Origin of the sequence: Methylobacterium crusticola, assembly GCF_003574465.1 — a bacterium.
Taxonomy (GTDB): Bacteria; Pseudomonadota; Alphaproteobacteria; order Rhizobiales; family Beijerinckiaceae; genus Methylobacterium; species Methylobacterium crusticola.
Window position 1 is genome coordinate 1 of record NZ_QOWC01000039.1, and the last position, 46,372, is coordinate 46,372.

The 46,372-nt window shown below is 73.6% G+C and carries 44 protein-coding genes and 1 tRNA gene; 26 read left to right on the top strand and 19 right to left on the bottom strand.

All coding sequences use genetic code 11. The features are described 5' to 3' along the window. Window positions 1-169 precede the first annotated feature (169 nt). Complete coding sequence (gap, locus tag DT057_RS16690; RefSeq protein WP_128563235.1) at window positions 170-1,177, bottom strand: type I glyceraldehyde-3-phosphate dehydrogenase; 1,008 nt, start codon at window positions 1,175-1,177, stop codon at window positions 170-172. An 830-nt stretch (window positions 1,178-2,007) separates the two neighbouring features. Here gap and DT057_RS16695 point away from each other — a divergent pair. The 5 genes from DT057_RS16695 to DT057_RS16715 all read left to right on the top strand — a co-directional run bounded on the left by DT057_RS16695 (window position 2,008) and on the right by DT057_RS16715 (window position 7,301). Then, complete coding sequence (locus tag DT057_RS16695; RefSeq protein ID WP_162501427.1) at window positions 2,008-2,997, top strand: TRAP transporter substrate-binding protein; 990 nt, start codon at window positions 2,008-2,010, stop codon at window positions 2,995-2,997. Window positions 2,998-3,092: 95 nt separating this feature from the next. After that, window positions 3,093-5,054 (top strand): methyl-accepting chemotaxis protein, encoded by a 1,962-nt coding sequence (locus tag DT057_RS16700; protein ID WP_238313555.1) that lies wholly within the window; start codon window positions 3,093-3,095, stop codon window positions 5,052-5,054. Between the two features lie 159 nt (window positions 5,055-5,213). Continuing rightward, window positions 5,214-5,501: a DUF4164 domain-containing protein gene (locus DT057_RS16705; RefSeq protein ID WP_128563237.1), complete on the top strand. Its 288-nt coding sequence runs from the start codon at window positions 5,214-5,216 to the stop codon at window positions 5,499-5,501. A 31-nt stretch (window positions 5,502-5,532) separates the two neighbouring features. Continuing rightward, window positions 5,533-5,913: a cell division protein ZapA gene (locus DT057_RS16710; RefSeq protein ID WP_128563238.1), complete on the top strand. Its 381-nt coding sequence runs from the start codon at window positions 5,533-5,535 to the stop codon at window positions 5,911-5,913. A gap of 260 nt (window positions 5,914-6,173) precedes the next feature. Next, window positions 6,174-7,301 (top strand): PAS domain-containing protein, encoded by a 1,128-nt coding sequence (locus DT057_RS16715; RefSeq protein WP_128563239.1) that lies wholly within the window; start codon window positions 6,174-6,176, stop codon window positions 7,299-7,301. Between the two features lie 295 nt (window positions 7,302-7,596). Here DT057_RS16715 and guaB read toward each other — a convergent pair whose 3' ends face one another. The 3 genes from guaB to DT057_RS16730 all read right to left on the bottom strand — a co-directional run bounded on the left by guaB (window position 7,597) and on the right by DT057_RS16730 (window position 13,145). Beyond that, complete coding sequence (gene guaB / locus DT057_RS16720) at window positions 7,597-9,090, bottom strand: IMP dehydrogenase (protein WP_128563240.1); 1,494 nt, start codon at window positions 9,088-9,090, stop codon at window positions 7,597-7,599. 370 nt (window positions 9,091-9,460) lie between these two features. Beyond that, a complete protein-coding gene (locus tag DT057_RS16725) occupies window positions 9,461-10,159 on the bottom strand; it encodes a GntR family transcriptional regulator (protein WP_128563241.1) in 699 nt (232 codons plus the stop codon). 37 nt (window positions 10,160-10,196) lie between these two features. Next, on the bottom strand, window positions 10,197-13,145 hold the full coding sequence (locus tag DT057_RS16730; RefSeq protein WP_128563242.1) for an FAD-binding and (Fe-S)-binding domain-containing protein: 2,949 nt from the start codon (window positions 13,143-13,145) through the stop codon (window positions 10,197-10,199). A 122-nt stretch (window positions 13,146-13,267) separates the two neighbouring features. Here DT057_RS16730 and DT057_RS16735 point away from each other — a divergent pair, with 122 nt between their 5' ends. From DT057_RS16735 to DT057_RS16745, 3 genes are all read left to right on the top strand, one after another. Beyond that, the gene (locus DT057_RS16735; RefSeq protein WP_128563243.1) at window positions 13,268-14,461 is read left to right on the top strand and encodes a pyridoxal-phosphate-dependent aminotransferase family protein; all 1,194 of its coding nucleotides are present in this window, start codon (window positions 13,268-13,270) and stop codon (window positions 14,459-14,461) included. A gap of 120 nt (window positions 14,462-14,581) precedes the next feature. Next, window positions 14,582-14,854, top strand: a complete 273-nt coding sequence (locus DT057_RS16740; protein WP_128563244.1) for a hypothetical protein — start codon at window positions 14,582-14,584, stop codon at window positions 14,852-14,854. A 65-nt stretch (window positions 14,855-14,919) separates the two neighbouring features. Further along, window positions 14,920-15,780 carry an SDR family oxidoreductase gene (locus DT057_RS16745; RefSeq protein ID WP_128563245.1) on the top strand — a complete coding sequence of 287 codons (861 nt, stop codon included), beginning with the start codon at window positions 14,920-14,922 and terminating at the stop codon, window positions 15,778-15,780. Window positions 15,781-15,829: 49 nt separating this feature from the next. On the opposite strand, the gene DT057_RS16750 is transcribed toward DT057_RS16745, so the two are convergent. Then, window positions 15,830-16,096 carry a DUF6894 family protein gene (locus DT057_RS16750; protein WP_203236297.1) on the bottom strand — a complete coding sequence of 89 codons (267 nt, stop codon included), beginning with the start codon at window positions 16,094-16,096 and terminating at the stop codon, window positions 15,830-15,832. Between the two features lie 235 nt (window positions 16,097-16,331). On the opposite strand from DT057_RS16750, the gene DT057_RS16755 reads away from it, so the two are divergent. The 3 genes from DT057_RS16755 (at window position 16,332) to eutC (ending at window position 19,645) form a co-directional block, all read left to right on the top strand. Then, complete coding sequence (locus DT057_RS16755) at window positions 16,332-17,192, top strand: transglutaminase-like domain-containing protein (protein WP_128563247.1); 861 nt, start codon at window positions 16,332-16,334, stop codon at window positions 17,190-17,192. 288 nt (window positions 17,193-17,480) lie between these two features. Beyond that, the gene (locus tag DT057_RS16760; protein WP_128563248.1) at window positions 17,481-18,860 is read left to right on the top strand and encodes an ethanolamine ammonia-lyase subunit EutB; all 1,380 of its coding nucleotides are present in this window, start codon (window positions 17,481-17,483) and stop codon (window positions 18,858-18,860) included. Continuing rightward, complete coding sequence (gene eutC, locus DT057_RS16765) at window positions 18,857-19,645, top strand: ethanolamine ammonia-lyase subunit EutC (protein ID WP_128563249.1); 789 nt, start codon at window positions 18,857-18,859, stop codon at window positions 19,643-19,645. The genes DT057_RS16760 and eutC overlap by 4 nt, the downstream gene beginning before the upstream one ends. A 5-nt stretch (window positions 19,646-19,650) precedes the next feature. On the opposite strand, the gene DT057_RS16770 is transcribed toward eutC, so the two are convergent. Together DT057_RS16770 and argC are read right to left on the bottom strand one after the other, a co-directional pair. After that, window positions 19,651-20,121, bottom strand: a complete 471-nt coding sequence (locus DT057_RS16770; protein WP_128563250.1) for a nuclear transport factor 2 family protein — start codon at window positions 20,119-20,121, stop codon at window positions 19,651-19,653. 131 nt (window positions 20,122-20,252) lie between these two features. Further along, on the bottom strand, window positions 20,253-21,194 hold the full coding sequence (gene argC / locus DT057_RS16775) for an N-acetyl-gamma-glutamyl-phosphate reductase (protein WP_128563251.1): 942 nt from the start codon (window positions 21,192-21,194) through the stop codon (window positions 20,253-20,255). 174 nt (window positions 21,195-21,368) lie between these two features. On the opposite strand from argC, the gene DT057_RS16780 reads away from it, so the two are divergent. Beyond that, window positions 21,369-21,875 (top strand): DUF5872 domain-containing protein, encoded by a 507-nt coding sequence (locus DT057_RS16780; RefSeq protein ID WP_128563252.1) that lies wholly within the window; start codon window positions 21,369-21,371, stop codon window positions 21,873-21,875. Between the two features lie 104 nt (window positions 21,876-21,979). Here DT057_RS16780 and rpsI read toward each other — a convergent pair whose 3' ends face one another. From rpsI to DT057_RS16795, 3 genes are all read right to left on the bottom strand, one after another. Next, complete coding sequence (rpsI, locus tag DT057_RS16785; RefSeq protein WP_128563253.1) at window positions 21,980-22,468, bottom strand: 30S ribosomal protein S9; 489 nt, start codon at window positions 22,466-22,468, stop codon at window positions 21,980-21,982. Window position 22,469: 1 nt separating this feature from the next. After that, a complete protein-coding gene (gene rplM, locus DT057_RS16790) occupies window positions 22,470-22,931 on the bottom strand; it encodes a 50S ribosomal protein L13 (RefSeq protein WP_128563254.1) in 462 nt (153 codons plus the stop codon). 184 nt (window positions 22,932-23,115) lie between these two features. Beyond that, window positions 23,116-23,553 (bottom strand): PaaI family thioesterase, encoded by a 438-nt coding sequence (locus DT057_RS16795; RefSeq protein ID WP_128563255.1) that lies wholly within the window; start codon window positions 23,551-23,553, stop codon window positions 23,116-23,118. Window positions 23,554-23,649: 96 nt separating this feature from the next. Between DT057_RS16795 and DT057_RS16800 the strand changes: the two genes are divergently transcribed. Together DT057_RS16800 and DT057_RS16805 are read left to right on the top strand one after the other, a co-directional pair. Then, window positions 23,650-24,438, top strand: a complete 789-nt coding sequence (locus tag DT057_RS16800) for an enoyl-CoA hydratase (protein ID WP_128563256.1) — start codon at window positions 23,650-23,652, stop codon at window positions 24,436-24,438. A 40-nt stretch (window positions 24,439-24,478) separates the two neighbouring features. Beyond that, window positions 24,479-25,024 carry a CoA-binding protein gene (locus tag DT057_RS16805; protein ID WP_128563257.1) on the top strand — a complete coding sequence of 182 codons (546 nt, stop codon included), beginning with the start codon at window positions 24,479-24,481 and terminating at the stop codon, window positions 25,022-25,024. 82 nt (window positions 25,025-25,106) lie between these two features. Here the strand turns inward: DT057_RS16805 and mgtE are convergent, their stop codons facing one another. Then, window positions 25,107-26,477, bottom strand: a complete 1,371-nt coding sequence (mgtE, locus tag DT057_RS16810; RefSeq protein ID WP_128563258.1) for a magnesium transporter — start codon at window positions 26,475-26,477, stop codon at window positions 25,107-25,109. Window positions 26,478-26,815: 338 nt separating this feature from the next. Here mgtE and DT057_RS16815 point away from each other — a divergent pair, with 338 nt between their 5' ends. Beyond that, window positions 26,816-27,262, top strand: a complete 447-nt coding sequence (locus tag DT057_RS16815; RefSeq protein WP_128563259.1) for a low affinity iron permease family protein — start codon at window positions 26,816-26,818, stop codon at window positions 27,260-27,262. Between the two features lie 104 nt (window positions 27,263-27,366). Here the strand turns inward: DT057_RS16815 and ldtR are convergent, their stop codons facing one another. The 3 genes from ldtR to DT057_RS16830 form a co-directional block, all read right to left on the bottom strand. After that, entirely contained in the window at window positions 27,367-27,882 is a 516-nt protein-coding gene (ldtR, locus tag DT057_RS16820; RefSeq protein WP_128563260.1) for a transcriptional regulator LdtR, read from the bottom strand. A 171-nt stretch (window positions 27,883-28,053) separates the two neighbouring features. Then, window positions 28,054-28,518, bottom strand: a complete 465-nt coding sequence (locus DT057_RS16825; RefSeq protein WP_128563261.1) for a DUF6163 family protein — start codon at window positions 28,516-28,518, stop codon at window positions 28,054-28,056. Continuing rightward, window positions 28,518-29,576: an enoyl-CoA hydratase/isomerase family protein gene (locus DT057_RS16830; RefSeq protein ID WP_128563262.1), complete on the bottom strand. Its 1,059-nt coding sequence runs from the start codon at window positions 29,574-29,576 to the stop codon at window positions 28,518-28,520. The genes DT057_RS16825 and DT057_RS16830 overlap by 1 nt, the downstream gene beginning before the upstream one ends. 388 nt (window positions 29,577-29,964) lie before the next feature. On the opposite strand from DT057_RS16830, the gene hemB reads away from it, so the two are divergent. From hemB to DT057_RS16855, 5 genes are all read left to right on the top strand, one after another. Further along, window positions 29,965-31,020 (top strand): porphobilinogen synthase, encoded by a 1,056-nt coding sequence (gene hemB, locus DT057_RS16835; RefSeq protein WP_128563263.1) that lies wholly within the window; start codon window positions 29,965-29,967, stop codon window positions 31,018-31,020. Beyond that, window positions 31,017-31,388, top strand: coding sequence for a hypothetical protein (locus DT057_RS16840; RefSeq protein WP_128563264.1), 372 nt, complete (start codon window positions 31,017-31,019; stop codon window positions 31,386-31,388). Before hemB ends, DT057_RS16840 begins: the two co-directional genes overlap by 4 nt. A 105-nt stretch (window positions 31,389-31,493) precedes the next feature. Then, window positions 31,494-32,735 (top strand): threonine ammonia-lyase, encoded by a 1,242-nt coding sequence (locus DT057_RS16845; RefSeq protein WP_128563265.1) that lies wholly within the window; start codon window positions 31,494-31,496, stop codon window positions 32,733-32,735. A 70-nt stretch (window positions 32,736-32,805) separates the two neighbouring features. After that, on the top strand, window positions 32,806-33,342 hold the full coding sequence (locus DT057_RS16850) for an RDD family protein (RefSeq protein WP_128563266.1): 537 nt from the start codon (window positions 32,806-32,808) through the stop codon (window positions 33,340-33,342). Between the two features lie 153 nt (window positions 33,343-33,495). Further along, window positions 33,496-34,242 carry an arginyltransferase gene (locus DT057_RS16855; RefSeq protein ID WP_128563267.1) on the top strand — a complete coding sequence of 249 codons (747 nt, stop codon included), beginning with the start codon at window positions 33,496-33,498 and terminating at the stop codon, window positions 34,240-34,242. Window positions 34,243-34,301: 59 nt separating this feature from the next. Here DT057_RS16855 and DT057_RS16860 read toward each other — a convergent pair whose 3' ends face one another. Together DT057_RS16860 and DT057_RS16865 are read right to left on the bottom strand one after the other, a co-directional pair. Continuing rightward, window positions 34,302-35,702: an MFS transporter gene (locus DT057_RS16860; protein WP_128563268.1), complete on the bottom strand. Its 1,401-nt coding sequence runs from the start codon at window positions 35,700-35,702 to the stop codon at window positions 34,302-34,304. Next, window positions 35,699-36,208, bottom strand: a complete 510-nt coding sequence (locus DT057_RS16865) for a response regulator (protein WP_162501428.1) — start codon at window positions 36,206-36,208, stop codon at window positions 35,699-35,701. The genes DT057_RS16860 and DT057_RS16865 overlap by 4 nt, the downstream gene beginning before the upstream one ends. A gap of 811 nt (window positions 36,209-37,019) precedes the next feature. Between DT057_RS16865 and purB the strand changes: the two genes are divergently transcribed. Further along, window positions 37,020-38,330, top strand: coding sequence for an adenylosuccinate lyase (purB, locus tag DT057_RS16870; RefSeq protein WP_128563270.1), 1,311 nt, complete (start codon window positions 37,020-37,022; stop codon window positions 38,328-38,330). Between the two features lie 51 nt (window positions 38,331-38,381). On the opposite strand, the gene DT057_RS16875 is transcribed toward purB, so the two are convergent. Next, on the bottom strand, window positions 38,382-39,308 hold the full coding sequence (locus tag DT057_RS16875; protein ID WP_128563271.1) for a dihydrodipicolinate synthase family protein: 927 nt from the start codon (window positions 39,306-39,308) through the stop codon (window positions 38,382-38,384). Window positions 39,309-39,487: 179 nt separating this feature from the next. On the opposite strand from DT057_RS16875, the gene DT057_RS16880 reads away from it, so the two are divergent. The 4 genes from DT057_RS16880 (at window position 39,488) to DT057_RS16895 (ending at window position 43,881) form a co-directional block, all read left to right on the top strand. After that, on the top strand, window positions 39,488-40,342 hold the full coding sequence (locus tag DT057_RS16880; protein ID WP_128563272.1) for a D-amino-acid transaminase: 855 nt from the start codon (window positions 39,488-39,490) through the stop codon (window positions 40,340-40,342). A 106-nt stretch (window positions 40,343-40,448) separates the two neighbouring features. After that, on the top strand, window positions 40,449-40,808 hold the full coding sequence (locus DT057_RS16885) for a hypothetical protein (protein WP_128563273.1): 360 nt from the start codon (window positions 40,449-40,451) through the stop codon (window positions 40,806-40,808). Between the two features lie 169 nt (window positions 40,809-40,977). Continuing rightward, window positions 40,978-42,270, top strand: a complete 1,293-nt coding sequence (locus DT057_RS16890) for an adenylosuccinate synthase (RefSeq protein ID WP_128563274.1) — start codon at window positions 40,978-40,980, stop codon at window positions 42,268-42,270. A gap of 99 nt (window positions 42,271-42,369) precedes the next feature. Further along, a complete protein-coding gene (locus tag DT057_RS16895; protein WP_128563275.1) occupies window positions 42,370-43,881 on the top strand; it encodes a histidine kinase in 1,512 nt (503 codons plus the stop codon). Between the two features lie 97 nt (window positions 43,882-43,978). Here the strand turns inward: DT057_RS16895 and rpoH are convergent, their stop codons facing one another. Then, complete coding sequence (rpoH, locus tag DT057_RS16900; RefSeq protein ID WP_128563276.1) at window positions 43,979-44,869, bottom strand: RNA polymerase sigma factor RpoH; 891 nt, start codon at window positions 44,867-44,869, stop codon at window positions 43,979-43,981. Between the two features lie 171 nt (window positions 44,870-45,040). After that, entirely contained in the window at window positions 45,041-46,078 is a 1,038-nt protein-coding gene (locus tag DT057_RS16905; RefSeq protein WP_238313558.1) for an RluA family pseudouridine synthase, read from the bottom strand. A gap of 96 nt (window positions 46,079-46,174) precedes the next feature. Here DT057_RS16905 and DT057_RS16910 point away from each other — a divergent pair. Then, window positions 46,175-46,250 (top strand) — tRNA-Glu (locus DT057_RS16910). Window positions 46,251-46,372: the final 122 nt, after the last annotated feature.

Below are 46,372 nucleotides of genomic sequence, written 5' to 3' on the forward strand. Positions count from 1 at the left end.
AGCCGGCGGGAACGGGCGGCGGGGCGGCCGCGGCGGCGTTCGGCCCGGGCCGGCCGGCGGGCGTGGCGTCGGTCATCTGGGGCTCCTCGGAGGGTCGGCGCGGCCCCGTGCCGCGCCGGGAAGGACGCGCGGGGGCGGAGCGGTCGCCCGCTCCGCCGTCACGCTCGGCTCAGATCAGCTTCGCCATCGCCACGGCGGTGTCGGCCATGCGGTTCGAGAAGCCCCACTCGTTGTCGTACCAGGACAGCACCCGCACGAAGTTGCCGTCCAGCACCTTGGTCTGGTCGATGTGGAACGTCGACGAATGCGGGTCGTGGTTGAAGTCGATCGAGACGTTCGGCTGCTCGGTGAAGGCGAGCACGCCCTTGAGCGCGCCGGCCGCCGCCGCCTTGATGGCCTCGTTGATCTCGGCGACCGAGGTCTGGCGCTTGGCCACGAACTTGAAGTCCACCACCGAGACGTTGGGGGTCGGGACCCGGATCGCCGTGCCGTCGAGCCGGCCGTTCAGCTCCGGCAGCACGAGGCCCACCGCCTTGGCGGCGCCCGTGGAGGTCGGGATCATCGACAGGGCCGCGGCGCGGGCCCGGTAGAGGTCCTTGTGCATCTGGTCCAGCGAGGGCTGGTCGTTGGTGTAGGAGTGGATCGTCGTCATGAAGCCGCGCTCGATGCCGACGGCGTCGTTGAGCACCTTGGCGACCGGGGCGAGGCAGTTCGTGGTGCAGGACGCGTTGGAGACCACGAGGTGGTCGGCCTTGAGCTTGTCGTGGTTCACGCCGTACACGACCGTGAGGTCGGCGCCGTCGGCGGGCGCCGAGACGAGGACCCGCCGGGCCCCGGCATCCAGGTGGAGCTTCGCCTTGTCCTTGGCGGTGAAGATCCCGGTGCACTCCAGCGCGACGTCGACGCCGAGGTCGCGGTGGGGCAGCTCGGCCGGGTTCCGGATCGCCGTGACGCGGATGCGCTGGCCGTCGACCACGATGTGCTCGCCCTCGACCGAGACCTGGCCCGGGAACCGGCCGTGGACGGAATCGTAGCGCAGCAGGTGGGCGTTGGTCTCGACCGGGCCGAGGTCGTTGATGGCCACGACCTCGACGTCCGTGCGGCCCGCCTCCTTGATGGCGCGCAGCACGTTGCGGCCGATGCGTCCGAAGCCGTTGATGGCGACCTTGACCGTCATGTCGTTCTCTCCCGGAGGGATGGGTGGTGGAAGGGTGCGGCCGCGAGGCGGCGGGCCGGGCCCGCGCTCGGGCGGGCGGGCGTGGCGGCGCCCCGCCGGGGCCGCGTCCTCGCGTCGAAGGGGGAAAGCTCCGCCGCGACCGCCGCGCCGGGCGCACGGGCCGCCCGGGTCGGGGCGGCGCGGGCGGGGGGCGTGGGAGGCGTCACGGCAGCTCGCTCGGGGGCCCGCCGGCGGACGAGCCCTCCGGCGCGGGCGCGGGCTTCCTATCACGGCCCCCCGGCGAGTCAAACCCGGGGATCTCCTGACGCCCCGTCGAAGCCCCGGGGACGCGTCCCTTGACCCGCGCGCACTTGCCCCGCGCCCGCGCGCGCGTCGCCACGATCCCGTCCCGCCCCCGGCCGCGCCCTTGGCCGCGCCCGTCGGCGCGCGCCCGATCGCGGCATCGCCCCGGGGCCCGGCGCACGGAGGTGAGTGGCGGGGCCGAGCCGCGTCGCCGGTGGCGCGGGCGCATCGATCCTGCACGGTTGCGCGCTGCTCAACGCGTGTGCACGGGCGCGTCGCTCGACCGCCCGCAGATCCGTGTCAGCACATCCGTCCGCACAACTCAGGGTAATCTAATTACATCCATAGTTTGTGCGATGCGATAACAGCATTAATACATTGTAACGATTGGGAAACTGAAGACAGATCGAGCATGAACTTTGCAACATCACGCAGATGCGGTGATCTCGCTATTGCATGACGCAGAGTTTCCGCAACCAGATTTACTTCGCCTTAAGACGAACATGGTCAGTTGCCGGCGCACAACCGTCCAACCCCGCCGGTCCCCGATGTCGCTCTCACGTCGCTCCCTCCTCGCCACCGTCTCGGCCACCGCCGCCGCACTCGCGCTGCCCGGCATCGCCCGGGCTTCGGCCCGCAAGCTCCGGCTCGGCCACAACAACACCACGTCGTCGATCTTCCAGGCGCAGGCCGAGGCCTTCGCGAAGGCGGTCGCGAGCCTGTCGGACGGGAGGCTCGGCATCGAGATCTACCCGAACTCGCAGATCGGCAACGAGCAGCAGATGCTCAAGGCGGTGGTCGACGGCACGCTCGACCTGAGCATCGCGCCCGTCGGCGTCACCAACCCCTACAGCACCGAGACGTCGCTCTTCGAGCTGCCCTACCTGTTCAAGGATGTCGCCGCCGCCCGCGCGGCCCTCGCCGGGTCGCTCGGCGCCTACGGCTCGGAGCTGCTCAAGCCCAAGAGGATCCTCAACCTGGGCTGGAGCGAGGTCGGCATGCGGAACTTCACCGCCAACAAGCCGATCCGGTCCGTCGCCGACCTCAAGGGCCTCAAGATCAGGGTGCCCTTGTCGCAGGCGATCCTCCGGACCTTCGAGGCCCTGGGGGCCGCGCCCGAGACCCTGCCCTTCGTGCAGCTCCAGGAGGCCCTGCGCACCGGGCGCTTCGAGGCGCAGGAGAACCCGATCGGCGTCATCGTCGGGGGTGGCCTGAACAAGGTGCAGACCCACCTCTCGCTCACGCGGCACGTGTACACCCCCTCCCTGCTGGCGCTCTCGGCCGACGTGGCGGAGGAGATGGCGGCTTCCGACCTCGAACTCCTGCGCAGGGCCGCCAAGGCCGGCACCGCGGCCTCGCAGGCCTACACGGAGAACGCCGACCGGAGCGGGCTCGCGAGCCTGCGCGACGGCGGGATGGTGATCGTCGAGGACGTCGACCACGCGGGATTCCAGGCCGCGGCCGCGGCGGCCACTGATGCGCTCGCGGCGAGCTTCGGCAGCGAGTCCCTGCGCAAGATCCGCGGCCTCGTCAGCTGAGGATCGACACGCCTCCGGCCCGCATGACCGGGCGCCCGCGGCAGAGCAGGTCGTGCGCCCATCCCCGACGTGATCCATTCCTGGCAGAGAACCCCATGCCTCAGTTCCGGTCCCTGCGCTCGCGCATCATGGCGGGATTCCTCGCCGTCCTCGGCCTCCCGCTCGCGGGGTTCGGCACCACGCTCGTCATCGCGCGTGGCTTCCGGGCCGAGCAGGCCGAGCTCGCCAGCGCCGTCGCCCTCAGCCGCAAGGCCGCGGCCGCGGACGTCCTGAACCGGGATGCGCAGCTCAGGCTGCGCACCTACCTCAGCACCGGCCTCGCCCGGGACCGGGACGCGATGGTCGAGGGCCTGCGCAACCTGGCGGCCGAGGTCGCGGGGGCCGGGCAGGTCGAGCCCGCCGGGGCGCTGACGCAGCAGACGGCCGCCACCGTCGCGGCGATCTCGAAGGCCTTCGACCTCGCGGCGGAGCTGGAGCAGGCGGTGGCCGCGCTCGCCAACCCGGCGACGGCGTTCGGCGACAGCGCCGCGCGGACGGCCGAGGCGGGCCTCGTCGCGGCCGCGCTCCAGATCCAGGGATCGGTCGGGCTGATCGCCGGGCAGGCGGCGAAGGCGGTCGGCGGCGGCCAGGCCAGGGCGCTCGCGGCCTTCGGCGAGGAGGCGCGCCGGCTGCGCGAGGCCGCCGCCGCGGCCGAGGCCCACCCGGCGGCGACGAACCGCCTGCGCAAGCTGGCGGGAGCCCTCGCCGAGTCCCTGACGACGACGAGCCAGGCCGTGGCCCGCTACCAGGCCGCCCTCGAGGCGCGGGAGGTCGCCATCAAGGCCCTGGACGCGCAGCTCGCCCGCGTCGCGGCCTCGGCCGCGGCGGCCGCCGGCGCGGCGGACGCGCACTTCGCCGCCGAATTGCAGGCCACGGATGCGGCCGCGGACCAGCTGCTCTACACCCTGCTGGCGAGCGCCCTCGGCACCTGCGCGGCGGGCCTCGCCCTCGCCTCCCTGCTGGGCGCCTCCATCGCCCGGCCGATCCTGCGGCTGACCGGTACGATCGGGGACCTCGCCCGCGGGGACCTCGCCGTGGAGGTGGGCGGCACGGCGCGGCGCGACGAGATCGGCCAGATCGCCCGCGCGGTGGCGGTGCTGCGGGAGGGGGCCGCGGAGCGGGTCAGGCTCGAGGAGGAGAACCGGGCGGAGCAATCCGGCCGCCAGCGCCGGGCCGACCTCGTCGACCGCCTGGTGCGCCAGTTCGAGGAGCGGATGACGGGCTCGCTCACCGTGGTCACGGCCGCCGCCGAGGAGCTCGACGCCACCGCCCAGGCGATGACGAACGTCGCCTCCAGCACCAACCAGCAGGCCGTGGCCTCGAGCGCGGCGGCCGAGCAGACCTCCGCCAACGTCCAGACCGTGGCGGCGGCGGCCGAGCAGATGGTCGCCTCGCTCAAGGAGATCGAGCGCCAGGTCCAGCACTCGCGCGCGGTGGCGGGGGACGCCGCCCGGGAGGCGCAGGCGACCGACGCCGCCATGGAGAGCCTGATGCGGGCCGCGGACCGGATCGGGCACGCCGTCACGCTGATCAGCTCGGTGGCGGGCCAGACGAACTTGCTCGCGCTCAACGCCACCATCGAGGCGGCCCGCGCCGGCGAGGCGGGGCGCGGCTTCGCGGTCGTCGCCGCCGAGGTCAAGCAGCTCGCCGGGCAGACCGCCCGGGCGACCGAGGAGATCTCGGGCCAGATCGCGGCCATCCAGGAGGCCACCGGCCAGGCCGCGGCCGCGATGCAGCAGATCGGCCGCACGATCGTCGCCGTCAACGACATCACGGGCACGATCGCCACGACGGTGGTGGAGCAGACGACGGCCACGCACGAGATCGCCCGCAACGCCGGCGAGGCCGCGCGCGGCACGCGGGACGTCTCCGCCAACGTCGCGCACGTCCTCGCCTCCGCGACCGAGACGGGGGGCGCCGCCGAGCAGGTCCTGGCGGCGGCCGGCGACCTCAGCGTGCAGGCCCTGACGGTGAAGCGGGACGTCGACGACTTCCTGGGGGCGATCCGCGCCGCCTGAGGGGCGGTTTCCGGGGAGCGCGAACGCCGGCGCGGCCGTCCGGCGATGGAACACCAGGGCGGTCGCTCCCCGGCGATCGCCCTTCCCTGCGCGCGGGCTGATTGCGACCGGCCCGCCGGCCCTTTAGGGTTCGGCGGGAGTATCCGCGTGGAGGTGAGCATGACCGCAGCGGTGGACGATGCGCTGCGCCGCCTCGAAGCGTCGGTCGTCCTGCTCGAGGCCGCCGTGGCGCGCCGGCTCGACGCCGAGCACAGCCAGGGCGACCTGGAGACCGAGCTCGCGCTCATGCGGGACGACCGCGCCAGGCTGGCGGCGGAGCTCGACGGGGCGACGGCGCGCCTCGCCGACGTGCAGTCGGCCGCCGACGAGGTCGAGCACCGGCTCGGCCGCGCCATCGGGACCGTCGAGGGCGTGCTGAGCCGCGCCGGCGACCCCGCCGAGGGCTGAGGCCTGAGCGGACGCGTCGAGGAGTACCATCATGCCCCAGGTGACCGTCAGCATCGCCGGCAAGACCTACCGCATGGCCTGCGGCGAGGGCGAGGAGAGTCACCTGGAGGGGCTGGCGCAGGGCTTCGACGCCCGCATCGCCGAGATGCGCAAGGCCTTCGGGGAGATCGGCGACATGCGCCTCCACGTCATGGCGGCGCTGACCCTCGCGGACGACCTCGCGGAATCGAAGCGCCGCGCCGAGGCCCTGGCGGGCGAGGCCGCCTCCCTGAAGGCCTCGATCGAGGCCGGGGCGGCCGAGCGCCAGGCCTCCGAGACCCGCCTCGCCGAGAGCGTCCAGCGCACGGCCGAGCGCATCGAGAAGCTCGCGCGCCGGCTCGGCCCGCAGCCGCCGGGCGGCGCACCCGGCTGAGGCGGGCTCCGCCGGAGCGGGTGGGGAACGGTCCCAGCACGGGGCGGGCCCTGCCCAATGCCGGCATCCGCGTCTCCCGCCGGGCGGCGGGCGCGATCACGGTCAGCAAGGTCTGACACGCCTGTCCGGACCGATCTTCCCGACGCGTCGTACCAACGGTCCGTGTAGCGGTCGAGACGGGTCCGTCGCGACGCGATCCATCGGAATACCTTGTGGGCGGCACTCTTTTCGCTTGCGCTGCAAGCTGACATAGTTAGTCCATGCTGCCCCCCAGAATTCCTCGTCCCAGCTCTGGAGATGCCGAGAAGCCGGAGCTGGAGCCCATCGATCCGTTCCTGGACGAATTCACGAACCCGGCCCTCAACCGCAGCCGCCTGCCGTTCTCGTCGTGCGTCTTCCTGCGCCTGATCGAGAACCAAGGACTGACCGGCACCTGGGGCTGGACCTTCGGCACGAACGAGCAGGTCTGGTCGGCCGGCCTGTTCCGGCTGCTCGGGTTGCAGGCCGCCGACGTGCGCCCGAGCTACGACCTGCTCCTCAGCCTCGTGCATCCGGAGGACAGGCAGAGCGTCGAGACGGCCGCCGAGATCAGGCAGTACGGGATCCTGAGCGACCACGTCTTCCGGGTGATCCGGCCGGACGGCTCGATCCGCGTCCTGTCGAGCCGGGGCGAGATCTACGTCACGGCCGAGGGGCAGCCGCACGCGGCTGCCGGCATCCTCCTCGACGTGACCGAGCACCAGCGGCTCGCCAGGATCAGCGCCATCGAAAAGCGGCGCCAGCAGGTGCTCGCGCGGACGGCACGCATCTTCACCTGCACGAACAGGGTGGTGCCCTTCGTCGAGTATCCGCCCGAGTTCGTCGACCTCGCCGGATTGCGGCGGGAGGACCTCCGGGACAACTGGCTGGCGCATGTCGCGCGCGAGGAATGGGCGTACTGGGCGGAGGAGTCCATGCGCCTCCTGGCGACGGGCAAGCCCTTCATCGAGATCCCGACCCTGAAGCTCGCCGGCAACGAGCGCGCGCGCTTCCGCTACACCATGGTCCCGGTCTACGAGGCGGATGCCTCGATCGGGTGCTGGTCGGCGGTCATCTCCCCCGTCGAGACGCCGATCGCGACGTTCAGCAGCGAGATCCGGAAGGGCCTGGAGCAGGGCCTGCAGGGCCGGCACCTGCGGGCGGCGCGCGGGCTTCTCAACTGGTCGATGATGGACCTGGCACGGGCGAGCCGCCTGTCCCTCTCGACGGTCCGCCGCCTGGAGGACGACGGGGAGGCCGCGGTGTCGCGCTCGCGTCACGCAGCCGTCGCGGCGCTGCGGGCCGCCGGCATTCAGTTCTCGCTGCTCGACGACAACACGATCGCCGTCGGCCAGTGCAACGCGCCCTAATCCGGGACGGTCTCACGAACGGTCGCGACCTCGGCGGTCCTGCGTCGGAGCAGGAGGCTGAACGCGACGAGGCCGTGACCGGCCGCCGCCGTCGCCGCGCACTCGCCCGGACGAGCGCACGATGCAGCCCGGACGGTGCGATGCCTCCCGCGATACGTGCTCCCGCTGGGCCGGAGGTCTCGGGCCGCGGCGTCGGGCCAGGGGCGGCCGTCCCTCATCGCCCGCACCGGACGGGCGGGCGCGGCGGGCGCGCCGGCCCCTGGAACCGGCGCGCCCGCAGGGTCCGCGGCGGCCCCTAGGCCCGGCTCGGGTAGTTCGGGCTCTCGCGGGTGATCGTCACGTCGTGGACGTGGCTCTCGCGCAGGCCCGCGTTGGTGATGCGGATGAACTGCGCCCGCTCCTGCATCTCCGGGATGTCGGGGGCGCCGACGTAGCCCATGGCGGCGCGCAGGCCCCCGGCGAGCTGGTGCAGCACCGCCGCGACCGGGCCCTTGTAGGGCACCTGCCCCTCGATGCCCTCCGGCACGAGCTTGTGGGTGTCGCTGACCTCGGCCTGGAAGTAGCGGTCGGCCGAGCCGCGCGCCATGGCGCCGACCGAGCCCATGCCGCGATAGCTCTTGTAGGAGCGGCCCTGGTAGAGGAAGACCTCGCCCGGCGCCTCGTCGGTGCCGGCGAGGAGCGAGCCCAGCATCGCCACCGAGGCGCCGGCCGCGATGGCCTTGGCGAGGTCGCCCGAGTACTTGATGCCGCCGTCGGCGATCACCGGCACGTCGGCGTCCGCCGCGGCCTCGACGGCCTCCATGAGGGCCGTGAGCTGGGGCACGCCGACGCCCGCCACGATGCGGGTGGTGCAGATCGAGCCCGGGCCGATCCCGACCTTGATGGCGTCGGCGCCCGCGTCGATGAGCGCCTTGGCGCCCTCACGGGTGGCGACGTTGCCGGCCACGACCTGCACGGCGTTCGACAGGGTCTTCACCCGGCGCACGCTCTCGAGCACCTTGGCGGAGTGGCCGTGGGCGGTGTCGACCACGATCACGTCGCAGCCCGCGTCGATCAGGCGCTCGGCCCGCTCGAAGCCGCCGTCGCCCGTCGTGGTGGCGGCCGCCACCCGCAGGCGGCCCTGCTCGTCCTTCACGGCGCCCGGGTAGGCGACCTGCTTCTCGATGTCCTTGACCGTGATGAGGCCGATGCAGCGGTAGTGGTCGTCGACGACGAGCAGCTTCTCGATCCGGAACTGGTGCAGCAGGCGCTTGGCCTCGTCCTGCGTCACGCCCTCCCGCACGGTGATCAGGCGGTCGCGGGTCATCAGCTCGCTGACCGGCTGGCCGAGGTCGGTGGCGAAGCGCGTGTCGCGGTTCGTCAGGATGCCGGCGAGCTTGCCGCGCGAGCCGTTCGGGCCCCGCTCCACCACGGGAATGCCCGAGATGCCGTGCTGGCGCATCAGCCCGTAGGCGTCGGCCAGCGTCTCGTCGGGGTGGATGGTGATCGGGTTGAGCACCATGCCGGACTCGTACTTCTTGACGAGCCGCACCTGCTCGGCCTGCTCCGGCGGCTCAAGGTTGCGGTGGATCACCCCGAGCCCGCCGTTCTGCGCCATGGCGATGGCCATGCGGGCTTCCGTGACGGTGTCCATCGCCGAGGCGATGATCGGGAGGTTGAGCCGGATCGTGCGGGTCAGCCGCGAGGCGAGGCTGACCTCGGCCGGCATCACCGAGGAGGCGGCGGGCCGGAGCAGGACATCGTCGAAGGTCAGTCCCTCGATGATGGTGTCGGCGCTGATGCGGGCCATGAACCAACTCCTCGTGCGTGTGGTCCGGCGGGCCCATCGGGCAATCCCGCAGGATTGAGTTGGCACCGGCCGTTAGCACGCACGCGGGACGCTCGCAAAGCGGTATCGCCGCAGTGCAGCGATGCGATCCACCGCCCTTGTGTCGCGCCCCCCCGGCCGACGGGGCCGCGCGCGGGCCCCGAGGGCCTGCCCGGCGGGGCCTCCCCATCTGCCCGGCGGGGCCTCCCGATCTGCCCGGCGGGGCTTCCCCATCTGCCCGGCGGGGCCTCGCGGGGCCCTGCGTCGAGGCGCGCGGGCGGGGCTGGTCGTCCGCCGCTCCCGCGCACGGGAGAAGTCCGCTCCTGCAGGCGGGGCGGAGCCCGGCGCCCGCTCACCCCGCCGGTCGCGCCGGCTCGGCCGCCCCGTCCCCGTAGGCGGCCGCGATCACGGCCTTCTTGCCGCGGATATGCGCGCGCACCACCCGGGCGAGGCCCTCGCCGTCGCGGGCGCGCAGCAGGGCCAGCATCTGCACGTGCTCGTCGACGGCCCGCCGCCACTGCTCGGGCGTCTTGTGGGCCGCGTAGCGGGCACGCTGGATGCGGCCCGACAGGCTGGCGTAGATCGCCCCGAGGGTCGCGTTGCGGCTCGCCGCCATGACGGCCTCGTGGATCTGGCGGTTGAGGGTGAAGTAGGCGGGGTCATCCTCGCGCCGCCAGGCCGCGATCATCGCCTCGTGCGCGGCCGCGATGGCGGCGATCTCCGGCTCGGTGATGTGGCGGCAGGCGAGGTCGGCCGCCGTGGCCTCGAGCCCGGCCACCACCTCCAGCATCTCGTCGATCTCGGCGAGCGAGATGCTGGCGACCCGCGCGCCGCGGTTCGGCAGCAGGTCGAGAAGCCCCTCCGTCGCCAGGATCTTGATCGCCTCCCTGAGGGGCGTGCGGGAGATGCCGAAGCGCTCGGTCAGGGCGATCTCGTTGATGCGCGCCCGCGGCTCGAGCTCGCCCGAGCGGATCAGGGCGCGCAGCCGCTCGGCCACCTCGTCGTGGAGGTAGCGGCGGCTGATGCCGATCCCGGGCTCGATCCTGTTCATCGCGGCGCCACGCGGGTCCCGTTCCGCCCAGTGGTATTCACCCGGGCGCGCCCTGTCGAGGTTGCGCGGCCGGCGCCGGCACGAGGGCGGCCGAGAGCACCCGGGCGACGTGCAGGGCCTCGCGCCCGAGCCCGTCGCGGATCTGGTGGCGGCAGCTCGTGCCGTCCGCCACCACGAGGTCGCCGGCCCCGGCCCGGCGCAGGGCCGGGAACAGCGACAGCTCCGCCATGGCCAGGGAGAGGTCGTGTGTGGCGGCCGCGTACCCGAAGGCGCCCGCCATGCCGCAGCAGCTCGACTCGATGGTGCGCACGGCGAGGCCCGGGACGTGGCGCAGCACGGTCTCGACCGCCCCCATGACCCCGAACGCCTTCTGGTGGCAATGGCCGTGCAGGTGGGCCACGCGCCCGCCCTGGTCGCGCAGCGGCAGGGCGATCCGGCCGGCCGCGAGGTCGGCGGCCAGGAGCTCCTCGAACAGCAGGCTCGCGCCCGCGAGCGCCGCCGCCTCGTCCCCCGGCAGCAGGGCCGCGAACTCGTCGCGCAGGGTCAGGAGGCAGGAGGGCTCGAGCCCCACCACCCGGGCGCCGGCGCGCACGAAGGGCATCAGCGCCTCGAGGGTCCGGCGCGCCTCCCGGCGCGCCCGCGGCACGTCGCCGACCGACAGGTAGGTGCGGCCGCAGCAGAGCGGGCGGGTGCCGCGGCCGGGCGCCACCACCCGGTGGAGCCGGTAGCCGGCCGCCCGCAGCACGGCCTCTGCCGCCTCCAGGTTCTCGCGCTCGAAGGCCCGGTTGAAGGTGTCGCCGAACAGCACGAGATCGCGAAAGCTCCCCTGCACGTCGCCCGGGTGGGCGACCTCGCCCCCCTGGCGCCAGGGCCGGCGCCAGCGCGGCAGGGTGCGGCGGGCCGAGAGGCCGAGGTGGCGCTCGGACGCGCGCGCCAGCGCCGGCACCCGGTCGCGCAGGTTGAGGAGCGGCGCCAGGGCCGCCGCGACCCCGGCGTAGCGCGGCAGGTGCGCCACCAGCCGCTCGCGCCAGGGCAGGCCGTGCCGGGCGTGGTAGTGGTGCAGCACCTCGATCTTCATCTTCGCCATGTCGACGCCGGTCGGGCATTCCCGCCGGCAGCCCTTGCAGGAGACGCAGAGGTCGAGGGTCTCCTTCATGGCCGGCGACGCGAGGGCGTCCGGCCCGAGCTGCCCCGAGACGGCGAGCCGCAGCGTGTTGGCGCGGCCGCGGGTCAGGTGCTGCTCGGCGCGCGTCACCCGGTAGGACGGGCACATCGTGCCGCCGGCGAGCTTCCGGCAGGTGCCGTTGTTGTTGCACATCTCGACGGCGCCGCCGAAGCCGCCCCATTCCGACCAGTCGAGGGCGGGCCGCGCCGGCTCGGGCGTCCCGTAGCCCTCGGGGAAGCGCATCAGGGTGCGGTCGTCCATCCGCAGCGGGCGCACGATCTTGCCGGGGTTGAGCCGGTTGCCGGGATCGAAGGCGTCCTTCACCGCCTCGAAGGCGCGCCCGAGGCGGTCGCCGAACAGGGGCGCGATGAACTCCGAGCGGGAGATGCCGTCGCCGTGCTCGCCCGAGTAGGAGCCCTTGAACCGCCGCACCAGGGCGCAGGCCTCCTCGGCGATGGCCCGCATCCGGGCGACGTCGCGGCCCTGCTTCATGTCGAGGATCGGGCGCACGTGCAGGCAGCCCACGGAGGCGTGGGCGTACCAGGTGCCCCGGGTGCCGTGCCGCTCGAAGCAGTCCGTGACCGCGTCGGTGTAGTCCGCCAGGTGCTCGAGCGGCACCGCGCAATCCTCGATGAACGAGACCGGCTTCGCGTCGCCGCGCATGGACATCATGATGTTGAGGCAGGCCTCGCGCACCTCCCAGACCGGGCGCTGGCGGGCGGGCTCGACCACCTCCACCACGGCGCCGGGATGGCCGTGATCGGCCATGCAGGCGTCGAGGCGCGCGAGGTCGCGGCGCAGGTCCGCGAGGTCGTCGCCGGCGAATTCCACGAGCAGCAGGCAGTCGGGCCGGCCCCGGGTGATGTCGGCGAGCGTCGCGCGAAAGAGCGGGATGTCGGCGCCGAGCACCAGCACGTTGCGGTCGACGAGCTCCACCGCCGCCGGCGCCAGGGCGACGATGTGGCGGGTCGTCTCCATGGCGGCGCGGAAGGACGGGAAGTGGCACACGCCCATCACCCGGTGGGCGGGCAGGCGCGACAGGCGCAGCGTCACCGCGGTCGTCGCGGCGAGCGTGCCCTCCGAGCCGACGAGCAGGTGGGCGAGGTTCGGGCGGGCCCCGAGCAGGGCGTCGAGGTTGTAGCCGCCGACCCGGCGCTGCACCTTCGGGAACATCCGGGCGATCTCGTCGGCCTCGGCCCGCGCCAGGGCGAGCATGCGGTCGCCGAGGCCGCGGGCGGCGCCCCTCGCCCCCTCGGGCCCGACCCCGAAGGCGGCGCCGTCGTGCAGGAGGCCCTCGAGCCCGAGCACGTTGTCGACCATCTTGCCGTAGCGCAGGGAGCGGGCGCCGCAGGAATTGTTGCCCGCCATGCCGCCGAGCGTGCAGCGGCTCGCCGTCGAGGGCTCGACCGGGAAGAACCAGCCGTCGGCCCGGCAGCGCGCGTTCAGGGTCTCCAGCACCATCCCGGGCTCGACCGTGCAGGTGCCGCGCCCCGGGTCGTAGGCCGTCAGGGCGTTGAAGTGGCGCGAGCAATCGACCACCAGGCCGGCGCCGATCGGCTGGCCGTTCTGCGAGGTGCCGGCGCCCCGCATCACCACCGGGACGCCGTGCTCGGCCGCGACCTGGAGCGTCGCCGCGACGTCGGCGGCGCCCCGCGGCAGCACCACGCCGGCCGGCACGATCTGGTAGATCGAGGCGTCCGTGGCGTAGCGCCCGCGCGAGAAGGCGTCGAACAGGACCTCGCCCGCGACCGCGCTGCGCAGGGACCGCTCCAGGTCCGCGGCCGGCGGGGCCGCGCCGACGCGCTCGAGAGACCCGTGCATCGCTTCCCTCCCGGTCCGCCCGGACGCCACCGTCCGCCCGGACACCTGCCCTTGCTTCAAGAGCATTCATAATACAAAATTCAGAACGCCACAAAGCCGCAGGCGGCAGCCGGGAGGATCCGATGACCCACGCGCCGGGGCGCCACTTTCTCCAGATACCGGGGCCCACCAACACGCCGCTGCCGGTGCTGGCGGCGATCGCCAGGCCGACCATCGACCATCGCGGGCCCGAGTTCGGCCGCCTCGGCCGCGCGGTGCTGGAGGAGATCCGGCCGGTCTTCGGGACCACCCGGCCCGTGGTGATCTACCCGGCCTCCGGCACGGGCGCCTGGGAGGCGGCCCTCGTCAACACCCTGTCGCCGGGCGACCGGGTCCTGATGTTCGAGACCGGGTGGTTCGCCACCCTGTGGAGCCGGCTCGCCGGGCGCCTCGGCCTCGAGGCGGAGTTCCTGAAGGGCGACTGGCGCTCGGGCGTCGACGCCGCGGCGATCGAGGCGCGCCTGCGCGAGGACGGGGGCCACGCCGTCAAGGCGGTCTGCGTCGTGCACAACGAGACCTCGACGGGCGTGACCTCGGACATCGCGGCGGTGCGCCGCGCCCTCGACGCCGCCGGCCACCCCGCGCTCCTCCTCGTCGACACGATCTCGTCCCTCGGCTCGGTCGAGTACCGCCACGACGAGTGGGGCGTCGACGTCACGGTGGCGGGCTCGCAGAAGGGGCTGATGCTGCCGCCGGGCCTGTCCTTCAACGCCGTCTCCGACAAGGCGCGCGCCGCCGCGGCCTCCGCCCGGTTGCCGAACGCCTACTGGAACTGGGAGGAGATGCTGGCGGCCAACGCGAACGGCTACTTCCCCTACACGCCCTCCACCAACCTGCTCCAGGGCCTCGCCGTGGCGCTGGGGATGCTGCGGGACGAGGGATTGCCGGCGGTCTTCGCCCGCCACCACCGCGCCGCGGCGGCGACGCGGGCCTGCGTGGCGCACTGGGGCTTCGAGACCCAGTGCCGCAACCCGGCCGAGCACTCCCCGGCCCTCACGGCCGTGCGCCTGCCGGAGGGGCACTCCGCGGACGCGCTCCGGGCCGAGATCCTGGCGCGGAGCAACATGTCCCTCGGCAACGGCCTCGGGCCCCTGGCCGACCGGGTCTTCCGCATCGGGCACCTCGGCGACTTCCACGACCTGATGGTCACCGGCACGCTCGCGGGCGTCGAGATGGGCCTCAAGGTCCGGGGCATCCCGCACCGCTCCGGCGGCGTCGAGGCCGCCATGCAGGTGCTGGCCGGCAATGCCGGCCCGGCGGCCCTCGCGGCCGAGTAGGCCCGCCGGACGCGCGCCGGATTCCGGCGCGCCTCGCCCCGGAACAGGCCCAGGCGCAGCCCGTTGGTCCGGCATCGCGGCCCCTTCGAGGAGCCCGCCAGCGACGCCGGAGACCCCGTGATGCGCCCCCGCGCCCTTGCCCTCGCGTTCCTGCTGCTCGCGGCCGCGCCCGTGCTCACGGCGGCGCCGGCCGGGGCGCAGCGCCTTCCCGGCTACGATCCGGACGTGACCGGAACCGTCGAGGGCTGGCCGCGCGGCTACCCCGACGACCCGCCGCGGACGGGCCCGCAGCTCTGCCAGCGCTGGTGCGAGGCCGATCACGTCCCGTGCGATCCGCCGCACTTCAAGATCGCCGACGGCCGCTGCCGGCCCTGGGGCGGCGGCCGTCGCTGACGTCCGCTCCCCCGCGACCCCTCACCGCTCCCGCCCGTCACGCGTCCGGAGACCCGAGCCGTATCATGACCGATTTCCCCAAGCCCCCGTTCGAGCGCCAGAAACCGATCCCCATGCCGGGCCGCGACGCCGAGATGGACCCGCGGCCCGATTACGGCGAGACGCGCTACCGCGGCTCGGGCCGCCTCGCCGACCGCAAGGCGATCATCACCGGTGGCGACAGCGGGATCGGCAAGGCCGTGGCGATCGCCTTCGCGCGCGAGGGGGCCGACGTCCTGATCTCCTACTACGACGAGCACGACGACGCCCGCGACGCCGCCCGCCTGGTCGAGGAGGCCGGGCGCAAGGCGGTGCTGGTCCCGGGCGACATCAAGGACCCGGCCCATTGCCGCGCCATCATCGAGAAGGCGGTGGCGGCCTTCGGGCGGGTCGACGTCCTCGTCAACAACGCCGCCCACCAGTCGACCGTGCAGTCGATCGACGAGATGAGCGACGAGGAGTGGGAGGTCACGTTCCAGACCAACATCCACGCCATGTTCTACCTGACGAAGGCCGCGGTGCCGCACATGCGTCCGGGCAGCGCCATCATCAACACGAGCTCGATCAACGCCGACACGCCGAGCCCGCAGCTCCTGGCCTACGCCACCACCAAGGGGGCGATCCAGAACTTTACCGGCGGCCTGGCGCAGCTGCTCGCCGAGAAGGAGATCCGGGTCAACTGCGTGGCGCCGGGGCCAATCTGGACGCCGCTGATCCCCTCCACGATGCCGGAGGAGAAGTTCCGCCAGTTCGGCATGCAGGTTCCCATGAAGCGGCCGGGCCAGCCGGTGGAGCTCGCGCCGGTCTACGTGATGCTGGCGAGCCCGGAATCGAGCTACGTCTCGGGTGCCACCATCGCGGTCACGGGCGGCAAGCCGCTGATCTGAGGGCGGGGCTCCCGGCGCCGGGAGGTCGACGGGGCGCCGGCCCCGCCGGTCACCCCTGCATCGGCCGGCCGCCGCCGCGCGCCGCCACGGCCGCCCGGGCGGCCGACAGCGAGATCCGCAGCACCGTCTGGCCGGTCTCGTCCCTGACCGTCATGGCGAGGTCCGGGCCGGCACCGAGGGGCAGCGTGGCGCCGGCGCAGGAATGCAACCCCTGGATCGCTTCGGCGTGGGCGGCCCCGGCATCGGCCAGCACGACGCCGACGTCGTCGCGCGCATCCCAGGGCCCCGCCTCGAGGTCGAAGAAGTAGCGATGCACGGCGTTCCCTCCATGGTTGCACGGGCTATGCCGGACGCGCGGATCCGCGGCTTTCACACAGGATAAACGCCGGAGCGGAACGCAAGTGCCGTTCCGACAGCCTCGCGGTGCGGAATGCTCGGAGAGGCCGGGCGCCCGGGCGCTGGCCCCGGCCCGGACGGGGCGGGCGCCGGGGCCGGACGGCGCGGGTTTTGCGTCGGGTTCCGCTGCATTCGAGCGGAAGGGCCGAAGACGCGTGCGCTACACCCTGGGCTGCCACCTGGCCTACAAGGTCAGGTCCGAGACGCTGTTCATCTTCAATCTCGAGGTGGCGCAGCTGCAGCGCCATCGAGATCTCAAGGAATCCTTGCGGCTCGGGCCCGACCTCCCGGTGCGCCGCTACGTCACGCCCGACGTCGCCAACCGGTACGCAGCCGTGCTGGTGCCGCCGGGGACGTTCAGCCTCGACTACGAGGCAGAGGTCACGCTCGCGGTGCACCGGGCCGATCCGGCCGGCATCGGCGAGACCGCGGTCAAGGACCTGCCCCTCGACATCCTGCCGTTCCTGCTCCCGAGCCGCTTCGTCTCCTCCGACCGGCTCGCACCCTTCGCGCTGGCCGAGTTCGCCGACGCCCCGAAGGGTTTCGAGCGCGTGAACCGGATCTGCAACTGGATCCACGACCACATCGCCTACGTCCGCGGCGCCAGCGACGGGGAGACGACGGCGGACGAGACGCTGCTGAAGCGGGCAGGCGTCTGCCGCGATTTCGCGCATCTCGGCACCGCCTTCTGCCGGGCGCTCGGCATCCCGGCCCGGTTCGTGAGCTGCTACGCCTACGGCCTCGTGCCCTGCGACTTCCACGCCGTGTTCGAGGCCTACCTCGACGGGCGCTGGTGGCTGTTCGACGCCACGCGCCAGGCCAACCTCGACGGGCTCGTGCGCATCGGCGTCGGGCGGGACGCGGCCGAGATCGCCTTTGCGACCCCCTACGGCGAGATGGAGCCGACCGGGATGGAGATCCGCATCGACCGAACGGACGGCGCCGACGAGGCGGGCGCCCGCACCACGGACGCGATCTCCACCGAGGAGCCCGCGCCCCACGCCGGCGCCGCCTAGAACGCCCCCGGCCGGAGCGGATACCGGATCGGCGCGGGGGCGCGCGTCGGGCGGAGACCTGTCGAGGCAAAGACTTGTCGAGGCAAAGACTTGTCGAGGCAAAGACTTGGAGCGGCACCCGATGGCGACGCGGTCGGGTGCCGCTCCGGACGGCCTCGCGCTCGCGGGCCGATCCCGTATGCTGGCGGAAAGGCGCGCCCGGGAGGCCCCCTCGCCCCGGCTCGCGCCCGCGCCGAGGCGTGTCCTCGGCGAAGCCTGTCCGCCGGAAACAACCTCCGAGGAACGCGCATGACCTACCGCCACGTCGTCGGCCCCCGGTCCTGGGTCTTCGCCGATCTCGCCGAGCTCATGGCGAAGGCGAGCCCGCCCCGCTCCGGCGACCGCCTCGCCGGCATCGCGGCTGGCAGCGCCGAGGAGACGGTGGCGGCCCGCTGGTGCCTGGCGGACCTGCCCCTCGCCGACCTCCTGGCCCGCCCGCTGATCCCCTACGAGTCCGACGACGTCACCCGGCTGATCCTCGACCATCACGACGCCGCCGCGTTCGCGGCCGTCGCCGGCCTGACGGTCGGGGATTTTCGCGAGTTCCTGCTCACGGCGTCCTCCGCCACCCTCGCGGCCATCGCGCCCGGCATCACGCCCGAGATCGCGGCGGCGGTCTCGAAGATCATGCGCAACCAGGACCTGATCGCGGTCGCCCGCAAGGCCCGGGTGGTCACGCGGTTCCGCAACACCATCGGGCTTCCCGGCACCCTCGCGGTGCGGCTCCAGCCCAACCACCCGAGCGACGACCCCGCCGGCATCACGGCGGCGATCCTCGACGGCCTCGCCTACGGCTGCGGGGACGCCTGCATCGGCATCAACCCGGTCTCGGACTCGGTGCAGGGGCTCACCGGCCTGCTCCACCTCCTCGCCGAGGTGATCGACCGCTTCGCGATCCCGACGCAGGCCTGCGTCCTCACCCACGTCACCACGACCCTCGCGGCGATGAACCGGGGCGTGCCCGTCGACCTCGTGTTCCAGTCCATCGCCGGCACGCAGGCCGCCAACGCCTCGTTCGGGGTGACGCTGCCGATCCTCAGGGAGGCGCACGAGGCGGCGCTCGCGCTCCGGCGCGGCCCGCTCGGCGACAACGTGATGTACTTCGAGACCGGGCAGGGCTCGGCCCTGTCGGCGGAGGCGCACCACGGCATCGACCAGCAGACGCTCGAGGCCCGGGCCTACGCGGTCGCCCGCGCCTTCCGGCCGCTCCTCGTCAACACGGTCGTGGGCTTCATCGGGCCCGAATACCTCTACGACGGCAAGGAGATCATCCGGGCCGGACTCGAGGATCACTTCTGCGGCAAGCTGATGGGCGTGCCGCTCGGGGTCGACGTCTGCTACACCAACCACGCCGAGGCCGACCAGGACGACATGGACACGCTGCTGACGCTGCTCGGCGCGGCGGGCGTGACCTACGTCATGGGGGTGCCCGGGGCCGACGACGTGATGCTCAACTACCAGTCGACGTCCTTCCACGACCAGCTCTACCTGCGCGAGGTTATGGGCCTGAAGCGGGCGCCGGAATTCGCCGCCTGGCTCGCCGCGATGGGGCTCGCGGACGCGGACGGCGCGCTCCTGCCCGGCGGCGGGGCCCCGCTGCTCGCCGCCGCGCCGGACCTCGCCGCGTGAGCGCCGAGGAGCGCTGGCGGCGGCTCGCCGCCCTCACCCCGGCCCGGATCGCCCTGGGGCGGGCCGGCGCCGGCCTGCCGACCCGCGAGGTGCTGCGCTTCGGCCTCGCCCACGCCCAGGCCCGCGACGCGGTGCACGCCCCCCTCGACGTCGCGGCCGTGCGGGCGGGCATCGCCGGGCTCGGCCTCGCGACCCTGGCGGCGGCCTCGGCCGCTCCCGACCGCGCCACCTACCTGCGCCGGCCCGACCTCGGCCGCCGCCTGGACGAGGCCTCGGCCGCGGCCCTGGCGCGGGAGGCCGGCGGCCCGGTTGACCTCGCCCTCGTCGTGGCGGACGGGCTCTCGGCCCGGGCGGTGCACGAGGGTGCGGTGCCGCTCCTCGCCGCCCTGGTGCCCGCCGCGCGCGCGTCCGGCTGGAGCCTCGCCCCGGTGACGGTGGCGGTGCAGGCGCGGGTCGCCCTCGGCGACGCCGTCGGGGCCGCCCTGCGGGCCCGGGCCGTGGCGGTGCTGATCGGCGAGCGGCCGGGCCTGTCCTCGCCCGACAGCCTCGGGATCTACCTGACCTTCGCGCCCCGCCCGGGGCGGACGGACGCGGAGCGCAACTGCCTGTCGAACGTGCGGGAGGCCGGGCTCAAGCCGGACCTCGCGGCCTTCAAGCTGCACTGGCTGATCGCGCAGGCGCTCACCCGGCAGCTCACCGGCGTCGCGCTGAAGGACGAGAGCGACGCGGTCCTGGAGGGCCCGGCGCCCCGCCCCGCCCTCGGCGCGGCGCCCGGCCCGGGCTGAGGCCCTCAGAGCCCGAGCGCGCTCAGGCCCGGGTGGTCGTCCGGGCGGGCGCCCAGGGGCCAGTGGAACTTCCGCTCGCGCTCGGCGATCGGCACGTCGTTGATGGAGGCCTCGCGCCGGCGCATCAGCCCGGCGGCGTCGAACTCCCACAGCTCGTTGCCGTGCGAGCGGAACCAGTGCCCGGAATCGTCGCGCCACTCGTAGGCGAAGCGAACGGCGATCCGGTCCTGGTGGTGGGACCAGACCTCCTTGATCAGCCGGTAATCGAGCTCGCGCGCCCACTTGCGGGCGAGGAAGGCCACGATCGCCTCGCGCCCGGAGAAGAACTCGGCGCGGTTGCGCCAGCGGCTGTCGGGCGTGTAGGCGAGGGACACCCGGACCGGGTCGCGGCTGTTCCAGGCATCCTCCGCCGCGCGGGCCTTCCGGGCCGCGCTCTCGGCGTCGTAGGGCGGGAAGGGCGGACGGCTCTCGGACATGGCGGGGGGCTCCGGGGGTGCCGCATCGGGGCTCCGGCGGGGTGCGGGCCCCGCGCCGGAACGCGCCCCGCGGCGGCGCGGGCACCGCGCCGGGAGCGCGCGCCCTCGCGGGATGCCCCGTGGCGGGGTTCTCAGTCGAGGTCGAGCATCAGGCGCAGGTTCTGCACCGCGGCGCCGGAGGCGCCCTTGCCGAGGTTGTCGAGGCGCGCCACCAGCACGGCCTGGCGGTGGCTGTCCGAGCCGAACACCCGCAGCTCGAGCGTGTCGGTGTCGTTCAGGGCCTCGGGCTCCAGGCGCTCGCGGTGCGCGCCGCCTTCCGCCCCCGGCACCACCCGCACCAGGCGCTGCCCGGCGTAGCGGGCCGCGAGGGCCGCCTCGAGATCCGCCGGGGCGGGGCGGCCGGGCAGCGCCTCGAGGTGCAGCGGGATCGACACCAGCATGCCCTGCCGGAAGTTGCCGACCGAGGGCACGAAGATCGGGCGCCGGGTGAGGCCGCCATAGGCCTGCGTCTCGGCCAGGTGCTTGTGGGCGAAGCCGAGCCCGTAGAGCTCGAAGGCCGGCGCGGCGCCGGCCTCGTAGGCCTCGATCATCTTGCGGCCGCCGCCGCTGTAGCCGCTGACCGCGTTGATGCTGATCGGGAAATCGGCCGGGATCAGCCCGGCATCGACCAGGGGCCGCAGGAGCGCGATGGCGCCCGTCGGGTAGCAGCCCGGGTTCGAGACCCGGCGCGAGGCCCGGATGGCGGCGGGCTGCTCGGGCGTCAGCTCGGCGAAGCCGTAGGCCCAGCCGGGCGCGACCCGGTGGGCGGTGCTGGCGTCGAGGAGCCGCGGGCCGCCGCCCGGCAGGGCGTCCGCCATGGCGGCGGTCTCGCGCGAGGCCTCGTCGGGCAGGCAGAGCACCACCAGGTCCACCTCGGCGAGGAGCGCGCGCTTGGCGCCCGGGTCCTTGCGGCGCTCGTGCGGGATCGACACCAGGGCGATGTCGTCGAAGGCGCCCAGGCGCTCGCGGATGCCGAGACCGGTCGTGCCGGCCTCGCCGTCGATGAAGACGCTCGGGCTGTGCTTGCGGGTCATGGGCGTAGGCTCCGGAGGCGCGGCACCGGCCGAGGGCTCCGCCGCACGCCCGCTGATTGGCGTCGCGCGCGCGCCAAGTCAATCACCCGCGCGGCGGGCGGCGCCTGCCGGCCGCGATGGAACCCGCCCGCGCACGCCCCGGTTGATCGCCGAGACCGCACCCGAGGCCCCATCATGGCAGGCACCGCCAAGAAGACCGACCCGAAGCTCTGGGACAAGGTCAAGACCGACGTCACCCGCTCCGCGAAGGGCGGCAAGCCCGGCCAGTGGTCGGCCCGCAAGGCCCAGATGGCCGTGCAGGAGTACAAGCAGGAGGGCGGCGGCTACGAGGGACGCAAGTCCTCCGACAACCACCTGACGCAGTGGACCGAGGAGGAGTGGGGCACGAAGTCCGGGCGCAAGAGCGGCGAGACCGGCGAGCGCTACCTGCCGAAGAAGGCCCGCGCGGCCCTGAGCGACGGCGAGTACGCGCGCTCGACGCGAAAGAAGCGCGCCGACACCGCGAAGGGCAAGCAGCACTCCGCCCAGCCCCGGGACGTTGCCGAGAAGGCGGCCTCGGCCCGCAAGGGCGCGTCCGCCGGCCCGACCAAGGCCGAGCTGCTGACGCGGGCGCGGGCGAAAAACCTCCCGGGCCGCTCGACCATGTCGAAGGACGAGCTCGCGCGCGCCCTCGGGGCCTGAGCGCACGGCGCTCTCCTCGGCGCGTCCAACGAGACAGGGCGGACCCTCGCGGGTCCGCCCTGTCTCGTTCGTTCGTCGAAGACGGGCCCCCGGGGCCCCGAGGCTCAGCGCTTCGAGAACTGGAAGCTGCGGCGGGCCTTCTTGCGGCCGTACTTCTTGCGCTCGACGACGCGGGGGTCGCGGGTCAGGAAGCCCTCGCGCTTGAGCGGCGAGCGCAGCTCGGGCTCGAAGTGCGTCAGCGCCTTGGCCAGGCCGTGGCGCACGGCGCCGGCCTGTCCCGAGAGCCCGCCGCCCACCACCGTCACGGTGATGTCGTACTGGTCCACGCGGTTGGCGACCTGGAGCGGCTGCTGCAGGATCATGCGCAGCACCGGCCGGGCGAAGTAGGTGTCGACCGGGCGGTCGTTCACCACGATCCTGCCGGCGCCGGGCTTGATCCAGACGCGGGCGACCGCGTCCTTGCGCTTGCCGGTGGCGTAGGCGCGGCCCTGGGCGTCCAGCTTCTGGACGTGGACGGGAGCCTCGTTCTCGCCCTGCGACAGGGAGGCCTTGTTGGCTTGGCCGAGGTCGGCCAGGGACTGAAGGGTCGCCATCTTACGCGCTCACGTTCTTGCGGTTGAGAGCGGCGACGTCGAGCGTCTCCGGCTGCTGGGCGATGTGAGGATGCTCGCTGCCCTTGTAGACCCGCAGGTTGCCGAGGATCTTCCGGAACAGCGGGCCGCGGGGCAGCATGCGCTCCACGGCCTTCTCGACGACGCGCTCGGGGAAGCGGCCCTCGAGGATGAACTTGGCCGAGCGCTCCTTGATGCCGCCCGGGTAGCCGGTGTGGTGGTAGTACACCTTCTGGTCGTACTTGCGGCCGGTGAACTTCACCTTCTCCGCATTGATGACGATGACGTTGTCGCCGCAATCGACGTGGGGCGTGTACTGGGGCTTGTGCTTGCCCCGCAGACGCATCGCGACGATCGACGCCAGGCGGCCCACCACGAGGCCCTGCGCGTCGATGATCACCCACTTCTTGTCGACGTCGGCGGGCTTCAGCGAAAAAGTCTTCATCGCGCGAGAGTCCCGAGAGTCGTGACGGAAAACAGGACGCCGCCGCGGTCCGTGACGCGCGGCGGCGATGGCGGGCTGATTAGTCCAGGGCGGCGTCGCCGTCAACCCGCGGCGGACGATGCCGGCGCGAAAAACGCCAGTTCCGCGAGCGGCTTCGCCATTGCGGTGCTCTGATACCGTGCGATCAGTCCCGGCGCGGTGGCAGCGCGTAGGTGCCGGTCGCGTGGCAGACGAGGTCGTCGTAGCCCTCGCTGCGGATCAGGATCTCGCCGACCGCGAGGCTCCGCCCGAGCTTGAGCAGGCGGGCCTCGCCGATCAGGTCCCGTGGCTCGGGCTTGCGCATGAAGTTGAACGACAGGTTGGTGGTGACCGCGAGGGCGACCGGGCCGACATTCGCCAGGATCGCGGCGTAGAGCGCGACGTCGGCGAGCGCCATTATGGCCGGGCCCGAGATCGTGCCCCCGGGCCGCAGGTGGCGCTCGTGGTAGGGCAGCCGCATCGTGGCGGCGAGAGGCCCGACGGACACGAGCACCGGGCCCGGTCCGGCGTGATGAAGCTGGGGGAACACGTCGTCGAGGAAGGCCGCGAGCGCGTCGCGGCTCATCACGGGTTCGGAGGGCATCGGCTTCATCGGCACCGTCGGGACAGGGGCCCGCCTTGCAGCACGGTCCCGGCCGTCCGACAATAGGAGACCCGTCCCGCGAGCCTAGCACGCCCCATGCCCGACACCGCCCCCCTCCTCCTGCGGCAGGACCGCGACGGCGTCGCGACCGTGACGCTCAACCGCCCGCGGGCCCGCAACGCGCTCTCGCACGGCCTCCTGACGGCCCTGCGGGAGGAGTTCGCGCAACTCGCCCGGCAGGAGGGCGACGTCCGCGCCGTGGTGCTGGCCGCCGAGGGGCCGGCCTTCTGCGCCGGGCACGACCTCAAGGAGATGACCGGCTACCGGGCCGATGCGGACCGGGGCGCGGCGCGCTTCGCGGAGCTGTTCGACCTCTGCTCGGCGGTAATGATGGCGATCCCCGCCCTGCCCCAGCCGGTGATCGCCGCGGTGGAGGGCGTGGCCACCGCCGCCGGGTGCCAGCTCGTCGCCTCCTGCGACCTCGCGGTCGCCGGCGAGGAGGCGCGCTTCGCCACGCCCGGCGTGCAGATCGGCCTCTTCTGCTCGACCCCGATGGTGGCCCTCTCGCGCAACCTGTCGCGCAAGGCCGCTATGGCGATGCTCCTCACCGCCGAACTCGTCGGGGCCGAGGAGGCGCGGGCCCTCGGCCTCGTCAACCGGGTGGTGGGGGCGGGCACCGCCGTCGCGGCCGCGCAGGCGCTCGCCGCCGGCATCGCGGCCCGCAGCGCCTCCACGGTGCGGGTCGGCAAGCGCGCCTTCTACGAGCAGCTCGAGATGCCCCTGGCGGAGGCCTACGCCCATGCGGGCCGGGTCATGACCGAGAACATGCTGGCCCGCTCGGCCGAGGACGGGATCGCGGCGTTCCTCGACCGGAAGTCCGGCTGAGGGTAGTGCGCCGCCGCGCCGCCGCGGCTAGGAATGCGCGATGACCGATGCCTTCGACCCCGCACGCCACGACCGCTACGCCGACGAGGCCATCCGCGCCCTCATGCGGTCGGTCCGCACCATCGCCCTCGTGGGAGCCTCCGCCAACCCGGCCCGGCCGAGCTGGATCGTCACGAAGTACCTCCTGGAGCGCGGCTACGCGGTGACGCCCGTCAATCCGGGCCTCGCCGGGACCGAGCTCCTGGGCCGCCCGGTGATGGCGCGCCTCGCCGACCTGCCCCACCCGGTCGACATGGTGGAGATCTTCCGCAACTCCGAGGCCGCGGGCCCGCTGGTGGACGAGGCCCTGGCCCTCGATCCCCTGCCGCGGGTGATCTGGATGCAGCTCGGCGTGCGCAACGACGCGGCCGCCGCCCGGGCGGAGGCGCGCGGCATCACGGTGGTGATGAACCGCTGCCCGAAGATCGAGTACGGCCGCCTCTCGGGCGAGATCGGCTGGACGGGCGTGAACTCCCGCATCCTCAGCGCCAAGCGGCCGAAGCTCGCCGCCAAGGGATTCCAGAAGCTCACGATCGAGGAGCGCTGAGTCGGGGAGCGCCGGATCCGGGCCTTCCCCCGCCCGCGGTGCGCCGGGTCCTCGTCCGGGCGCCCTCGTCGTCGGACTGTTCCTAGAGCAGCGTTCCCCTGAGGATCAGCAGCGCCACCGAGAAGTAGATCACGAGCCCCGACACGTCGACGAGGGTCGCGACGAACGGGGCGGAGGCGGTGGCGGGGTCGAAGCCGACGCGCTGGAGGATGAAGGGCAGCATCGAGCCGGTGAGCGAGCCGAACAGCACGATGCCGACGAGCGCCGTCCCGACCGTCGCGGCGACGAGGAACCAGTGCTCGCCGTAATCGTAGAAGCCGAGCTTCTGCCAGACGACGATCCGCACCACGCCGATGGTGCCGAGGATCGCCCCGAGGGTCAGCCCGGCCGGGATCTCCCGCAGCGCCACCCGCCACCAATCCCCCAGGCGCACCTGGTGCAGGGCCAGCGCCCGGATCAGCAGGGAGGTCGCCTGCGAGCCCGAATTGCCCCCCGAGCTCATGATCAGGGGGATGAACAGGGTCAGGACGATGGCCTTCTCGAGCTCGCCCTCGAAGCCCTGCATGGCGCTCGCGGTGAGCATCTCCGACAGGAACAGCACGCAGAGCCAGCCCGCCCGCTTGCGGATCATGGTCAGGAAGTCGATCGCCATGTAGGGCTCGTCGAGCGCCTCCATGCCGCCGAAGCGCTGCACGTCCTCGGTCTGCTTCTGGATCATCGCGTCGATGACGTCGTCGACCGTGACGATGCCGACGACGTGGTTCGACTCGTCCACCACCGGGATCGCCAGGAGGTCGTACTTCGAGATCAGGCGCGCGGCCTCGTCGCGGCTCGCATGCGCCGAGACCACCACCGGGCGGCGGTTGGGCGCCACCGACAGGATGTTGTCGTCCGGGTTGCCGGAGATCAGCCGGCGCAGGGGCACCGCCTTGGCGAGGGCCCGGGTCCGGGGATCGAGCACGAAGATCGAGTAGACGGTCTCGCGGGTGCGCTCGACCTGGCGGATGTGGTCGAGGGTGCGCCGCACCGTCCAGGTCGTCGGCACCGAGACGAACTCGGTCGTCATGATCGAGCCGACGCTCTCCTCCGGGTAGGCGATGAGGCGGTCGACGGCGCCCCGCGTCTCGGCGTCGAGGCGGTCGCGCAGGTCCGAGCGGCCCGGCTCCTCGATCTCCTTGAACACGTCGGTGACCCGGTCGGCCGACATGCCCGTGAGGTAGGAGGCGACGCGGTCGCGCGGCAGCATCTCGATGATGTCGGGGGCGCAGTCGAGCTCCGGCTGGTCCAGCACCTCGACGGCCCGGTCGTGCGGCAGGCCGAGCAGGATCGCGGCGGCGACCTCCGGGGCCTCCCGGTTCAGGGCCTCGACGATGTCGGGCGCGCTCTCCTCGGCGAGGTGGGCGGCCAGGGCCGCCGGCTCGACGGGCGCGTCGAGGTTCACGCTCTCGTTCATGGCTCACCTTCCTGTCGACCCGCCGTCGTCGGCCGGTCGCGGTGAGCCGCGCGGGGGCGCAGCGCGCAGGACCTCAAGCCGAGGACGGCACTCGCGGTCGACTGTGACTGTCGCTCGGCATGGGGAGGGGCTGTCCGGGTATGCTGCGGCGCGAAAAAACCGGCGCCGCGGGCGGACCGTCACTGCGCCCCGCCGTGCGCGCCGTCAAGAGGGGAACCGTCCGCGCCGCGAACCGATTCGTTATCGCCCGGCGCGGGCGGCGCCGTGTGGTTGCGCTGCATCAACCGGGCGCGGTGTCGGGCGCGGCGGCCGCGGGTCGCGGACGGGGAGCATCGTGGATGGCAGGAGCCCGCACTTTCTCGGATTTCGCCGCGGGCGTGGCGCGCGCCGCCGGCAAGCCGGTCACGTTCGCGGTGAGCCTCGTGGTGATCGCGGCCTGGGCGGTGAGCGGCCCGCTCTTCCACTACTCCGACACCTGGCAGCTGATCATCAACACCGGCACCACGATCGTGACGTTCCTGATGGTCTTCCTGATCCAGAACACCCAGAACCGCGACGGGGCGGCGATCCAGGCCAAGCTCGACGAGTTGATCCGGGCGAGCGCGGCCCAGAACGCCTATATCGGCATCGAGAACCTGACCGAGGAGGAGCTCGATTCCCTGCGGGCGCGCTGCGAGGCCCGCGCCCGCAGCTTCCGGCTGAGCGAGGCCGACGCGGCGGCCGACGCGGCCGAGGATGCCGCCAACGCCAAGGCGGACGCCGCGGCCCGGGCGGCGGGCCTCTGAGGGGCCGCGGCGGGCCTCCTCGGAGGCCCGGCGCCGGGGCCCCTCGCAGGCTCGGCGCCCGGGCCGAGCGGGTCCGGCGCCGGGGCCGAGCGGGTCCGGCCCGCTCAGAGGCGGTAGCGGATCTGGTCGGTCCAGAACCGCTCCAGGCGGGCGAGCGCCTGGTTGAGGCGGCCGAAATCGTCCTCCGAGATGCCGCCGATCGGCTGGATGGTCTTGGCGTGCTTGTCGTAGAGCCCGCGCACGATCTCGTGCACCTCGCGGCCCTTGTCGGTCAGGCTGATGCGGACCGAGCGCCGGTCGGTCTTCGAGCGGGCGTGGTGGAGGTAGCCCGTCTCGACGAGCTTCTTGACGTTGTACGAGACGTTCGAGCCGAGGTAGTAGCCGCGGGTGCGCAATTCGCTCGCGGTCAGTTCCTTGTCGCCGATGTTGTAGAGCAGGAGCGCCTGTACGCTGTTGACGTCCTCGCGGCCGCGGCGCTCGAACTCGTCCTTGATCACGTCGAGCAGGCGGCGGTGCAGGCGCTCGACGAGGTGGAGGGCTTCGAGGTAGTGGGGACGGACCGTCGGCTCGGCCTCGGGAGCGCCGGCCTGCTGAGCCACCTTCATCGCCTGGGTCTTCATGGGAACGCCTCGCTGTCCGGGGTTGCTCGGCGGTCTCTCCCGCTCCGCTTATGGGTTCAAATTAGGCGGACCCCGTGAATGTGAGTTTAAACGACAGGATAAATTCTCGATTTACCTCTGTCGGTAAATTGAAGATGAAGCCGGCCGGCCGGCCGCTCGGAGCACCTCCCGTCAGCGTACTTCCCGGGCCGCGAGCCAGGATACGGCGAAGTACAGGACGATGATCATCCCGTCGAATGCGAGGTTCGGCAGAGTCATCGGCAGGAGTTGCGGCGTCAGCAGCGCCAGCACGACGGCCGAGGTGGCGGCGAGCAGCCAGACCACGCCGCCCCAGGCGGTGGCGAGCCAGAGGCCCACCGCCGCCAGCAGGTTGATGACCCCGAAATAGATGATCACCGCCTGGCGGCCGACCGGCGCCGCCTCGAACGGCGCCGAGCCCGGCCGGGCGCCCAGGATCTCGGCCCAGGCGCTCAGGCCCTTGACCATCCAGATCACCGCGACGACCCGCATCAGCCAGACCAGGACCACGTCCCAGCGGGTCTCGGGTCCGGGCGCGCGGCGCTCGATGCGGTCGCCCGCGTCCTCGGCGCCAGGGGCCCGCCGCGCCGGGCCCTTGACCTTGCTCAGGGAGCGCATCAGGCGAAGGCCGGCTCGTCGGGCAGCGGCGCGAAGTAGGCTGCCACCGCCTCCGGGGTCACGGCGCCGATGGCGGCGGGCTGCCAGCGCGGCCGCCCGTCCTTGTCGATGATCACGGCGCGCACCCCTTCGAAGAAGTCGTGGCCCTGCATGATCCGGGTGACGATGCGGTACTCGGTCAGCATCGCCTCCGGGAACGAGAGCCCTGCGCCCCGCCGCATCTGCGCGAGGGCGACCGCGAGGCTCGTCGGGGAGCGGGTGCGGAGGGTCGCGGCGGCGGCCCCGGCGAAGGCCGAGCCCTGCCCGGCGGCGGCGTCGAGCCGGGCGAGCACCTCCGCGACGCCGTCGGCCGAGAAGCAGGCGTCGACCGTCTCCCGGGCCGCGTGGACCGGGCCGGGCGGCGGCGGCGCGGCGGCGTGGCGGGCGAGGACGTCCGCGACCGGCCCGCCCGCCGCCAGCGCCTCCGTGATGGCGTCGAAATCCGCGGCCCGGGCCGCGTGGGTGGCGAGGCCGAAGGCGAGGGCGTCCCCCTGCCCGACCCGCTCGCCCGTCAGCGCCAGGTAGGTGCCGAACGCGCCGGGCAGGCGCGGCAGGGCGTAGGTCGCCCCGACGTCGGGAAAGAAGCCGATGGCGACCTCCGGCATGGCGAAGCTGTAGCGCTCCGCGGCGACCCGGTAGGCGCCGTGCAGCGAGATGCCGACGCCGCCGCCCATGACGATCCCGTCGATGAGGGAGACGTACGGCTTGCCGTAGCGGTGCACCAGGGCGTCGAGGGCGTATTCCCGGCGCCAGAACGCGTCGACCTCGGGCCAGCGCCCGGCCCGGCCGTCGTCGTGGATGCGGCGGATGTCGCCGCCGGCGCAGAACGCGCGGCCCCCCGCCCCGCGCACCACCACCCGGGTGACCGCGGGATCGTCGGCCCAGTCCGAGAGCGCGGCGTGCATCCGGTCCACCATGCCGAGGGTGAGGGCGTTCAGCGCCTTCGGCCGGTTCAGCGTGAGGAGGCCCGCCTCGCCCCGCCGCTCGCACAAGACCTCGTCCTCGCCCACGCCCGTCATGCGGTTCTCCTGAGCATCCTCCGGCGGAGCGTCGCGCGGTCCGGCGGGAGCCTGTGATGCGGCCTCTATGAGAATTGCGGCCCGCAAGCCCGCCCGAGGGCGGTTAACCGTCCGCGGCCGGAGGCGTCAACGCCGCCGGTCGTCACGACCGGTGGGCGGGCCCGGCGGGGGCGGGCCGGCCGGCGCCGCGAGCCCTCGCTGCCTGCGCCTGCCCGCCTTCGCCTGCCCCCGACCTCGCCCGGGCCTCGCCCCGCCGTGCCTCCCTGCCATGCGGGGACGCGCGGCCGCAATGGGTTCAGGCCTCCGCCGGGTTGTGCTACCTCCACCCTGGAAGTCGTCGAATGAAGGGAGCGGCCCCGCCCGGGGCGGCTGCACGAGGCCCGGTCCGATGCCGCAGATCCAGCCCATTCCCCGCCCCCTGGCCCGCGAGAGCGCGCGCACCGACGCGGCCGCGACGGCCCTCGGGCTGACGCAGCGCCCGCGCCGCAACCGCAAGGCCGAGTGGTCGCGCCGCCTCGTGCGCGAGACCACCCTGACGGTGGACGACCTGATCTGGCCGATCTTCCTGATCGAGGGCGAGGGCCGGCGCGAGCCGGTGGCCTCGATGCCGGGGGTCGACCGGCTCTCGGTGGACGAGGCGGTGCGGGCGGCCGAGCGGGCCGCCACCCTGGCGATCCCGGCGATCTCGTTCTTCCCCTACGTCGACCCGTCCCTGCGCGACGCCACCGGGTCGGAGGCGCTCAACCGCGGCAACCTGGTCTGCCGGGCGGTGCGGGCCGTGAAGGCGGCGGTGCCGCAGATCGGGATCATCACGGACGTCGCCCTCGACCCCTACACCAGCCACGGCCACGACGGGCTCCTCGACGACGGCGTGATCGTCAACGACGAGACGGTGGCGCTCCTCGTCGAGCAGAGCCTGATCCAGGCCGAGGCCGGCACCGACGTGATCGCCCCCTCCGACATGATGGACGGCCGCGTCGGCGCCATCCGGGCCGGCCTCGACGGGGCGGGCTTTCGCGACGTGCAGATCATGGCCTACGCGGCGAAGTACGCCAGCGCCTTCTACGGCCCCTTCCGGGACGCGATCGGCACCAGCGCCACGCTGGTGGGCGACAAGCGCACCTACCAGATGGACCCGGGCAACACCGACGAGGCCCTGCGGGAGGTCGCCCTCGACCTCGACGAGGGCGCCGATTCGGTGATGGTGAAGCCCGGCATGCCCTACCTCGACGTGATCCGGCGGGTGAAGGACACGTTCGCGGTGCCGACCTTCGCCTACCAGGTCTCGGGCGAGTACGCGATGATCGCGGCGGCGGCGCAGAACGGCTGGCTCGACGGCGAGCGGGCGATGGTGGAGAGCCTGATGGCCTTCAAGCGCGCCGGGGCCGACGGGATGTTCACCTACTTCGCGCCCCGGGTGGCCGAGCGGCTGCGGGCGGGGTGAACCCCCGGCTCCTCGCCCTCGCCGGCCTCGTCTCCCTCACGGCCTGCGCGGCCGCCGTCGACCCGGAGCAGGCCCGGACCTGCCGCCGGGTGCTGCCGACCCTCGTCCCGGCCGGCGAGCGGGTGCAGGTGCTGCGCACCGCGCCCGCCGCCCAGCCCCGCAGCGTCCGCATCGACTTCGCGCAGGAGCGCGACGGGCGCGCAACGACGCCGCGCTTCGCGGTCTGCCGCTTCTCGGAGTTCGGCCGGGCCGACCTCGCCGAGGTGACGAGCGACCGCGGCGCGATCGGGGGCGCGGCCCTCTACCTGCTCAAGCACTACTACCTCGACACGCCCGACGCCGCCCGGGCGGAGCCGGGCGCGGGCTGAGGCGCGGCCCGGCGCCGCGGCCTGGGCGCGGTGCCGCGAGGTTCGCCGCGACGGCCCGCGCCGGACCGCGTAGACTGGCGCAGCGGCAGGCCCGGGAGCACCCGTTTGAGCGAGCGCTACGCCATCACCCCGGACGACGTCGCCCGGGCGGCCGGGACCATCCGGGGCCACGTCCTGCGCACGCCGCTCGTCCCGGCGCCCCGCCTCTCGGAGCTCACCGGCGCCCGCGTGCTCGTGAAGCACGAGAACATGCAGGCCACCGGCGCCTTCAAGGAGCGCGGCGCCGTCAACCGCCTGAGCGCCCTCGATCCCGACGAGCGCCGGCGCGGCGTGGTGGCGATGTCGGCGGGCAACCACGCCCAGGCGGTGGCCTACCACGCGCGCCGCATGGGCATCCCGGCCACCATCGTGATGCCGGCGACGACGCCGCTCGTGAAGGTGGAGAACACCCGCGCGCACGGCGCCACCGTGGTGCTCGAGGGCGAGACGCTGGTGGAGGCGGCGGCCCGGGCCCGGGCGCTCGTCGAGAGCCGGGGCCTGGTCCTGGTCCATCCCTACGACGACCCCGCCGTGATGGCGGGCCAGGGCACGATCGCCCGCGAGATGCTGGAGGATGCCCCGGACCTCGACTGCCTGGTGGTCCCGATCGGCGGCGGCGGGCTCATGGCCGGCATCGCGGTCGCGGCGAGCCACCGTCCCGACGTCGCGCTCTACGGCGTCGAGGCGGCGCTCTACCCCTCGTTCCTCAACGCCATCGACGGCGGCGCCCGGCCCATCGGCGGCCCGACCCTCGCCGAGGGCATCGCCGTCAAGGCCGTGGGCCAGCTCACCCTGCCGATCATCCGCGACCGGGTGGCGGAGATCGTGCTGGTCGACGAGCCCCAGATCGAGCGGGCGGTCCACGACTACGCCACCCTCCAGCGCAGCCTGGCCGAGGGCGCGGGCGCCGCCGGCCTCGCCGCCCTGCTGGCCCGGCCGGAGCTGTTCGCGCGCCGCACCGTCGGGCTCGTGCTCTGCGGCGGCAACATCGACGCCCGGCTGCTCGCCTCCGTGATGGTGCGGGAGCTCGAGCGGGAGGACCGCATCGTCTCCTTCCGGATGACGGCGAGCGACCGGCCCGGCGTGCTCGGCCGCGTCGCCGGGCGCCTCGGCGAGCTCGGCGCCAACATCCTGGAGGTCTCCCACGGCCGCCTCCACCTCGACGTGCCGGCCAAGAGCGTGTCCATCGACGTCACCATCGAGACCCGCGGCCCCCACCACACCGGCGAGATCCTCGCGCGGCTGTCGGACGAGGGCCTGAACCCGCGCCGCATCGGCCCCCACGGCACCGCCGTCACGGGAAGTTGACGGCCGCCCTTGAGCGCCGCACCGGCCGGGCCCACCTTAGGCGAGAGCCGATGCGAGGCGGAGCGGGACCATGGCGAATTCGTCGCAGGGCGATTCTTGGCAGGGCAATTCTTGGCAGGGCGGCCCCGGGCCGGGCGACGGCTGGCGGCAGGATGTCCCGCCGCTGGGCTGGCAGGCGCCGCCGCCGGTGCGCGTCGAGTACGGCTCGCTGAGCCGGCGCTTCTTCGCCTACCTGCTCGACATCGTGTTCATCTTCGGCTTCACCTGCGTGCTCTGGATCGCCATCGCGCTCCTCGGCGTCGTCACGTTCGGGTTCGGGTGGGCCCTCTACGCGATCCTGCCGGCGAGCGGCATCCTGTACAGCGCCATCACGGTCGGCGGCGCCCGGCAGAGCACGCTCGGCATGCGGATGCTGGGCCTGCGGGCGGTGCGGGCGGATGGCGGCCCGGTCGACTGGATCACCGCGGCGGTCCACGCCCTCCTGTTCTACGTCGCGCTCTCGACCTTCCTGCTCTGGCTCGTCGATGTCGGCCTGGGCATCCTGCGCGCCGACCGGCGCATGGGCCACGACCTCCTGATCGGCCTCGGCGTGGTGCGGGCGGCATGACGCGCCGCCCGGGCGGTCGGGGGCGCCGTCAGGGATATCCCCGCGGGGATTTCACCCCGGCGTCAAACTCTCACGGTTGAGACGCCGGGCGCAGATGCTATCTTATTCCCAAGCGGTGCCTGTGACAGCCGCGGCCTGCGAGCGATTCGAAGCGTGACCAGCCACCCGCGCGACGCACCCCAGTTCTACCTCACCGCGCCCTCGGCCTGCCCCTACCTGCCGGGGCAGCAGGAGCGGAAGGTGTTCACCCACCTCGTCGGCCGCCGGGCGCGGGATCTCAACGAGATCCTGACCCAGGGCGGCTTCCGCCGTTCCCAGACCATCGCCTACCGGCCCGCCTGCGAGACCTGCCGGGCCTGCGTCTCCGTCCGCGTGGTGGTGGGCGACTTCCGGCCGAGCGACAGCCAGCGCCGGGTCCTGCGGCGCAACCGCGACCTCGTCGGCCAGCCCCAGCCGAACCGCCCCGCCTCCGAGCAGTACGCCCTGTTCCGCCGCTACCTCGACGCCCGCCACGGCGACGGCGGCATGGTCGACATGACGGTGCTCGACTACGCCATGATGGTCGAGGACAGCCACGTCGAGACCCACCTCGTGGTCTACCGCCGGCGCGGCCCCGACACCGCCATCAATGGCCGCGGGATCGGCGCGCCCCTGGCCGTCTGCCTCACCGACGTGCTCTCGGACGGGCTCTCGATGGTCTACTCGTTCTACGACCCCGCCGAGGCCGACCGGTCGCTGGGCACCCACATGATCCTCGACCACATCGAGCGCGCGCGGAGCCTCGGCCTGCCCTACCTCTACCTCGGCTACTGGGTCGAGGGCTCGCGCAAGATGGACTACAAGGCGAAGTTCGCCCCCCAGGAGCGGCTGCTGCCGCAGGGCTGGGCCCGGGTGGAGTGAGGGACCGCCCCCGGGCGGCGGCGCCCGGGACCCTCGATCCGGGGCGGCCGGGGAGGCCCTCAGGACCCGGTCCGGGGGCGTCCCGACACGGCCTGCCCGGCCGCGGCGGCGAGGCGCAGGTGGTTGAGGGCCGCCGCGAGCGTGAGGGCGGCGAGGGCCGCGAAGGCGAGGTGGAAATCCTCCAGCACCGGCGCGTCGGCCGTGCCGCGCGCGAGGCTGCCGGTGCGCAGCAACAGGGCGCCGAGGGCGACGCCGAGGCCGAGGCTCGCCTGGAACGCGATGCTGAACAGGGTGTTGGCCGTCGCCATGCTGCGCGCGGGCACGTCCGCGAAGGCGAGCGAGTTGAGCGCCGTGAATTGCAGCGAGCGCGAGGCGCCCGAGACCACGAGCAGCGCCACGATGGCGGGCATCGGCGTCGCCGGGCCGACCAGGGCGCAGCCGAGCATCGTGGCGGCCTGAAAGGCGCCGTTCGCCCCCAGCACCGTCCGGAAGCCGAGCCGCCGCAGGATCGGCGTGGTGAGCGGCTTGATGCCGATGTTGCCGGCAAACAGCGCCAGCACCAGGAGACCGGCGTGGAAGGCGTCGAGGCCGAGGCCGAGCTGGAACATCAGCGGCAGCAGGAACGGCACGGCGCTGATCAGCACCCGGATCGCGGTCCCGCCCAGGAAGGCGGCCCGGAAGGTGTCGACCGCCAGGGGGGCGCGGTCCAAGATCGGCCGCGGGTGGCGGCGCAGGTGGCGGGCGAGGAGCGCCCCGCAGGCGAGCGCGACGAGGCCCGGCGGCAGCGCCTCGCGGACGCTCCGCCCGGCCTCGCCCACGAGGTCGAGGGCGTAGAGGCCGAACCCGCTGGCCGCCGCTGCCAGGAGGAAGCCGCGCCAGTCGAACGCGCCTTGCGGGCCCGCCTCCCCGGCGCCGGCGCTCGCCGGGACGAGGCGCAGCGCCAGGGCGGCGCCGGCGAGCCCGACCGGCAGGTTGACGAAGAAGATCAGGCGCCACGACAAGTGCTCGGCCATGAAGCCGCCGAGCGGCGGGCCGATCAGCGGGGCGGTGAGCGCCGGCCAGGTCAGGAGCGCGATGGCCCGCAGGAGGTCGGGCTTGGCCGTCGTGCGCAGGACGACGAGGCGGCCGACCGGGACCATCATGGCCCCGCCGACCCCCTGGAGCGCCCGCGCGGCCACGAAGGCCGGGGCTGAGCCGGCGAGCCCGCACAGCACGGAGGCGCCCGTGAACAGCAGCACCGCCCCGGTGAAGACGCGCCGCGGGCCGTAGCGCTCGGCCATCCACCCGCTCGGCAGGATGAAGATCGCGACCGTGAGCAGGTAGGCGGTGATGCCGGCGTGCAGATCGACGGCACGCGCACCGAGGTCGGGCGCCATTGTCGGCAGGGCGGTGACGATGATGGTGGCGTCGAGGAACTCCATGAAGAAGGCCCCGGCCACCAGGAGCGCGAGCCGGCTCATGCCGGATCCCGCCCCGCGCCCGCGTCCCGGCTCTCGGTCATGACGGTCCGCACCGCGAGGGCGATCTGCGCCAGGGTGGAGGGCCTCGTGATGAGGTGCGTGCCGGGGTCGAGCGTGCCGGGGTCGAGCGTGCCGGGGTCGAGCGTGCCGGGGTCGAGCACGGCGTTGCGCGCGGAGCCGGTCATGAACACTCCCTTCAGGTCAGGTCGCCGCCGGAGCGCCGCGTCGGCGAGCTTGCGGCCGCTCGCCTCCGGTCTCACCGAGTCGTTCAGCAGGAGCGCGATCTCCGGATGGGCCGAGAGCAGCGCCAGGGCCGCGGCGGCTCCGTCCGCGGCGACGACCCGGTAGCCGACCTCCTGAAGCGCCTCGCCGGTGAGCGGGCGCGCGCCCGCCTCGTCCGCGACCACCAGCACCGTCGTGCTCGTGACGGCGAGGAGCGGCACCGTCGGCTCGGGCGCGGCGCGCCGGTGCCCGGGGCCGGTCCCGTCCGGCAGGTGGAGCCTCACCGTCGTGCCGCTGGCGATCTCCGAGCAAGGCTTCGCGTGGCCGCCCGACGGTCTGATGAAGCCGTAGACCTGCGCGAGCCCCGAGCGCGGTGGCCTTGCCCTGGTCCCTGGTGGTGACGAACGGCTCGAAGGCCCGCCGCATCAGCTCCCGCGCCATGCCGGCGCCATGGTCGGTCACGGCCACCAGGACGTGTTCCCCCGCCTCCCCGTCGCGCTGGGGGCCGGCGCGAGAATCGTCGAGGACGGCGCCGGCGGTCTCGATCGTCAGCCGGCCGCCCTCCTCCGGCAGGGCGTCGCGGGCGCGGATCTGCCCGTCGTCGAGGCCGACGAGCATCGGGTTGCCCTGCCGGGCGACGAGGTGGTGCGTCTCGGAGACCTCGATCGCGTGCTCGCGCACCCCGTCGCGCGCGAGGCGGCCCCGCGCCTCGCGCCAGCGGCAGGACAGGGCCGAGGCGGTGGCGAACACCGGGACGGGCAGGACCAGGGTCGCCGCAACGACGAGGCGCAGGGCGCGCCCGGCCGAGATCTCGGCTCCGTGCCGGTCCGCGGCGAGCGGCGCATCCATGCGCGGTGGCGGCACGATCCCGGGCTCTGTCGTTCCTGGAATACTCCAGCTTCGCCTGGTAGCAGACCGGCCGGTCTCGCGCCAGGGTCCGGGCCGCCCGCGGCGGCGGGGGGCCGGCGGGCCGCGTCCTTGCCATCGGGGCGCCCTTCCAATAGCCATCGGGCACCGCCCCGTCCCCCGGCCGTGCACCGTTCCACCCGTCTTTCCAAGCGGTTGCGCGAACGCCGGAAAGTCCAGGAGCCCCCGATGGTCCCCCGCTACAGCCGGCCCGAGATGACGGCGATCTGGTCGCCCGAGACGCGCTTCCGCATCTGGTTCGAGATCGAGGCGCACGCCACCACGGCCCTGGCGGAGCTCGGCGTCGTCCCCAGGGAGGCCGCGGAGACGATCTGGGCGAAGGGCCGGGAGGCCGTGTTCGACGTCGCCCGCATCGACGAGATCGAGCGGGTCACGAAGCACGACGTGATCGCGTTCCTGACCCACCTCGCGGAGATCGTCGGGCCCGAGGCGCGCTTCGTGCACCAGGGCATGACCTCGTCGGACGTCCTCGACACCTGCCTCGCGGTGCAGCTCGCCCGGGCGAGCGACCTCCTGATCGCCGACGTCGACGCGCTCCTCGCCGCCCTCAAGCGGCGGGCCTTCGAGCACAAGCTCACCCCCACCATCGGCCGCTCGCACGGCATCCACGCCGAGCCGGTGACGTTCGGGCTCAAGCTGGCGCAGGCCTACGCCGAGTTCGCCCGCGCCCGCGCCCGCCTCGTCGCCGCCCGGGCCGAGATCGCCACCTGCGCCATCTCGGGCGCCGTCGGCACCTTCGCCAACATCGACCCCCGGGTCGAGGCGTACGTGGCGGAGAAGATGGGGCTCGCGGCCGAGCCCGTCTCGACGCAGGTGATCCCGCGCGACCGGCACGCCATGTTCTTCGCGACGCTCGGCGTCGTCGCCTCGTCCATCGAGCGCCTCGCGACCGAGGTGCGCCACCTCCAGCGCACCGAGGTCCTGGAGGCCGAGGAGTACTTCTCCGAGGGGCAGAAGGGCTCCTCCGCCATGCCCCACAAGCGCAACCCCGTGCTCACCGAGAACCTCACCGGGCTCGCCCGCATGGTGCGCTCCTACGCGCTGCCGGCGATGGAGAACGTGGCGCTCTGGCACGAGCGCGACATCTCGCACTCCTCGGTCGAGCGCATGATCGGGCCGGACGCCACCATCACGCTGGACTTCGCCCTGGCGCGCCTCACGGGCGTCGTCGACAAGCTGCTCGTCTACCCCGAGCAGATGCAGCGCAACCTCGACCGCCTCGGCGGCCTCGTCCACTCGCAGCGGGTGCTGCTGGCCCTCACCCAGGCCGGCATCTCCCGCGAGGACGCCTACCGGCTGGTGCAGCGCAACGCGATGCCGGTCTGGCGCGGCGAGGGCGAGTTCCTGGCCCTGCTCCAGGCCGACCCCGAGGTCACCGCCGCGCTCCCGCCCGCGGCGATCGCGGAGTGCTTCGACCTCGGCTACCACCACAAGCACGTCGACACGATCTTCCGCCGGGTTTTCGGCGCGGGCGGGTGAGCGGCGCCCCCCCGGCGCCGCGGCCGGTGTCCGCCTCGGCGGGGGCGCGTCCTAGAGCCGCGCGCGCGGGTCGTGGCGGGCGAGGCGCGCGAGGAGGAAGTCGACCTCCGCCCGCGCGGCCGCCGAGAGGCCCGCGGCGGGCTTGCGCTGGGCGTCCGAGGCCAGGATGCCCCGGCGCATGAGCACGTACTTGCGCACCGCGAGGCCGATCCCGGGCTGCTGCTCGTAGCGCAGCAGCGGCAGGTGGGCGTCGAAGATGTCGTGGGCCTGCTCGCGCTCGCCGGCCACCGCGAGCCGCACCACGTCGACCAGCATCTCCGGGAAGGCGTAGCCGGTGTTGGCGCCGTCGGCGCCGCGCTCGCACTCGAAGTCGAGGAAGAGGCCGCCGTTGCCGCACAGGATCGAGATCGGCCGCAGGGAGCCGTCGCGCTGGAAGCCGCGCAGGGCCGAGATCTTCTCCAGGCCCGGCCAGTCCTCGTGCTTGAGCATGACGCAGGACGGGTTGTCGGCGACGATCCGCCGGATCACGCCCGGCGTCATCACGACGCTCAGGGTCAGCGGGTAGTCCTGGATCACGAAGGGCACGTCGGGCCCGATCACCTCGGCGGCCTGGGCGTAGTACGCGACGATCTGGTCGTCCGTCCTCAGGCTGGGCGGCGGCGCGATCATCACGGCGGCCGCGCCCGCATCCATCACCGCCCGGGTCAGCGACGCCATGGCGGCGAAGCCCGGGGCCGAGACGCCGATGATCACCGGGAGGGCCGTGCGCCGGATCACCCGGGCCGCCACCGCCACCGCCTCGGCGCCGTCGAGCTTGGGCGCCTCGCCCATGATGCCGAGCACCGTCAGGCCGGTGGCGCCGATGCTGCCGTAGAAGTCGGTCATCCGGTCGACCGAGGCCTCGTCGATGCGGCCGTCCGGGTGGAACGGGGTCGGGGCGATGGGAAAGACGCCCTTCGCGTCGCAGGTGAGCCGCATGGAGAGGTCCTCGAGGTGAGCGGGCGGACGATAGGGCGCGGGGCGCCGGGCGCGCAACCGCCGCGCGCGGCGTCCCGCGCACGATTCCTGCAACCCCGCCGCGCGATCCGCCCTTGCGGGCCCGCGCCGCCTGGTGCTTGAAGGGCCGGCCCCGGCGACGCCCCGGAGAGGAACACCGCATGTCCCGCATCGTCTACGTCAACGGCCGCTTCGTCCCGTTCGAGGAGGCCACGATCCCGATCATGGACCGCGGGTTCCTGTTCGCCGACGGGATCTACGAGGTCAGCGCGGTCCTGGGCGGCCGGCTCGTCGACAATGCCGCGCACCTCGCGCGGCTCGACCGCTCGCTCGGCGAGATCGGGATCCGCAATCCCTACGACGCGGCCGAGTGGACGCGGCTGGAGGAGGAACTCGTCGCCCGCAACGGCCTCGCCGAGGGCCTCGTCTACATGGAGGTCACGCGCGGGGTGGCCGAGCGCGACTTCGCCTTCCCGCCCGAGGGCACGCCGCCCACCGTGGTGATGTTCACGCAGGCCAAGACCGTGGCGGCGAACCCCCTGGCGGAGCGCGGCGCCAAGGTCATCACGGTCGAGGACCTGCGCTGGAAGCGGCGCGACATCAAGTCGGTGGCGCTGCTGGCGCAGGTGCTGGCCAAGCAGCAGGCCGCCGCCGCCGGCGTCGCCGAGGCCTGGATGCACGAGGACGGCCTCGTGACCGAGGGCGGCTCCTCGACGGCCTTCATCATCACGCAGGACGGGCGCGTCGTCACCCGCCCCCTCTCGACGGCGCTCCTGCCCGGGATCACCCGGCGGGCCGTGATGCGGCTCGCCGAGGAGCACGGCCTCACGGTCGAGGAGCGGGCCTTCACGGTGGAGGAGGCGCTCGGCGCGGCCGAGGCGTTCTTCACCAGCGCCTCCGCGTTCGTGATGCCGGTGATCGAGATCGACGGGTCCCGGGTCGGCGGCGGCCAGCCCGGGCCGATGACGCGGCGCCTGCGCGGGCTCTACCTGGAGATGGCCGCCGCGGCGGGCTGATCTGCCCGCCGCCGCGGCGGAACCTCGGACCGGCCGCCCCCAAGCGCGGCCGGAACCGGACCGGGCCCGGGCCGGTTTCCCCAGGGAACCCTCCTGGGAGACAACGATGTCCAAGCTGATGCGCGGCGGAATGCTGGCGCTGGCGGGGCTCCTCAGCACCGCCGCCCTCGCCCAATCGCCCGACGTGCCCCTCAAGGGGCGCGACCGCGACCCGAACCTGCCGCCCCTGAACCAGACCATCCCCGAGAAGGTCCGGCCGGGCGACGCGACCTCGAATGCCGACCGCTCCGACACGACGGGCTCGACCCTGAGCGACCGCCTCCAGAAGTCGGACGGCGTGATCGCGCCGCCCGCGACGGGCGCCCCCGACATGGCTGTGCGCCCGCCCGAGCCGAGCCCGAACACGACGCCGGTGATCAGGCCCGGCCAGCTTCCGGGCCAGGCGCCCGGGACCGAGGCCAAGTAGCGCCCCGCGGGCACCCCGGGGCGGCCCGGGCGGCGCCCGGGGCCTTGCTTGCTTTCCCGCCCCGGATCGCCCAAGACCGCACCCGCGGCATCGCCGTCACGCAGCAGAACCCCGCGCCCGCGCGCCGGGGCTTTTCGTGCGCGATGGAACCAGTGACAGGTTGGACCGAATGACGAACGTCGTCATCGTGGGCGCCCAGTGGGGCGACGAGGGCAAGGGCAAGATCGTCGACTGGCTCTCCGAGCAGGCCGACGTCGTGGTCCGGTTCCAGGGCGGGCACAATGCCGGCCACACCCTCGTGATCGACGGCACCACCTACAAGCTGTCCCTGCTGCCCTCCGGGGTGGTGCGGGGCGGCACCCTGTCGGTGATCGGGAACGGCGTCGTGGTCGATCCCTGGCACCTCGTCGACGAGATCGCCCGCCTCGGCCAGCAGGGCGTGGCGATCACGCCGGAGAACCTGCGGGTCGCCGACAACGCCACCCTGATCCTGCCCCTGCACCGGGAGCTCGACCACTTCCGCGAGACCTCGAACGCGGTCCTGAAGATCGGCACCACCAAGCGGGGCATCGGGCCGGCCTACGAGGACAAGGTCGGCCGCCGGGCGATCCGGGTCGTGGACCTCGCCGACGCCGACATGCTGGCCGCCAAGATCGCGCGGCTCCTCGCCCACCACAATGCGCTCCGCCGCGGGCTCGGGATCGAGGAGATCGACGCCGACGCCCTGAAGGCCGAGCTCCTGGCCATCGCCCCCAAGATCCTGCCCTTCGCCGACACGGTCTGGTCGCTCCTCGACGAGGCCCGCCGCGCCGGCAAGCGCATCCTGTTCGAGGGCGCCCAGGGCGCGCTCCTCGACGTCGACCACGGCACCTACCCGTACGTGACCTCGTCCAACATCGTGGCGGCCCAGGCGGCGACGGGCTCGGGCCTCGGCCCCTCGGCGATCGGCTACGTCCTGGGCATCGTCAAGGCCTACACCACGCGGGTCGGCGAGGGCCCGTTCCCGACCGAGCTGACCGACGCCGTCGGCGAGCGGATCGGCGAGCGCGGCCGCGAGTTCGGCGTCGTCACCGGGCGCAAGCGCCGCTGCGGCTGGTTCGACGCCGCCCTGGTGCGCCAGACCGTGCGGACCTCCGGCATCGACGGCATCGCGCTGACGAAGCTCGACATCCTCGACGGGTTCGCGTCGATCAGGATCTGCACCGGCTACCGCCTCGACGGCCGCGAGATCGACCACCTGCCGGCGAGCCAGGCTGCCCAGGCCCGGGTGGAGCCGGTCTACGAGACCATCGAGGGCTGGAGCGAGACCACGGCGGGCGGCCGCTCCTGGGCGGAGCTGCCGGCCCAGGCGATCAAGTACGTGCGCCGGATCGAGGAGCTGATCGGTGCCCCGGTGGCGCTGCTCTCGACCTCGCCGGAGCGCGACGATACGATCCTGGTGCATAACCCTTTCGAGGATTGAGGCCCGTCCCCGAACCCGGTCGCAAGTCGGGCGCCGCGGGATTAACTGGTCGGCGAAGCTTGACGCGCGACGCTGGGCGCGACATGGCAGGCGCGGATCATGGCCGATTACTATCCCCTGCTCGCCCGCGCGCTCGACGCGCTGCCCGACCCGTCGCCCGAGATGCGGCACACGGTCTACGAGCGCGCCCGCGCGGCGCTGATCGGACAGCTCCGCTCCCTCGACCCGCCCCTGTCCGAGGCCGACATCGAGGCGGAGCGCGTCTCGCTCGACGACGCGATCGGCCGCCTCGAGGCCGAGCACGGGGGCGTGCTCCCGGCCCCGGCCGGGGCCGAGCCGACCGGGGCCGAGCCGACCGGGGCCGAGCCGGCCGGGGCGGCCGTCATGGAACCGGCCCGGTTCGAGCCCTCGCCCTCCGAGCCGGTCCGGGTCGAGGCGGAAGCCCTCGCGCCCGCCCGCCGCGGCGACGCGCCGGAGGCGGCGTACGCCGAGCCCGACAGTGCCGAGCCCGTCCATGCCGAACCCGCCCTGGGCGGACCCGCCCTGGGCGGACTCGCCCACAGGGCGGCGGCGTTCGCGGAGTTGCCGGAGCGGTCGTTCCGGCCGCCCGAGCCGCCCCCCGGCCCCGAGCCCCTGCCCGAGGCGCATCCGGCGGACGGGCTGCCCGAGCCCGGGCCGCCGGTCGAGCTCAAGGTCCCGGTCGCCCCGCGCCCCAAGGCGATGCCCGAGCCCGGCGAGGCCGAGGGAGAGCCGGCCGAGGACGGCGTCGCGGCGCCCCGGCGCCCGCGCATCGACGTGGTGAAGCCGAAGCGCGACCGCTCCCGCCTCCTGCGCAACGGCATCGTGGCGGCGGTGCTGGCCGCGGTCGTCGGGGCGATCGCGGTCGCGGCCTGGTCCCTGCGCGACAACCCGGCCGCCCTGCCGGGCAGCCTCGCCGAGACCGGCCCGAACCGGCCCGCCGAGAGCCAGGATTCGAAGTTCGCCGACCGGGTCGGCGGCGAGCGCGCGCCGCCCGCGCCGGCGTCCTCCACCCCGGCCGCGTCGGGGCGCGGCGCGCCGACCCCCGATATCGCGGTCGCCCAGCGCGCCACGCTCTACGAGGAGGGCGGCGGGCCGAACAACGCCCCGAAGGCGACGCAGGGGCGGGTGGTGTGGCGGCTCGACGCCGTCAATGCCGGGCAGGGCCAGCCGCTCCAGACCGTGGTGCGGGCCGCCGTGGAGGCGCCGGAGGCCGGGCTGACCCTCAACCTGGTCCTGCGGCGCAACACCGACGCCACGCTGCCGGCCTCGCACATCGTGGAGCTCGCCTTCGTCACCACGGACCCCAACCGGACGGTGCGGGACGTCGGCCTGATCCAGTTCAAGGACGACGAATCGAGCCGCGGCTCGCCCGTCTCCGGCCTGCCCGTTCCGGTGCGCGACAACCTCTTCCTGATCGGGCTCTCGAACCTGAAGTCCGACATCGACCGCAACACCGACCTGATCCTGAAGCGCAACTGGATCGACCTGCCGATCCGCTACGCCGCGGGAGGCCGCGCGATCCTCACGTTCGAGAAGGGCAGCGCCGGCGAGAAGGTGCTGCGCGAGGCCTTCGAGCAGTGGCAGCCGTGAGGGCCAGCCGCGGCCGCCCTCAGGCCGGGGGATAGCTGTGAGGGCGGGGCCCGGCGCCTTCAGGTCGGGACAGCCGTGAGGGCGGTCGGAGACGCTCTCAGGCCGGGACCCCGGCCTTGGGCGCCTCGCGGGTGGCGAGGTTGCGCTTGACGGCGTCCTGAACCTTCTCGAAGGCGCGCACCTCGATCTGGCGCACCCGCTCGCGGGAGACGCCGAACTCGCTCGAGAGATCCTCGAGGGTGATGGGATCGTCGGCGAGCCGGCGCGCCTCGAAGATGCGGCGCTCGCGCGGGTTGAGCACGCCCAGGGCGTCCTTGAGGGCGGCGAGGCGGTTCTGCCCCTCCTGCTCGCGCGCCAGCACCGTCTCCTGGGTCGGGCTGTCGTCGACGAGCCAGTCCTGCCACTCGCCCTCGCCCTCCTCGCGCAAGGGCGCGTTGAGCGAGGCGTCGCCGCCGAGGCGGCGGTTCATCTCGATCACGTCCTGCTCGGGCACGCCGAGCCGCGTGGCGATCTGCTTGACCTGGTCGGGGCGCAGGTCGCCCTCGTCGAGGGCCGAGATCCGGCCCTTGGCCTTGCGCAGGTTGAAGAACAGCTTCTTCTGGTTCGCCGTCGTGCCCATCTTCACCAGGGACCACGACCGCAGGATGTATTCTTGAATTGCCGCCTTGATCCACCACATCGCGTAGGTGGCGAGGCGGAAGCCCTTGTCGGGGTCGAAGCGCTTCACGGCCTGCATCAGGCCGACGTTGCCCTCCGACACCACCTCGCCGATCGGCAGGCCGTAGCCGCGATAGCCCATGGCGATCTTGGCCACGAGCCGCAGGTGGGAGGTGACGAGCTTGTGGGCCGCATCCCGGTCGCCATGCTCGCGCCAGCTCTTGGCGAGCATGTACTCCTCCGTCGGCTCCAGCATCGGGAACCGGCGGATCTCGTCGAGATAGCGGGACAGACCCCCTTCGTTGGCGAGCACGGGAAGTGCAGCAGCCATTCCAACCTCCTAGAAGCTCCCCTGTCCGGGCGAGCGCGAATGGCCTCCCCGCGGGCCGGCCGTTCGATCCGCCACCTTAGCAGAGAACGGCACGGCCGGGTAGCGACGCATGTCGCCGGTAACGCGCGAACGGCGATTTGGTGCGTGCGTAACCGTTCGCCCCGGCCCGTGTCACTCGGCCACGAGCCGTCGTGTCGCGGGCGATCCGGCGGCCGGGGCGGGCCCGAGCGCCGCGATCAGCCGGGCGAGGTCGGGGGGCGGCGGGCTCTCGAAGCGCAGGGTCTCCCCCGTTCTCGGGTGGGCAAAGCCGAGCAGGCTTGCGTGCAGCGCCTGCCTGCCCAGCGCGTCGAGTGCCGCCCGCGCGGCCGCGTCGAGGCGGTGGGCCTTGGTCCGGAACGCGCCGCCGTAGACCGCGTCCCCGAGCAGGGGGTGGCCGCGATGGGCGAGGTGCACGCGGATCTGGTGCGTGCGCCCGGTCTCGAGCCGGCACCGCACCAGCCCGACCGGCTCCCCGCTCCCGAGCACCGCCTCCGTCCGGTAGTGGGTGATGGCGTGGCGGCCCCGGCCCTCGCGCACCACGGCGATCTTCTCGCGGTTGCGCTCCGAGCGCGCGAGCGCCGCCGCGATGGTCCCGGCCCGCGGCTCCGGCACGCCCCAGACCAGCGCCAGGTAGGCCCGCTCGAGGGGGCCGGAGCGCCCGTGATCGGCGAACTGCGCCGAGAGGCCCTGATGCGCGAGGTCCGTCTTGGCCACCACGAGGAGGCCGCTCGTGTCCTTGTCGAGGCGGTGGACGATGCCGGGCCGGGCCACGCCGCCGATGCCCGAGAGGCTTTCGCCGCAATGCGCCACGAGCGCGTTCACCAGGGTCCCGGTCTCGTTGCCGGGCCCGGGATGCACGACGAGCCCGGCCGGCTTGTCGACCACGACGAGGTCGTCGTCCTCGTGCACGATGGCGAGCGCGCGCGCCTCCCCCGCGGGCTCGGCCGGGCGCGGGGCCGGCACGGCGACCGCGACGCGCTGCCCGGGCGCGACCCTGACGCTGGGATCAGCCGCCGCCGCGTCGTCCAGGCGCACGCACCCCTCCCGGATGAGGGCCTGCAACCGGCTGCGCGACAGGTCCGGCCAGAGCCGCGCCAACGCCCGGTCGAGCCGGTCCGTCCCCTCGCCCGCCGGGATCACCGCCTCCCGCAGCCCACCCTCGCCCGCCACCCGCTTCACCTCTCCGGAAAATCCGCCGCGACCGCCGCGATTCAGGCTTGTGCCCATCCGGCCCCGTCGCTATACCCCCCGCCATCCGCCGGGCAAGCTCCCATCGTCTAGCGGTCTAGGACGTCGCCCTCTCACGGCGAAAACAGGGGTTCGAGTCCCCTTGGGAGCGCCAGCGATCTCAGTGACTTAGGTTGAGATCGCAGCCATCGTGTCCAACGGATGTCCCATATATAGGCATGGACAGGGGTGGATTTTACCCACCCCTAGCCCGTGTGGACAGTTACCTAAGCCATA

Bases quoted from the DNA above. Each gene is read 5' to 3' on its own strand.
- gap (WP_128563235.1), bottom strand. From the start codon at position 1,177: ATGACGGTCAAGGTCGCCATCAACGGCTTCGGACGCATCGGCCGCAAC.
- DT057_RS16695 (WP_162501427.1), top strand. From the start codon at position 2,008: ATGTCGCTCTCACGTCGCTCCCTCCTCGCCACCGTCTCGGCCACCGCC.
- DT057_RS16700 (WP_238313555.1), top strand. From the start codon at position 3,093: ATGCCTCAGTTCCGGTCCCTGCGCTCGCGCATCATGGCGGGATTCCTC.
- DT057_RS16705 (WP_128563237.1), top strand. From the start codon at position 5,214: ATGACCGCAGCGGTGGACGATGCGCTGCGCCGCCTCGAAGCGTCGGTC.
- DT057_RS16710 (WP_128563238.1), top strand. From the start codon at position 5,533: ATGCCCCAGGTGACCGTCAGCATCGCCGGCAAGACCTACCGCATGGCC.
- DT057_RS16715 (WP_128563239.1), top strand. From the start codon at position 6,174: ATGCTGCCCCCCAGAATTCCTCGTCCCAGCTCTGGAGATGCCGAGAAG.
- guaB (WP_128563240.1), bottom strand. From the start codon at position 9,090: ATGGCCCGCATCAGCGCCGACACCATCATCGAGGGACTGACCTTCGAC.
- DT057_RS16725 (WP_128563241.1), bottom strand. From the start codon at position 10,159: ATGAACAGGATCGAGCCCGGGATCGGCATCAGCCGCCGCTACCTCCAC.
- DT057_RS16730 (WP_128563242.1), bottom strand. From the start codon at position 13,145: ATGCACGGGTCTCTCGAGCGCGTCGGCGCGGCCCCGCCGGCCGCGGAC.
- DT057_RS16735 (WP_128563243.1), top strand. From the start codon at position 13,268: ATGACCCACGCGCCGGGGCGCCACTTTCTCCAGATACCGGGGCCCACC.
- DT057_RS16740 (WP_128563244.1), top strand. From the start codon at position 14,582: ATGCGCCCCCGCGCCCTTGCCCTCGCGTTCCTGCTGCTCGCGGCCGCG.
- DT057_RS16745 (WP_128563245.1), top strand. From the start codon at position 14,920: ATGACCGATTTCCCCAAGCCCCCGTTCGAGCGCCAGAAACCGATCCCC.
- DT057_RS16760 (WP_128563248.1), top strand. From the start codon at position 17,481: ATGACCTACCGCCACGTCGTCGGCCCCCGGTCCTGGGTCTTCGCCGAT.
- DT057_RS16770 (WP_128563250.1), bottom strand. From the start codon at position 20,121: ATGTCCGAGAGCCGTCCGCCCTTCCCGCCCTACGACGCCGAGAGCGCG.
- argC (WP_128563251.1), bottom strand. From the start codon at position 21,194: ATGACCCGCAAGCACAGCCCGAGCGTCTTCATCGACGGCGAGGCCGGC.
- DT057_RS16780 (WP_128563252.1), top strand. From the start codon at position 21,369: ATGGCAGGCACCGCCAAGAAGACCGACCCGAAGCTCTGGGACAAGGTC.
- rpsI (WP_128563253.1), bottom strand. From the start codon at position 22,468: ATGGCGACCCTTCAGTCCCTGGCCGACCTCGGCCAAGCCAACAAGGCC.
- rplM (WP_128563254.1), bottom strand. From the start codon at position 22,931: ATGAAGACTTTTTCGCTGAAGCCCGCCGACGTCGACAAGAAGTGGGTG.
- DT057_RS16795 (WP_128563255.1), bottom strand. From the start codon at position 23,553: ATGCCCTCCGAACCCGTGATGAGCCGCGACGCGCTCGCGGCCTTCCTC.
- DT057_RS16800 (WP_128563256.1), top strand. From the start codon at position 23,650: ATGCCCGACACCGCCCCCCTCCTCCTGCGGCAGGACCGCGACGGCGTC.
- DT057_RS16805 (WP_128563257.1), top strand. From the start codon at position 24,479: ATGACCGATGCCTTCGACCCCGCACGCCACGACCGCTACGCCGACGAG.
- mgtE (WP_128563258.1), bottom strand. From the start codon at position 26,477: ATGAACGAGAGCGTGAACCTCGACGCGCCCGTCGAGCCGGCGGCCCTG.
- DT057_RS16815 (WP_128563259.1), top strand. From the start codon at position 26,816: ATGGCAGGAGCCCGCACTTTCTCGGATTTCGCCGCGGGCGTGGCGCGC.
- ldtR (WP_128563260.1), bottom strand. From the start codon at position 27,882: ATGAAGACCCAGGCGATGAAGGTGGCTCAGCAGGCCGGCGCTCCCGAG.
- DT057_RS16825 (WP_128563261.1), bottom strand. From the start codon at position 28,518: ATGCGCTCCCTGAGCAAGGTCAAGGGCCCGGCGCGGCGGGCCCCTGGC.
- DT057_RS16830 (WP_128563262.1), bottom strand. From the start codon at position 29,576: ATGACGGGCGTGGGCGAGGACGAGGTCTTGTGCGAGCGGCGGGGCGAG.
- hemB (WP_128563263.1), top strand. From the start codon at position 29,965: ATGCCGCAGATCCAGCCCATTCCCCGCCCCCTGGCCCGCGAGAGCGCG.
- DT057_RS16850 (WP_128563266.1), top strand. From the start codon at position 32,806: ATGGCGAATTCGTCGCAGGGCGATTCTTGGCAGGGCAATTCTTGGCAG.
- DT057_RS16860 (WP_128563268.1), bottom strand. From the start codon at position 35,702: ATGAGCCGGCTCGCGCTCCTGGTGGCCGGGGCCTTCTTCATGGAGTTC.
- purB (WP_128563270.1), top strand. From the start codon at position 37,020: ATGGTCCCCCGCTACAGCCGGCCCGAGATGACGGCGATCTGGTCGCCC.
- DT057_RS16875 (WP_128563271.1), bottom strand. From the start codon at position 39,308: ATGCGGCTCACCTGCGACGCGAAGGGCGTCTTTCCCATCGCCCCGACC.
- DT057_RS16880 (WP_128563272.1), top strand. From the start codon at position 39,488: ATGTCCCGCATCGTCTACGTCAACGGCCGCTTCGTCCCGTTCGAGGAG.
- DT057_RS16885 (WP_128563273.1), top strand. From the start codon at position 40,449: ATGTCCAAGCTGATGCGCGGCGGAATGCTGGCGCTGGCGGGGCTCCTC.
- DT057_RS16890 (WP_128563274.1), top strand. From the start codon at position 40,978: ATGACGAACGTCGTCATCGTGGGCGCCCAGTGGGGCGACGAGGGCAAG.
- DT057_RS16895 (WP_128563275.1), top strand. From the start codon at position 42,370: ATGGCCGATTACTATCCCCTGCTCGCCCGCGCGCTCGACGCGCTGCCC.
- rpoH (WP_128563276.1), bottom strand. From the start codon at position 44,869: ATGGCTGCTGCACTTCCCGTGCTCGCCAACGAAGGGGGTCTGTCCCGC.